The sequence below is a fragment of the Mesorhizobium sp. WSM4836 genome (genome assembly GCF_055811815.1).
Genome location: NZ_JBVVQF010000009.1, coordinates 1 through 56318, shown reverse-complemented (window position 1 = coordinate 56318; position 56318 = coordinate 1). Strand labels below are relative to the sequence as shown.

52 protein-coding genes, 1 other RNA gene and 2 pseudogenes (1 of these 55 running past the window's edge) are annotated in these 56318 nt (G+C 63.7%); 46 read left to right on the top strand and 9 right to left on the bottom strand.

The window, feature by feature from the left end:
• The 6 genes and pseudogenes from AC0L2P_RS13075 to AC0L2P_RS13050 all read left to right on the top strand — a co-directional run.
• Positions 1–441: the 3' portion of a TerB family tellurite resistance protein gene (locus AC0L2P_RS13075; protein WP_473501645.1), read on the top strand. It extends 279 nt beyond the left edge of the window; 441 of the gene's 720 nt are visible here — the last part of the coding sequence; its start codon lies off the left edge, out of view; its stop codon occupies positions 439–441.
• Positions 438–1205, top strand: a complete 768-nt coding sequence (locus AC0L2P_RS13070; protein ID WP_473501644.1) for an N-acetylmuramoyl-L-alanine amidase — start codon at positions 438–440, stop codon at positions 1203–1205. Before AC0L2P_RS13075 ends, AC0L2P_RS13070 begins: the two co-directional genes overlap by 4 nt.
• A 184-nt stretch (positions 1206–1389) precedes the next feature.
• Positions 1390–2133, top strand: coding sequence for a lytic transglycosylase domain-containing protein (locus tag AC0L2P_RS13065; RefSeq protein WP_473501643.1), 744 nt, complete (start codon positions 1390–1392; stop codon positions 2131–2133).
• A 47-nt stretch (positions 2134–2180) separates the two neighbouring features.
• An RNA gene (gene rnpB, locus AC0L2P_RS13060) (RNase P RNA component class A) lies at positions 2181–2579 on the top strand.
• A 152-nt stretch (positions 2580–2731) separates the two neighbouring features.
• On the top strand, positions 2732–3007 hold the full coding sequence (locus tag AC0L2P_RS13055) for a type II toxin-antitoxin system ParD family antitoxin (protein WP_473501642.1): 276 nt from the start codon (positions 2732–2734) through the stop codon (positions 3005–3007).
• Positions 3004–3267 (top strand): annotated as a pseudogene (locus AC0L2P_RS13050) (type II toxin-antitoxin system RelE/ParE family toxin); the annotation flags it as partial. The gene AC0L2P_RS13055 and the pseudogene AC0L2P_RS13050, both read left to right, overlap by 4 nt.
• Positions 3268–3314: 47 nt before the next feature.
• On the opposite strand, the gene AC0L2P_RS13045 reads toward AC0L2P_RS13050, so the two are convergent.
• Positions 3315–4430, bottom strand: a complete 1116-nt coding sequence (locus AC0L2P_RS13045; RefSeq protein ID WP_473501641.1) for a cystathionine gamma-lyase — start codon at positions 4428–4430, stop codon at positions 3315–3317.
• A 407-nt stretch (positions 4431–4837) separates the two neighbouring features.
• Between AC0L2P_RS13045 and mraZ the strand changes: the two genes are divergently transcribed.
• The 24 genes from mraZ to AC0L2P_RS12925 all read left to right on the top strand — a co-directional run bounded on the left by mraZ (position 4838) and on the right by AC0L2P_RS12925 (position 33172).
• Positions 4838–5296, top strand: a complete 459-nt coding sequence (mraZ, locus tag AC0L2P_RS13040; RefSeq protein ID WP_473501640.1) for a division/cell wall cluster transcriptional repressor MraZ — start codon at positions 4838–4840, stop codon at positions 5294–5296.
• Complete coding sequence (rsmH, locus tag AC0L2P_RS13035) at positions 5293–6324, top strand: 16S rRNA (cytosine(1402)-N(4))-methyltransferase RsmH (protein WP_473501638.1); 1032 nt, start codon at positions 5293–5295, stop codon at positions 6322–6324. Before mraZ ends, rsmH begins: the two co-directional genes overlap by 4 nt.
• A 4-nt stretch (positions 6325–6328) precedes the next feature.
• A complete protein-coding gene (ftsL, locus tag AC0L2P_RS13030; RefSeq protein WP_023676771.1) occupies positions 6329–6706 on the top strand; it encodes a cell division protein FtsL in 378 nt (125 codons plus the stop codon).
• Positions 6703–8448: a peptidoglycan D,D-transpeptidase FtsI family protein gene (locus AC0L2P_RS13025; protein WP_473501637.1), complete on the top strand. Its 1746-nt coding sequence runs from the start codon at positions 6703–6705 to the stop codon at positions 8446–8448. The genes ftsL and AC0L2P_RS13025 overlap by 4 nt, the downstream gene beginning before the upstream one ends.
• A gap of 54 nt (positions 8449–8502) precedes the next feature.
• Positions 8503–9957, top strand: coding sequence for a UDP-N-acetylmuramoyl-L-alanyl-D-glutamate--2,6-diaminopimelate ligase (locus AC0L2P_RS13020; protein WP_473501636.1), 1455 nt, complete (start codon positions 8503–8505; stop codon positions 9955–9957).
• Entirely contained in the window at positions 9954–11387 is a 1434-nt protein-coding gene (locus tag AC0L2P_RS13015) for a UDP-N-acetylmuramoylalanyl-D-glutamyl-2,6-diaminopimelate--D-alanyl-D-alanine ligase (protein WP_473501635.1), read from the top strand. Before AC0L2P_RS13020 ends, AC0L2P_RS13015 begins: the two co-directional genes overlap by 4 nt.
• 24 nt (positions 11388–11411) lie before the next feature.
• On the top strand, positions 11412–12494 hold the full coding sequence (gene mraY / locus AC0L2P_RS13010) for a phospho-N-acetylmuramoyl-pentapeptide-transferase (RefSeq protein WP_473501634.1): 1083 nt from the start codon (positions 11412–11414) through the stop codon (positions 12492–12494).
• A gap of 8 nt (positions 12495–12502) precedes the next feature.
• Complete coding sequence (gene murD / locus AC0L2P_RS13005; protein ID WP_473501633.1) at positions 12503–13903, top strand: UDP-N-acetylmuramoyl-L-alanine--D-glutamate ligase; 1401 nt, start codon at positions 12503–12505, stop codon at positions 13901–13903.
• Positions 13903–15054, top strand: a complete 1152-nt coding sequence (gene ftsW / locus AC0L2P_RS13000) for a putative lipid II flippase FtsW (RefSeq protein WP_352465146.1) — start codon at positions 13903–13905, stop codon at positions 15052–15054. The genes murD and ftsW overlap by 1 nt, the downstream gene beginning before the upstream one ends.
• 1 nt (position 15055) lies before the next feature.
• Positions 15056–16183, top strand: a complete 1128-nt coding sequence (gene murG, locus AC0L2P_RS12995; RefSeq protein ID WP_473501632.1) for an undecaprenyldiphospho-muramoylpentapeptide beta-N-acetylglucosaminyltransferase — start codon at positions 15056–15058, stop codon at positions 16181–16183.
• The gene (gene murC, locus AC0L2P_RS12990; RefSeq protein WP_473501631.1) at positions 16180–17586 is read left to right on the top strand and encodes a UDP-N-acetylmuramate--L-alanine ligase; all 1407 of its coding nucleotides are present in this window, start codon (positions 16180–16182) and stop codon (positions 17584–17586) included. The genes murG and murC overlap by 4 nt, the downstream gene beginning before the upstream one ends.
• Complete coding sequence (gene murB, locus AC0L2P_RS12985; protein WP_473501630.1) at positions 17583–18548, top strand: UDP-N-acetylmuramate dehydrogenase; 966 nt, start codon at positions 17583–17585, stop codon at positions 18546–18548. Before murC ends, murB begins: the two co-directional genes overlap by 4 nt.
• Before the next feature lie 313 nt (positions 18549–18861).
• Positions 18862–19788 (top strand): D-alanine--D-alanine ligase, encoded by a 927-nt coding sequence (locus tag AC0L2P_RS12980; RefSeq protein WP_473501629.1) that lies wholly within the window; start codon positions 18862–18864, stop codon positions 19786–19788.
• Positions 19776–20717, top strand: coding sequence for a cell division protein FtsQ/DivIB (locus AC0L2P_RS12975; RefSeq protein WP_473501628.1), 942 nt, complete (start codon positions 19776–19778; stop codon positions 20715–20717). Before AC0L2P_RS12980 ends, AC0L2P_RS12975 begins: the two co-directional genes overlap by 13 nt.
• Entirely contained in the window at positions 20714–22021 is a 1308-nt protein-coding gene (gene ftsA, locus AC0L2P_RS12970; RefSeq protein ID WP_023676759.1) for a cell division protein FtsA, read from the top strand. Before AC0L2P_RS12975 ends, ftsA begins: the two co-directional genes overlap by 4 nt.
• Positions 22022–22088: 67 nt before the next feature.
• A complete protein-coding gene (gene ftsZ / locus AC0L2P_RS12965) occupies positions 22089–23759 on the top strand; it encodes a cell division protein FtsZ (protein ID WP_473501627.1) in 1671 nt (556 codons plus the stop codon).
• Between the two features lie 280 nt (positions 23760–24039).
• Positions 24040–24987, top strand: coding sequence for a UDP-3-O-acyl-N-acetylglucosamine deacetylase (lpxC, locus tag AC0L2P_RS12960; protein ID WP_473501626.1), 948 nt, complete (start codon positions 24040–24042; stop codon positions 24985–24987).
• Between the two features lie 203 nt (positions 24988–25190).
• On the top strand, positions 25191–26060 hold the full coding sequence (locus AC0L2P_RS12955; RefSeq protein ID WP_352501057.1) for an outer membrane protein assembly factor BamD: 870 nt from the start codon (positions 25191–25193) through the stop codon (positions 26058–26060).
• 13 nt (positions 26061–26073) lie between these two features.
• Positions 26074–27747, top strand: a complete 1674-nt coding sequence (recN, locus tag AC0L2P_RS12950) for a DNA repair protein RecN (protein WP_473501625.1) — start codon at positions 26074–26076, stop codon at positions 27745–27747.
• 229 nt (positions 27748–27976) lie between these two features.
• Positions 27977–30130, top strand: coding sequence for an NAD-dependent DNA ligase LigA (gene ligA, locus AC0L2P_RS12945; RefSeq protein ID WP_473501624.1), 2154 nt, complete (start codon positions 27977–27979; stop codon positions 30128–30130).
• 2 nt (positions 30131–30132) lie between these two features.
• Positions 30133–30822, top strand: coding sequence for a DUF2461 domain-containing protein (locus tag AC0L2P_RS12940; RefSeq protein WP_473501803.1), 690 nt, complete (start codon positions 30133–30135; stop codon positions 30820–30822).
• Between the two features lie 121 nt (positions 30823–30943).
• Complete coding sequence (locus AC0L2P_RS12935; protein WP_473501623.1) at positions 30944–31672, top strand: AzlC family ABC transporter permease; 729 nt, start codon at positions 30944–30946, stop codon at positions 31670–31672.
• Positions 31669–31965, top strand: a complete 297-nt coding sequence (locus AC0L2P_RS12930) for an AzlD family protein (protein WP_473501622.1) — start codon at positions 31669–31671, stop codon at positions 31963–31965. Before AC0L2P_RS12935 ends, AC0L2P_RS12930 begins: the two co-directional genes overlap by 4 nt.
• A 316-nt stretch (positions 31966–32281) precedes the next feature.
• Entirely contained in the window at positions 32282–33172 is an 891-nt protein-coding gene (locus AC0L2P_RS12925; protein ID WP_473501621.1) for a LysR family transcriptional regulator, read from the top strand.
• Here AC0L2P_RS12925 and AC0L2P_RS12920 read toward each other — a convergent pair.
• Positions 33162–35006: an aminopeptidase P family protein gene (locus AC0L2P_RS12920; protein WP_473501620.1), complete on the bottom strand. Its 1845-nt coding sequence runs from the start codon at positions 35004–35006 to the stop codon at positions 33162–33164. The two genes, AC0L2P_RS12925 and AC0L2P_RS12920, sit on opposite strands and share 11 nt — an antisense overlap.
• Positions 35007–35206: 200 nt before the next feature.
• Here AC0L2P_RS12920 and AC0L2P_RS12915 point away from each other — a divergent pair, with 200 nt between their 5' ends.
• Positions 35207–35386 carry a hypothetical protein gene (locus tag AC0L2P_RS12915; RefSeq protein WP_473501619.1) on the top strand — a complete coding sequence of 60 codons (180 nt, stop codon included), beginning with the start codon at positions 35207–35209 and terminating at the stop codon, positions 35384–35386.
• A gap of 39 nt (positions 35387–35425) precedes the next feature.
• On the opposite strand, the gene AC0L2P_RS12910 is transcribed toward AC0L2P_RS12915, so the two are convergent.
• On the bottom strand, positions 35426–36298 hold the full coding sequence (locus tag AC0L2P_RS12910) for a 50S ribosomal protein L11 methyltransferase (RefSeq protein ID WP_473501618.1): 873 nt from the start codon (positions 36296–36298) through the stop codon (positions 35426–35428).
• A gap of 11 nt (positions 36299–36309) precedes the next feature.
• Complete coding sequence (locus tag AC0L2P_RS12905; RefSeq protein ID WP_473501617.1) at positions 36310–36888, bottom strand: SCO family protein; 579 nt, start codon at positions 36886–36888, stop codon at positions 36310–36312.
• A 202-nt stretch (positions 36889–37090) separates the two neighbouring features.
• Between AC0L2P_RS12905 and AC0L2P_RS12900 the strand changes: the two are divergent.
• The 3 genes and pseudogenes from AC0L2P_RS12900 (at position 37091) to AC0L2P_RS12890 (ending at position 38833) form a co-directional block, all read left to right on the top strand.
• Positions 37091–37578 (top strand): annotated as a pseudogene (locus AC0L2P_RS12900) (CreA family protein).
• A 96-nt stretch (positions 37579–37674) separates the two neighbouring features.
• Positions 37675–38316: a DapH/DapD/GlmU-related protein gene (locus AC0L2P_RS12895; RefSeq protein ID WP_473501616.1), complete on the top strand. Its 642-nt coding sequence runs from the start codon at positions 37675–37677 to the stop codon at positions 38314–38316.
• Between the two features lie 85 nt (positions 38317–38401).
• Entirely contained in the window at positions 38402–38833 is a 432-nt protein-coding gene (locus tag AC0L2P_RS12890) for a low affinity iron permease family protein (protein WP_473501802.1), read from the top strand.
• Between the two features lie 58 nt (positions 38834–38891).
• Here the strand turns inward: AC0L2P_RS12890 and AC0L2P_RS12885 are convergent, their stop codons facing one another.
• Positions 38892–39755: an SDR family NAD(P)-dependent oxidoreductase gene (locus AC0L2P_RS12885; protein ID WP_473501615.1), complete on the bottom strand. Its 864-nt coding sequence runs from the start codon at positions 39753–39755 to the stop codon at positions 38892–38894.
• A 130-nt stretch (positions 39756–39885) separates the two neighbouring features.
• Here AC0L2P_RS12885 and AC0L2P_RS12880 point away from each other — a divergent pair, with 130 nt between their 5' ends.
• Positions 39886–40167, top strand: coding sequence for a hypothetical protein (locus tag AC0L2P_RS12880; protein ID WP_473501614.1), 282 nt, complete (start codon positions 39886–39888; stop codon positions 40165–40167).
• A gap of 7 nt (positions 40168–40174) precedes the next feature.
• On the opposite strand, the gene AC0L2P_RS12875 is transcribed toward AC0L2P_RS12880, so the two are convergent.
• Positions 40175–40750: a TMEM175 family protein gene (locus tag AC0L2P_RS12875; protein WP_473501613.1), complete on the bottom strand. Its 576-nt coding sequence runs from the start codon at positions 40748–40750 to the stop codon at positions 40175–40177.
• 175 nt (positions 40751–40925) lie between these two features.
• On the opposite strand from AC0L2P_RS12875, the gene AC0L2P_RS12870 reads away from it, so the two are divergent.
• Entirely contained in the window at positions 40926–41588 is a 663-nt protein-coding gene (locus AC0L2P_RS12870) for an MFS transporter (RefSeq protein WP_473501612.1), read from the top strand.
• Positions 41546–42112: a hypothetical protein gene (locus AC0L2P_RS12865; RefSeq protein ID WP_473501611.1), complete on the top strand. Its 567-nt coding sequence runs from the start codon at positions 41546–41548 to the stop codon at positions 42110–42112. Before AC0L2P_RS12870 ends, AC0L2P_RS12865 begins: the two co-directional genes overlap by 43 nt.
• Positions 42113–42121: 9 nt before the next feature.
• Here the strand turns inward: AC0L2P_RS12865 and AC0L2P_RS12860 are convergent, their stop codons facing one another.
• Entirely contained in the window at positions 42122–43594 is a 1473-nt protein-coding gene (locus AC0L2P_RS12860; protein ID WP_473501610.1) for an MATE family efflux transporter, read from the bottom strand.
• A gap of 128 nt (positions 43595–43722) precedes the next feature.
• Entirely contained in the window at positions 43723–45204 is a 1482-nt protein-coding gene (locus AC0L2P_RS12855) for an esterase-like activity of phytase family protein (protein WP_473501609.1), read from the bottom strand.
• Positions 45205–45441: 237 nt separating this feature from the next.
• On the opposite strand from AC0L2P_RS12855, the gene AC0L2P_RS12850 reads away from it, so the two are divergent.
• From AC0L2P_RS12850 to AC0L2P_RS12825, 6 genes are read left to right on the top strand one after another with little or no spacing between them, the layout of a single operon-like run.
• Entirely contained in the window at positions 45442–46431 is a 990-nt protein-coding gene (locus tag AC0L2P_RS12850) for a TIM barrel protein (RefSeq protein ID WP_473501608.1), read from the top strand.
• Positions 46432–46471: 40 nt separating this feature from the next.
• Positions 46472–47530, top strand: a complete 1059-nt coding sequence (locus tag AC0L2P_RS12845; RefSeq protein ID WP_473501607.1) for a sugar ABC transporter substrate-binding protein — start codon at positions 46472–46474, stop codon at positions 47528–47530.
• Positions 47531–47587: 57 nt separating this feature from the next.
• A complete protein-coding gene (locus tag AC0L2P_RS12840; protein ID WP_473501606.1) occupies positions 47588–49114 on the top strand; it encodes a sugar ABC transporter ATP-binding protein in 1527 nt (508 codons plus the stop codon).
• Between the two features lie 16 nt (positions 49115–49130).
• Positions 49131–50108 (top strand): ABC transporter permease, encoded by a 978-nt coding sequence (locus tag AC0L2P_RS12835; protein WP_473501605.1) that lies wholly within the window; start codon positions 49131–49133, stop codon positions 50106–50108.
• Positions 50105–50980: a MurR/RpiR family transcriptional regulator gene (locus tag AC0L2P_RS12830; RefSeq protein WP_473501604.1), complete on the top strand. Its 876-nt coding sequence runs from the start codon at positions 50105–50107 to the stop codon at positions 50978–50980. The genes AC0L2P_RS12835 and AC0L2P_RS12830 overlap by 4 nt, the downstream gene beginning before the upstream one ends.
• Positions 50977–51873, top strand: coding sequence for a ribokinase (locus tag AC0L2P_RS12825; RefSeq protein ID WP_473501603.1), 897 nt, complete (start codon positions 50977–50979; stop codon positions 51871–51873). The genes AC0L2P_RS12830 and AC0L2P_RS12825 overlap by 4 nt, the downstream gene beginning before the upstream one ends.
• A 31-nt stretch (positions 51874–51904) precedes the next feature.
• Here AC0L2P_RS12825 and AC0L2P_RS12820 read toward each other — a convergent pair whose 3' ends face one another.
• Positions 51905–52930, bottom strand: coding sequence for a LacI family DNA-binding transcriptional regulator (locus tag AC0L2P_RS12820; RefSeq protein WP_473501602.1), 1026 nt, complete (start codon positions 52928–52930; stop codon positions 51905–51907).
• A gap of 196 nt (positions 52931–53126) precedes the next feature.
• Between AC0L2P_RS12820 and AC0L2P_RS12815 the strand changes: the two genes are divergently transcribed.
• From AC0L2P_RS12815 to AC0L2P_RS12805, 3 genes are all read left to right on the top strand, one after another.
• Positions 53127–54161: a Gfo/Idh/MocA family protein gene (locus tag AC0L2P_RS12815; protein ID WP_473501601.1), complete on the top strand. Its 1035-nt coding sequence runs from the start codon at positions 53127–53129 to the stop codon at positions 54159–54161.
• Entirely contained in the window at positions 54161–55066 is a 906-nt protein-coding gene (locus tag AC0L2P_RS12810) for a sugar phosphate isomerase/epimerase family protein (RefSeq protein ID WP_473501801.1), read from the top strand. Before AC0L2P_RS12815 ends, AC0L2P_RS12810 begins: the two co-directional genes overlap by 1 nt.
• A 105-nt stretch (positions 55067–55171) precedes the next feature.
• Positions 55172–56185, top strand: coding sequence for a substrate-binding domain-containing protein (locus AC0L2P_RS12805; RefSeq protein ID WP_473501600.1), 1014 nt, complete (start codon positions 55172–55174; stop codon positions 56183–56185).
• The last annotated feature ends 133 nt before the right edge of the window (positions 56186–56318 follow it).

Sequence of the window (56318 nt, the reverse complement as noted above, 5' to 3'; positions counted from 1 at the left end):
CGCGACATTGCCGGTTTCGAGACCTATGCCGAGCGGATGGCGCAGCTTTGCGGTTCAGGCCATTCGAACTGCCTGATGCTCGAGGACATACTTGACGGGCTGTTCCACATCGCCAAGGCCGACGGGCTGGTGCATGAGCGCGAGGGCCAATTCCTGCATCGCATCGCCGAGATCTTCCGCATCGACGAGGCGCATTACCAGAGCATCCTGGCGCGGCATGTCGATCTGGGCGCCGCCGATCCTTATGTCGTGCTCGGCATTGAGCGTGGGAAGCCGTTCGAGGAGGTCCGCAGGCGCTACCGCAAGCTGGTCTCCGACAATCATCCGGACCGGCTGATCGCACGCGGCCTGCCGCAGGAATTCATCAAGATCGCGACGACCAGGCTGGCCGCGATCAACGCGGCCTACGAAATGATCGAGCGAGGCCTGCGGCACGCATGAGCGGCTTTCCGCCCGACGAGCCGAGCGCCGAGGTCAGGGTATCGCCGAATTTCGGACCACGGCGCGGGACGCTCCGACCCGATATGATCGTGCTGCACTACACCGGCATGGCAACCGGCGCCGGTGCCGAGGCATGGTTGTGCGATCCGGCAAACGAGGTCTCGTCGCACTACCTGGTCCATGACGACGGCCGCATTGTTCAGATGGTAAGGGAAAGCGACCGCGCCTGGCATGCCGGCAAGAGCTCGTGGTTCGGACAGAGCGACATCAACTCCTGTTCGATCGGCATCGAGATCGTCAATCCGGGGCATACGCTCGGCTATCTCAACTTTCCAAAACAGCAGATCGACGCGGTGATCGGCCTGTGCGCCGGCATCGTCGAGCGCCATTCGATTCCGGCGCAGCGGCTGCTCGCCCATTCCGACGTGGCACCGGGGCGCAAGGTCGATCCGGGCGAGAAATTTCCATGGAAAGCCTTGTTTGCCGCCGGTATCGGCCATGTTGTGCCGGCAGCACCGATCCGCCGCGGCGCCGTGCTAAAGCCAGGCGATACCGGCGCCGAGGTCGAGGCGCTGCAGTCGATGCTGGCGCTCTATGGTTATGGCGTCGAGATCACCGGCGCTTTCGACCGGCAGACCGGAGTCGTGGTCGAGGCATTTCAGCGGCATTTCCGGCAGCGCCTGGTCGATGGCATGGCTGACAGGTCGACGATCCGCACGCTGGAAAGGCTGCTCGCTTCCGCAAGGATAGCCTCTCTCAAATAGTCTTTCCCAAGCTTCAAAGTTACAATCTGTTACCCAAAGTGACTTGTCTCGCCTTCTTTGGCGCCAATTCCTTTGTCAAAGGCGATCCGTACAGATTGTTGGACCTCTATCCCCCAGATGTTCAGATGTTGATTGAGGGTATCTGCGCGAAGTTCTTTGTGCCGATCAGACAGAACAGGATCACATGCAGAAATTGACCGTTTTAACGGCAGCCATTGCTGCCGGCGTAATGACTTTTGCCTTCAGTGCAGCGAACAGCGCACCACTGAGCCAGCGGGCCGATCAGGGCTTCAGTGCCGCAGCCGGCAAAACCGCCATGCCGAAAGGTGGTGCAAAAATAGAGAAGACCGCCGCCGCAAAAGTGGAAAAAGCGGCCGTGGTAAAGACGAAAAGGCCAGCCTCTGCAAAAAAGCCAGCCGCTGCGAGAAAGACAATCGCCAAACCGCATGTGAAGCGTAACCGCAAACGCATCGACCGCATGGCAACGGCTTCAGTCGCTCCCAAGAGCAGGCCAGCGCCCCAGGCGGCGGTTGTCGGCGGCAGCGGACAGTATTCGGCGATCATTGCCCGTTATGCCGCCAGCTATGGCGTGCCGGTGTCGCTCGCCAATGCCGTCATCAAGATCGAGAGCAATTACCAGCCGAACCAGGTCGGCAGCGCCGGCGAGATCGGCCTGATGCAGATCAAGCCGGCGACGGCAAGGATGATGGGCTATAGCGGTTCGGTGCAGGGTCTCTACGATCCCGATACCAACATCAAATACGGCATGAAGTACCTTGCCATGGCGCGGGACCTCGGCGGCGGCACGACCTGCGGCACAATCCTGAAATACAATGCCGGCCACGGCGCCACACGGATGAATCCGGTGTCCGCAGCCTATTGCGGCAAGGTCAAGGTGCAGCTGGCAGCACTTGGAGCGCCCGCCTGACAAGGGATAACTTGCTTTTTCGGGCCTGAACCCCTTTATACGCCTTGCCAGCTGGCCGGGCGGCCGCACCCGCGAAGCCGAAAGGCTGCGGGTGAGGAAAGTCCGGGCTCCATGGAGACACGGTGCCGGTTAATGGCCGGCGGGGGCGACCCCAGGGAAAGTGCCACAGAAAGCAAACCGCCACGATCTGATCGTGGCAAGGGTGAAAGGGTGGGGTAAGAGCCCACCGCGCGACTGGCAACAGGAGCGGCACGGTAAACCCCACCGGGAGCAAGACCGAATAGGGGCGGTGCGAGGGGAACCCCTCGAGGGCTGTTTCCGGCTCACCGTCCGGGTAGGTTGCGTGAGGCGCATGGCAACATGCGCCCAAGATGAATGGCCGCCACGTTCTCGCCCCGCAAGGGGCGAGGGCCATACAGAACCCGGCTTACAGGCCAGCTGGCGGTTTTTCCCGATAAAAGGAAATCTCCTGATATCAGCAGGTTGCGTCTTCGGGCGCAGCCGTTGATTCATTCTCGACCGGCAGCCAAAATGCGCATTCCTTGAAAATGGTGCGATTAAATCGTACCATTTGGATGACGGTACTGAGGAGCGCGTCATGGGCCAGGTCGATAAACGCAGCATCACGCTGTCGCCGGAACTGGCGGCGGCGGTCGACGACGTGGTCGCCGCCGGCGAATATGCCTCGGCAAGCGAGGTGATCCGCGACGCGCTGAGGCAATGGAAGGATCGGCGCGACCTGCTCGGCTACACGGTCGAGGAATTGCGCAAACTGGTGCAGGAGGGGATCGACAGCGGACCGGGGCGGTTTACGTCGATCGACGAAATAAAGGCCGAAGCGCGGAGACGATTGAAACCCGACAGCGCGGCATGAATTTGCTGCCCATCATCCGAACTGCATATGCAGAAGAGGATTTGATCGCGATCTGGCTTTATGTTGCGCAAGACAGCGAGGCTGCAGCGGATCGGTTGCTCGATCGGATCGAAGCCCGTTGGCAGCAAGTGGTCACTTATCCCTTCTCAGGCGCGCCGCGCGAAGACATCGCGCTCGGCATCCGTCACCTGATCGTCAGCGAATACCTCACCTTGTATCGTGTCAGGGAAGAGGCGATCGAAATCGTTCGCGTGCTGCACGGCCGGCGCAAGATCGACGCCGACGATCTGAATTCGTGTTTGCCGATTCAGCCACCGATTGCGTCTAGCGACGCCTCGATCGCCTGCCAAAGCTCTTCCACCGGCTCGCAGCCGACCGACAGGCGAACGAAGCCGGGTGGAACGGCATCTCCCCTTTTTGATCGCCGTTCGGCCGAGGTGTGCACGCCGCCGAACGATGTCGCCGCCTGCATCAAGGCGCAGTTGTTGATGAAATCCTCGGCCTTGTCCTCCGAGGCGAGCACGAACGAGATGAGAAATCCGTAGCGCTCCATCTGGGCGCGGGCGAGATTGTGCGATGGGTCGCTCTCCAGTCCCGGAAAGCGCAAGCCGCTGATCGCGCGATGGTTTTTCAGCCGTCGCGCTATCATTTCGGCGGAAGCGCACATGCGGTCGAAGCGCACGTCCAGCGTTTCGAGGCCGCGATGCACCAGCCATGCCTCGAACGGCCCGGGGATGGCGCCCGACGTCTCGCGCCAGTCGGTCACCCTCGAGATAACGTCCGCGTCGCGGCTCGCGACATGGCCGAACAGCACATCGGAATGGCCGTTTGGAGCCTTGGTGTCGGCGGCAATGACGATATCGGCGCCGAGATCGAGCGGGCGCTGGCCGAAAGGCGTCATCGTCGTGTTGTCGACCACAAGCACCGCGCCCGCTTTGTGCACCGCTTCGGCGACAGCTGCGATGTCGCATATGTCCAGTCCTGGGTTGGCGGGCGTTTCGACGAAGGCAAGCCGATACCCGTCGAAGCCACCGTCGAGGAAGCTCGACGTCGGCCGGACATCATAAGCGACGCCGAAGGACTTCAGGAAACGGTCTGCCAGCGCTCGCGTCGTATGATAACCGTCGGATGGCAGCAGGATACGGTCGCCGGTCTTGAGCAGGCCGAAAAATACCGCCGAGATGGCAGCCATCCCCGAGGGAAAGGCGACGCATGGGGCGTCTTCCAAATGCGCCAGCATGTGCTCGACCGCATCCCAGGTCGGATTGCTGAAGCGGCCATATTGATCGAAGCCGGTGGCGTCGCCGGGCGCATGAAAGATCGCGGCCATCGTCAGGGGCAAGGGGATCGGGTCGCCCTTGGCAAGCCTGCCGCGACGCAGATGGGGAAGTGCCGCGGCGCGCGACTTGGCTGTTTCGGACATGGTTTCAAACCTCGTTACTGACCGGAAAAGAAGATGCCGAGGCTATGCGCGGCAGCGATCCGCAGCAAGCCGCCTCCGGTTGGACCACACGGCTCTAAACGCTTCGTTAGGCTTAATGGAGGATAAAGACGGGAGTGCCGTCAAAGCTGTTCTCCCCAGTCGTGGCAGGCGCGTTTTTGAAGACTGTTCCCGTTGACGCCCATAACACCCCATGATATCCCATTCCGATACTCAAGCCTTCGTTCCGTATCAGGGTGAAGCGTACGCCAATCGGGCAGCCGCGGCGGCTGCGCGTTTGCCTGCGTTCGCCCCTCATAACGAAGTGAGTTTGGGACAGCGACCGGGCCGGGGCGGCGCGGACAGGAAGATGCAGAGGGGTGCGGCGGCGCAAGCGGCCGCAACGCGTAATGGACCGGTTTCTGTCGAACGCGGTGAACAGGATCGATGCGAAGGGGCGGGTGTCCGTGCCGGCGCATTTCCGTGCCGTTGTGCAGAAACGCGGCTATTCGGAACTTTATGCGCTACGCTGCCTGGATCGCCCGGCGATGGATGTCGGTGGGCTCGACCTGCTCGATCGCTACGAGCAGCGTATCGCCCAGGAAGACCCGTTCCTGCAGACGGCGGACGACATGTCGTTCTTCTGCCATGGCGATGGAACGTTTCTGAAGCTCGACCAGGACGGCCGTATCACGATGAGCGATTTCATTCGCGAGCATACCGGCATTTCGGCGGAAGTGGCCTTCGTTGGCCGCGGCAATTTCTTTCAGATCTGGGAGCCGGGACGGCTCAGCGCCTACGGGACGGAAGCACGCGCCCGGCTTCTGCAGCTTCGGCAGGGGAAAAGGCCCGGGGAGCGGCCGGAATGATGGCGGGCGACGGCGATGAAGTTCATGCCGTTGGCGGACCAGCCCGTCACATTCCGGTCCTCCTTCCCGAAGTTCTGGAGGCGCTGGCGCCGACAAAAGGCGAGGTGATCGTCGACGGCACGTTCGGTGACGGCGGCTACACCAAGGCCATTCTGGCAAGCGGAGCCACGGTCGTCGCCATCGACCGCGATCCGGATGCGATCGCGGCGGGGCGGACCCTTGAACAGCAGTCCGGCGGCAAGCTCAGGCTTGTCCAGGCACCGTTCTCGACCCTCGACGAGCAGGTTGAAAGCGCCGATGGCGTCGTGCTCGACATCGGCATCTCCTCCATGCAGATCGACCAGCCGGAGCGCGGCTTTTCGTTCCGGGCCGATGGGCCGCTCGACATGCGCATGGCGCAGGCGGGCCTAAGTGCCGCCGATGTCGTCAACACCTTCAAGGTGGGCGATCTTGCCCGCATCTTCGGTTTTCTCGGCGAGGAACGCCATGCCGGGCGCATCGCCCGCATGATCGAGAGCCGTCGCGAAAAACGCCCCTTCGAGCGCACGCTCGACCTTGCCGATGCCATCGAGACGCATATCGGCCGCGCGCCGAAAGAGAAGATTCATCCGGCCACCCGCGTTTTCCAGGCGCTGCGCATCTTCGTCAATGACGAACTCGGCGAACTGGCCAAGGCGCTTTTTGCCGCCGAGCGCGTGCTGAAACCGGGCGGGCGGCTTGCCGTGGTGACCTTCCATTCCCTCGAGGACCGCATCGTCAAGCGCTTCATTGCCGACAGAGCCGATTCAGCGACCGGATCGCGGCATCTGCCCGAGGCGCAGGCGCGCACCGCCACCTTCACCAAGAAGGGCGGCGGCGTGACGCCTGGCGATGCCGAGATATCGGCAAATCCGCGGGCGCGCTCGGCAAGGCTGCGCGCCGCGATCCGTACGGAGGCGCCGGCGCGTGCCGGCGATTTTTCGATTTTCGGCCTGCCAAAACTGCCTGGCCCAAAGCTTCCCGGCGCCGATCGACCGGGAGAGAGGTGAGCACGTGTTTCGTACCAGCGACATAGTCCTGATCGCCGTCATGGTTTCGGCGGCTGCCCTGACCTACAAGACCAAGCGTGAGGCCGAGGAGCAACTGGCGGCGGTGCACAAGATCCAGGCGCAGATTCGTTATGAAGAGGACACGATCGACCTGCTCAAGGCGGACTGGAGCCTGCTTACCCAGCCGTCGCGCCTGCAGAAGCTCACCGAAATTTACAAATCGCAACTCGGACTCGAACCGGTCAATGCGCGGCAGATCGTCGGGCTGGACGATCTGCCGGCGAAACCCGTCAACATCGAGGACCTTTCATCGCAGCGGCTGGGCGGCATGGCCGATATCGGCGGCAAGGATCCCGTGGTGACCGGAGGCATCGTCCAATGATCACCGGATTTCCAATCGCCGCCAGCTTTCCAAAGGTTGGGAGGCTGCTGAAGCGCGGTTCGAAGCCCAGTGCGGGCGGGTCGATCGTGGTCGAAGGTGCCCGCAAGGCGACCGGTGGCAAGGGCAGGACCCGCATCGTCATGACGATGGCGGTGTTCTTCGGCATCTATTCGACCATTGCCGGGCGGCTGGTCTATCTGGGTTTTCAGAATCCCGACCTGTCGGGCGGGCCACAGAGCCGGGTGACAGCATCGCGACCAGACATCGTCGACCGTAACGGCGAAGTGCTGGCGACCGACATCAAGACGGCGTCGCTGTTTGCTGAGCCGCGCCGCATCGTGGATGCCGACGAGGCGATCGAAAAGCTGTCGACGGTGCTTCCCGAGATCGACTACGAGCAGACATACAACAAGCTGAAGAGCGGCGCCGGGTTTGTCTGGCTGCAGCGGCAACTGACGCCGAAGCAGCAGGCCGACATCATGCAGCTCGGAATCCCCGGTTTCGGCTTCCGCACCGAAAAGCGCCGGTTCTATCCGGCCGGCGAAACCTCGTCCTATATTGTCGGCCTCACCAACATCGACAATCAGGGCATCTCCGGTATGGAGAAATACATCGACGAACAGGGCTTGAGCGATCTTCAGGCGTCGGGCCTGGCGGTCGCCAAGGATTTGAAGCCGGTGCAGCTCTCGATCGACCTGCGCGTCCAGCATATCGTGCGCGACGAGGTCGCCACCGGCATGGAAAAGTACCACGCCATCGCGGCGGGCGCCGTCGTGCTCAACGTCAAGACCGGTGAGGTGCTGGCGATGGCCTCGGTTCCGGATTTCGATCCGAACAACCCCTATAACGCGCAGGACAAGGACCGGCTCAACCGTATGTCCGCTGGCCTCTACGAAATGGGGTCGACCTTCAAGAGCTTCACCACCGCCATGGCGCTCGATTCCGGCAAGATAACGCTGCAAAGCCGTTTCGACGCGTCGCGCCCGATCAGGATCGGCCGCCAGACCATTCATGATTTCCATGGCAAGAGCCGGGTACTCTCGGTGCCGGAAGTGTTCATCTACTCGTCCAACATCGGCTCTGCCAAGGAAGCCGAAGCGGTCGGCATCGAAGGACACCGCGAATTCCTGCATCGCCTGGGAATCCTCGAAAAGATGCAGACCGAACTGCCGGAAGTCGCCCGGCCGACCGAGCCCAAGGTCTGGAAGCAGGTCAATTCGATCACCATCGCCTTCGGCCACGGTGTATCGACGACGCCGCTGCAGACGGCGGTCGGCTGCGCCGTGCTGATGAATGGCGGCTATCTGATGGACCCGACTTTCCTGCCGCGCACGCAGGAGCAGGCGATGGCGGTGGCCAAGAAAGTGGTCAGCGACAAGACCGTCGAGGGCATGCGCTATCTCTATGCACTCAATGCCGAAAAGGGATCCGGCCGCAATGCACGAGTGCCGGGATACCGGGTGGGCGGCAAGACGGGAACGGCGGAGAAGGTCGTCAACGGCCGTTACTCGAAGGAAAAGAATTTCAACGCCTTCGTTGCGGCTTTCCCGATGGACGATCCGCAATACATTGTGCTGACGATCGCCGACGAACCGAAGCCGGAAAAGCCCGGTATGGGTGGGACGGCCGCCTCTAACGCGGGCATCATGGCTGCAAACATCATCCGACGTGCGGCTTCCATGCTTGGCGTGAAGCCAGATTTCAGCCATGAAAATGGCGCAACGCTGGTTTCCTATCAGTGATTCTTGGGGCGCGCCGGCAACTGCGCGCTATTTTGTTGCGATGAACGGGATTCGATGAAGCTGAAAAATCTAGCCGGTATCCTGCCTGTCGAGGGAACAGCTTCCCTCGATATGGAGGTTACGGGGATTTCGTCGGATTCCCGCGAGGTAAGACCCGGCGTGGTGTTCTTCGCGCTCACCGGCTCCAAGGCGGATGGCGCAGCTTATGCAGCCGATGCCGCGAGCCGCGGCGCTGCAGCGATCGTCGTCGGCAAGGGCAGTGCGCTCGCCGGGCTGCCGGTTCCGGTTCTTATCGTAGACGATCCGCGCCTTGCGCTGGCACTCAGTGCTGCCCGTTATTTCGGCAAGCAACCGCAAACCATGGTCGCGGTGACCGGCACCAGCGGCAAGACCTCGGTCGCCGCATTCACCCGGCAGATATGGGAGCAGGCGGGTTTCGCCGCCGCCTCGATCGGCACGACCGGCGTGGTGGCGCCGGGCCGCAATGAATATGGCTCGCTGACCACGCCGGATCCGGTGGCGCTGCACAGGCTGCTCAAGGAGTTGGCGGAGGCCGGCGTCACCCACGCCTCGATGGAGGCGTCCAGCCATGGCCTCGACCAGCGCCGGCTCGACGGCGTCAAGCTCGCGGCCGGCGGCTTCACCAATCTCGGCCGCGACCATATGGACTATCATCCGACGGTCGAGGACTATCATCGGGCCAAATTGCGACTGTTCAATGCTCTGTTGCCGAAGGGTGCGCCGGCCGTCGTCTTTGCCGACGACCCGTGGTCGGAGCCGACGATCCAGGCGGCGCGGGCAGCGGGACTGAACGTGCTGACGGTCGGCCGCCACGGCGATTTCCTGCGGCTGAAGCGGGTCGAGCACGAGCGCCACCGCCAACGCGCCGAGGTCGAAGTTGACGGCGTTCTCCATGAAGTCGACTTGCCGCTGGCCGGCGACTTCCAGATCGCAAATGCGCTGGTGTCGGCGGGCCTTGCCATTTCGACTGGAACATCTGTTGCCAAGGCCATGATAGCGCTGGAGAAATTGAAGGGCGCGCCGGGACGGCTCGACCTTGTCGGGACGGCCGCCAACGGCGCCCCCGTCTATGTCGACTACGCGCACAAGCCGGACGCGCTGGAAAACGTGCTGGCTTCGGTGCGCCCCTTTACCACCGGCCGCGTCATTGTTGTATTCGGTTGCGGCGGCGACCGGGACCGGGGCAAGCGGCCAATCATGGGCGAGATCGCCACAAGGCTGGCCGACGTCGTCATCGTCACCGACGACAATCCCCGCTCGGAAGTACCCGAGACGATCCGCGCCGCGATCCTCGCGGCCGCACCTGGCGCCATCGAGATCGGCGACCGGCGCCAGGCCATTCACGAGGCAGTGGGGCTGCTTCACGCTGGCGATACGCTGATCGTGGCCGGCAAGGGCCATGAGGAAGGCCAGACCATCGGCACCGAGACGCTGCATTTTTCCGATCATGAGGAAGTTCGCGCTGCGCTGCGGGAGCGAGCGGCGTGAGCTATCTGTGGACCTCCGAGGCGCTGGTTGCCGCCATGGATGGCCGGCCGCTCGGTCCGATGCCTGAAGGCATCGCCGGCATTTCCATCGACAGCCGCAGCCTGCAGCCGGGAGACGCTTTCTTCGCCATCAAGGGCGAAGCGATGGACGGCCATGATTTCGTCACCGCCGCCATCAAGGCGGGCGCGGGCGTGCTTGTCGTCGCCGAGGGCAAGCTGCCGTCGCTGGGGCGGCTGACGGCGCCGATGATCGTTGTTGAAGACGTGCTCGTCGCTCTGGAAAAGCTCGGCATTGCGGCGCGCGCGCGCTCAAGGGCGAGCGTCATTGCCGTGACCGGGTCGGCGGGCAAAACCACCACCAAGGAAGCGCTGCGCCATGCTCTGTCCGCGGTCGGCACGGTGCATGCATCGGCCCAGTCGTTCAACAACCACTGGGGTGTGCCACTGACGCTGGCGCGCATGCCGCAGGATTGCGACTATGCCGTCTTCGAGATCGGCATGAACCATCCCGACGAGATCCGGCCGCTGGTCAAGATGGTCCGGCCGCATGTCGCCATCGTTACGCTGATCGCGGCGGCTCACCTCGGCTTCTTCCGCAATCTGGACGAGATCGCCAAGGCCAAGGCAGAGGTTTTCGAGGGATTGGAGCCCGGTGGCGCTGCCCTTCTCAACCGCGATGATGCGCGCTGGAAGCTGCTGGATAAGATGGCCAACGAGGCCGGCGTCGAGCATGTCTACGGGTTCGGCGAGAATGCCCGGGCGACTTTCAAACTGATCAAAGGCGAGCTCAATGCCGATCACTCGGTCATCACCGCCAAGATTGGCGGGCACGAGATTGTCGCCAGGATCGGCGCGCCGGGCCGCCACATGGTGCAGAATGTGCTTGCGGTGCTTGGTGCCGCGCACCTGGTTGGCGCCGACGTCACAAGGGTTGCGCAGGCGTTGGCCGATCTTTCGCCGGAACGCGGACGCGGCAAGCGCTATGTGTTGCGCCACCCCAAGGGGCCGATCACGCTGATCGACGAGAGCTACAACGCCAATCCGGCGTCGATGAGCGCTGCAATGGCGCTGCTCAACACGACGCCGGTGTCGGGCGAGGGCAGGCGCATTGCCGTGCTCGGCGATATGCTCGAACTCGGCAGCCATTCGGCGAAATTGCATGCCGCGCTCGCCGACCTGATCGTGGGCACCGACACCCGCACGGTTTTTCTCGGCGGCCCGGAAATGCGGGCGCTGGCCGACGTCTTGCCCGGCGAGATCAGGACGGAGTACCGCGCCGGCGCGGAAGATCTGAAACCGGTTCTTCTATCGGAATTGAAGCCCGGCGACGTGGTCATGATCAAATCGTCGAAGGGTATAGGCTTTTCAAAGCTGGTCGAGACGTTGCTCGGCAAGTTTCCGGCGGAAGCCACAACCAGCAGACAGACCTAGGATCGGTCCGGGGGACGCAAGCGCATGCTAACACTGCTCGTCGAATTTGCGGACAAGATCTCGGTCTTCAACGTGTTCCGCTACATAACTTTCCGCACCGGCGGAGCGCTGATCACAGCGGCGCTGATCGTGTTCATCTTCGGACCGACCATCATTAATTCGCTGAGGCTGCGGCAAGGCAAAGGCCAGCCGATCCGCGCTGATGGGCCGCAGACGCATTTCAAGAAGGCGGGAACACCGACAATGGGCGGACTGATGATCCTGTCCGGCATCGTCGGTTCGTCGCTGCTGTGGGCGAACTTGTCGAGCATCTACGTCTGGGTGGTGCTGCTGGTGACGCTGGGGTTCGGCTCGATCGGCTTTTACGACGATTATCTCAAAGTGACGAAGCAATCGCATCTCGGCTTTTCCGGCAAAGCGCGGCTCGGGCTCGAATTCATCATCGCCGGCATCGCTGCCTGGGTGATCATGCACAACGGCCAGGCGCCGTTCTCGTCATCGTTGACATTCCCTTTCGCCAAGGAGTTTCTTGTCAATCTCGGCTGGTTCTTCATTCCGTTCTCGTGCTTCGTCATCGTCGGCGCCGGCAATGCGGTGAACCTGACCGACGGCCTCGACGGGCTGGCGATTGTGCCGATCATGATCGCCGCCGCATCTTTCGGCGTCATCGCCTATCTCTCCGGCAACGCGGTATTCGCCGAATATCTGCAGATCCATTTCGTGCCCGGCACCGGTGAACTTGCGGTGGTCCTTGGAGCGGTGATCGGCGCCGGGCTTGGCTTCCTCTGGTTCAATGCGCCGCCGGCGGCGATCTTCATGGGCGACACCGGCTCGCTGGCGCTGGGTGGGCTGATCGGCACGGTCGCGGTGGCGACCAAGCACGAGATCGTGCTGGTCATCGTCGGCGGCCTGTTCGTCGTCGAGATATTCTCGGTCATCATCCAGGTCGGCTACTTCAAGATGACCGGCAAGCGCGTCTTCCTGATGGCGCCGATCCACCATCATTTCGAAAAGCTCGGCTGGACCGAAAGCCAGGTGGTGATCCGCTTCTGGATCATCGCCGTCATCCTGGCGTTGGTCGGCCTGTCGACCCTGAAGCTCAGATAGGAGGCCGCTTGATCCCCGCCGCATCCTTTTCAGGCAAGCGCGTTTTGCTCTTCGGGCTCGGTGGCTCGGGGATTGCCACTGCGCGCGCACTGATCGAGGGCGGGGCGGATGTGCTGGCCTGGGACGACAATCCCGACAGCGTTGCCAAGGCCGGCGCGGTCGGCATCATGACAGCGGACCTGCGCGGCGCAGACTGGACAAGGTTTTCCGCCTTCGTCCTGTCGCCCGGCGTGCCGCTGACGCACCCGAAGCCGCACTGGACCGTCGAGCTGGCGCGGGGCTCGGGCGTCGAGATCATCGGCGATATCGAGCTTTTCTGCCGCGAGCGGACGGCGAGGGCGCCGGCAGCACCCTTTATTGCCATCACCGGCACCAACGGCAAGTCGACGACCACGGCATTGACGGCGCACATCCTCAAATCGGCGGGGCGCGACACGCAGATGGGCGGCAATATCGGCCGCGCGGTGATGACGCTCGATCCGCCGCAGCCGGAGCGGCACTATGTGGTTGAGTGCTCTTCCTACCAGATCGATCTTGCCCCCTCGATCAATCCCACGGCCGGTGTGCTGCTCAATCTGACGCCGGACCATCTCGACCGCCACGGCACGATGCAGCACTACGCCTCGATCAAGGAGCGGCTGGTAGCCGGCAGTGAGACGGCAATCATCGGTGTCGACGATTCCTGGTGCGCCCAGATCGCCGACCGGCTGGAGCGGGCGGGCCGGCAGGTCATCCGGATATCCAAGCGCCTGCCGCTGACCGACGGTTATTTCGCCGATGGCATGAAGTTAATGGAAGCCGTGCACGGCCGCTATAGCCGGGTCGCCTTCCTCGAAGGCATCGGCTCGTTGCGCGGCCAGCACAATGCCCAGAATGCGCTGGCCGCCGTCGCCGCCTGCCTCAAGGTCGGACTCGAACTCGGCGAGATCCAATCCGGACTGGAGGGCTTTCCCGGGCTGGCGCACCGCATGGAGCAGGTCGGCCGTAAAGAGCATGTGCTGTTCGTCAACGATTCCAAGGCGACCAATGCCGATGCGGCTGCACCAGCGCTGTCGAGTTTTGCGCGTATCTACTGGATTGCCGGCGGCCTGCCGAAGGAGGGCGGCATCGAGCCGTTACGCGGCTTCTTCCCGCGCATCGCCAAAGCCTATCTGATCGGCGAAGCTGCACCAGCTTTTTCCGCAACGCTGGGCGAGGCGGTGCCCTACGAGATATCAGGCACGTTGGCTGCGGCAGTCGAACACGCCGCCCGCGATGCTGCCAGGGATAGTAGCGGCGAGGCAGTGGTGCTGCTGTCGCCGGCCTGCGCCAGTTTCGACCAGTTCAAGAATTTCGAAGTGCGCGGCGAGGCGTTCAGGCAAGCCGCAACCGCCATTGATGGCGTGAAGCCCATCGGAGGGACACGATAATGCAAAGCCGTCTCGACAAAAGCCCGGTTGCGACCTGGTGGTGGACGATCGATCGCTGGTTCCTGGCGGCATTCCTTTCGCTGATGGGGCTCGGTATCGTTTTGTCCTTCGCCGCAAGCCCGGCGGTGGCCGAACGCATCGGGCTAGACAGTTTCCACTTCGCCACACGCCAGATCATCTTCACCATTCCGGCACTTGGGGTGATGCTGGCCGTCTCGTTCCTTGAATCCAGGCAGATCCGGCGCATGGCGCTGGTTATGTTGTGCATCACGCTGTTTCTGATGGTGGCGGTGCTCTATATCGGCGTCGAGGTGAAGGGCGCGCGGCGCTGGGTGTCGCTTGCCGGCCTGTCGATCCAGCCGTCCGAGTTCCTGAAACCGGCCTTCGTCATCATCTGCGCCTGGCTGTTCGCCGAGCACAAGCGCCAGCCCGACATTCCAGGCAATCTGTTCGCCATGTTGCTGCTTGCGCTGGTCATCTCGCTGCTGGTGGCGCAGCCTGACCTGGGGCAAACCATGCTGGTGCTCGGCACCTGGGGGGTGATGTTCTTCATGGCCGGGTTGCCGTGGCTGTGGATCGTCGCGCTGGGTGCTGCAGGCGTCGGCGGCGTGTTCGCCGCCTATGCGGTGTTCCCGCACGTTGCCGGCCGTATCGACCGCTTCATGACCGGCGAGGGCGACACGTTCCAGGTCGACATGGGCCGCGAGGCGCTGATCAATGGCGGCTGGTTCGGCGTCGGGCCGGGCGAGGGTACCGTCAAGCGGGTCATCCCCGACAGCCATGCCGACTTCGTCTTCTCGGTCGCTGGCGAGGAATTCGGGCTGATCATGTGTTTCTTCATCATGTCCATCTTCGGCTTCATCGTGCTGCGCGGTCTCAACACGGCGCTCAAGGAGCAGGACGATTTCACCCGCTACGCGGTTGGCGGGCTGGTCACGGTCTTCGGCCTGCAGTCGGTCATCAACATGGCCGTGAATCTGCAGCTGATGCCGGCCAAGGGCATGACGCTGCCGTTCATCTCCTACGGCGGCTCTTCGCAGATCGCGATCGCCATCTCGATGGGCATGGTGCTGGCGCTGACGCGCAAGCGCCCGGAAAAACGCAAGCAGCTGGGCTTCATGCCGTCACCGCGCGCGATGCCGGCGGAGTGAGATGGCGAAGGGGGTTGTCCTTCTGGCGGCAGGCGGAACGGGCGGACATCTGTTCCCCGCCGAGGCGCTGGCACATGAACTGATCAGGCGCGGCTGGACGGTGCATCTGGCGACGGACGACCGGGCCGAGCGCTTTGCCGGGCAGTTCCCGGCGGCCGCCATCCATCCGATCCAGTCGGCCACGATGGGGTCGAAGAATCCTTTTGCCGTGCTCGCCGCGTTTTGGAAAATCTGGCGCGGGGTGCGGCAGGCATCGGCCGTCATCGCCAACATCAAGCCCGCCATCGTGGTCGGCTTCGGCGGCTATCCGACACTGCCGCCGCTTTACGCGGCGACCCGGCGCGAGGTGCCGACGCTGATCCACGAGCAGAATGCGGTCATGGGCCGCGCCAACCGGGCGCTCGCCCGCCGCGTCGATGCCGTTGCCGGCGGGTTCCTGCCGGAAGACATCGGTGCCACTGGCGCCAAGACGGTGACCACCGGCAATCCGGTCAGGCCGCAAGTATTGGAAGCGGCGAATACACCCTATGCTGCATCGCCCGGCGAAGAGCCGTTCCGGTTTCTGGTGTTTGGCGGCAGCCAGGGCGCGCAGTTCTTTTCCGATGCGGTGCCGGCGGCCATCGCCCGTTTTTCCGATGCACAGCGTAGGCGACTGGCGATCACGCAGCAGGCCCGCGCCGACGATGTGGCGCGGGTGAAAGCCGCCTATGCCGCGCTTGGCATCGAGGCCGAGGTGTCGCCCTTCTTCACCGACATGGCGGCGCGGCTCGCGGCGGCGCATCTGGTGATGTCGCGCTCCGGCGCGTCGACCGTATCGGAAATCGCAGTGATCGGCAGGCCGGCGCTGCTGGTGCCCTATCCGCACGCGCTCGACCACGACCAGGCGGCGAATGCGGCCGCCCTTGCCGCAGCGGGCGGCGCCGAGGTGCATCCGCAATCCACGCTTTCGGCGGAGCGGATCGCTGCGCTTGTCGGCGGGCTGATGGATGATCCAGGCAGGGCGGCGACAATGGCCGCGGCGGCGAAATCGTCCGGTAAACCGGATGCCGCGCGGTTGCTCGCCGATCTGACAGAGGCTATTGCGTCCAGGAAATCCGTTTCGGAATTCAGGAAGGAGACGCACGCATGAAGATGCCACAGACGATCGGCCTCGTGCATTTCATCGGCATTGGCGGCATCGGCATGAGCGGCATCGCCGAGGTGCTGCACAATCTTGGCTACAAGGTGCAGGGATCCGATCAGGCCGACAGCGCCAATGTGCAGCGGCTGCGCGACAAGGGCATCGAATGCTTCGTCGGCCACCAGGCCGAAAACCTCGGCGAGGCCGAAGTGGTCGTCGTCTCCACCGCAATCAAGAAATCCAACCCTGAGCTAAAGGCGGCGAGAGAGAAGTTGCTGCCGATCGTACGGCGCGCCGAAATGCTGGCCGAGCTGATGCGCTTCCGCCAAGCGGTCGCGATCGGCGGCACGCATGGCAAGACGACGACGACTTCGATGGTGGCGACGCTACTCGAAGCCGGCGGGCTCGACCCGACGGTGATCAATGGCGGCATCATCAATGCCTATGGCACCAATGCCCGCATGGGCGATGGCGAATGGATGGTGGTCGAGGCCGACGAGAGCGACGGCACCTTCCTCAAGCTGCCGGCCGAGATCGCCGTCGTCACCAATATCGACCCCGAGCATCTCGACCATTACGGCTCCTTCGACAAAGTGCGCGAGGCGTTTCGCCAGTTCGTCGAGAATGTGCCGTTCTACGGCTTCGGCGTGATGTGCACCGACCATCCCGAGGTGCAGGCGCTGGTCGGCCGCATCGAGGACCGGCGCGTCATTACCTATGGCGAAAATGCGCAGGCCGACGTGCGCTTCACCAATCACCGCATGGACGGCCCGACCTCGGAATTCGACGTGGTGATCCGCGACCGCAAGACGCACGGCCAGATAAGGATATCAGGTCTGCGGCTGCCCATGCCCGGGCGCCACAATGTCTCCAATGCGACGGCGGCGATTGCCGTCGCGCATGAGCTCGGCCTTTCGGCTGAGGCAATCAAGAAGGGCCTGTCGTCATTCGCCGGCGTCAAGCGGCGCTTCACCCGCACCGGCTCGTGGAACGGTGTCGATATCTTCGATGATTACGGCCATCATCCGGTCGAGATCACGGCGGTGCTGAAGGCGGCGCGCAGCGCTACCAAGGGCCGCATCATCGCCGTTACCCAACCGCACCGCTTCACCCGGCTGCGCGATCTGTTCGACGAGTTTTCCGTCTGCTTCAACGACGCCGACACGGTAATGGTGGCGCCCGTCTATGCGGCCGGCGAGGAACCGATCGATGGCGTTACGTCCGACGCACTGGTGTCGCGAATCCGCTCCGGCGGCCATCGCGACGCACGGTACATCGAAGGTCCGGCGGCGATAGCGCCGATCGTGCGCGAGGTGGCGAAGCCGGGCGATTTCGTCGTCTTCCTCGGCGCCGGCAACATCACCCAATGGGCCTATGCGCTGCCCAGGGAACTCGGCGGGACCATCTCATGATGCGCGGCCAGGCGTTGATCGAGAAGCTTGGCGACCGGCTTGCCGGACTGCGCGGCCGCATCACGCCCAATGCCGAGATGGACAAGATCACCTGGTTTCGAGCCGGCGGGCTCGCGGACGCATTGTTCCAACCGGCCGACGAGGACGATCTTGCCACATTCCTGAAGGCGGTGCCGGAGGAAATTCCGCTGACCATCGTTGGCGTCGGCTCGAACCTGCTTGTCCGTGACGGCGGCATTGCGGGCTTTGTCATCCGGCTTTCGGCCAAAGGCTTTGGCGAGACCGAAGTGATTGCGCCGACCACGATCAAGGCAGGCGCTGCGACACCCGACAAGCGCCTTGCGGCCGTCGCCTACGAGGCCGGCATCGGTGGCTTTCATTTCTACCACGGCATTCCCGGCGCCGTTGGCGGAGCGCTGAGGATGAACGCCGGTGCCAATGGCGTCGAGACGCGCGAGCGCGTGGTCGAGGTGCGGGCACTCGACCGCAAGGGCAATGTTCATACGTTGAGCAATGCCGATATGGGCTATGCCTATCGCCATTCAGCGGCGCCGTCCGGGCTGATTTTCACATCGGCGCTGCTCGAAGGCATTCCTGAGGACAAGGCGGCGATCAAGGCCGCGATGGATGCTGTCCAGAACCATCGCGAGACCGTGCAGCCGATCCGCGAAAAGACCGGTGGCTCGACCTTCAAGAATCCCGAAGGTACCTCGGCCTGGAAGGAAATCGACAAGGCTGGCTGCCGCGGCCTGATGGTCGGCGGGGCGCAGATGTCGCCGATGCATTGCAACTTCATGATCAACACCGGAACGGCCACAGGCTACGAGCTTGAATATCTCGGTGAGACGGTGCGCGCGCGTGTGCTCGAAAGATCGGGCATCCGGCTGCAGTGGGAGATCAAGCGCATCGGTAATTTTCGGCCGGGCCATGCCGTCCAGGAATTTCTCGGGCAGTTGCTTTAGGCAAGCCGACCGCCGTTGCCTTTCGGACTCATGAATTCACATTTTGCTGCCGTTTTTGCGGAAAGTGAATCCATCGGAATCGTAAGCACTTGCCAGCGAATCAACTCTCTGATTCTCTGCCCTGAAGCGTTTCCTGATTTGAGTCGTTTCGACGCGTTACTCGCGTTTCCGTCTGGGGGGCAACCTGCCGGGAGACTCGGACTCAATGTTGCGGAAACACGGGAGCAAAGCTGCTCGGTGTATTTGAGTGCGTGCGATGCTTTTCGGGCCATGTACGATGGTGCAGGCCTGCTGTGAGAGGAAATGACGGGGAATGACAAGCAAGCACGTGGCCGTCCTTCTGGGGGGATTTTCGTCCGAGCGGCCTGTGTCCCTGTCGTCGGGTAAAGCCTGCGCCGATGCGCTCGAGGGAGAGGGCTACCGGGTCACCCGCGTCGACGTCTCGCGCGACATCGGCTCGGTGCTCAGCGCGCTCAAGCCTGACGTCGTCTTCAATGCGCTGCACGGCCCCTTCGGCGAGGACGGCACCATCCAGGGTATCCTCGAGTACCTCGCCATTCCGTACACCCACTCCGGCGTGCTTGCCTCGGCGCTCGCGATGAACAAGGAACAGGCCAAGAAGGTCGCCAAGGCGGCCGGCATTCCGGTGGCGGAATCGAAGGTGGCCAATCGCTTCGCCATCCAGAACAAGCACCCGATGAAGCCGCCCTATGTCGTCAAGCCGGTCAACGAAGGATCGAGCTTCGGCGTCGTCATCGTTCATGAAGGCCAGTCGCATCCGCCGCAGATCATCGGCTCGTCCGAGTGGAGATACGGCGATACGGTCATGGTCGAGCGTTATGTGCATGGACGGGAATTGACCTGCGCGGTGATGGGCGATGTGGCGCTCGGTGTCTGCGAGATAATCCCGACCGGCCATTCCTTCTACGACTATGATTCAAAATACGTCGAGGGAGGATCAAAACACGAATGCCCGGCAAAACTTTCACCGAATATTTACCAAAAAATACAGACACTGACGCTCAAGGCTCACCAAGCTATCGGCTGTCGGGGCGTTTCCCGGTCGGACTTCCGTTATGACGATCGTCACTCCGAAAACGGCGAAATTGTCTGGCTCGAGGTCAACACCCAGCCGGGTATGACGCCGACGTCTTTGGTGCCGGAAATCGCCGCGCAAGCGGGACACTCGTTCGGCGATTTGTTGAGTTGGATGGTGGAGGACGCTTCGTGTCTGCGTTGAAGTGGGGACAGGGCAAGGGGAAGGGCGCGGCTGGGCCGGCGCTGTTCGGCATGCCGTTGTCGTTCGACCATTTCGTGCTGCCGCGCCTGCTCCGCCGGCCGGTGCGCGTGCTGGCGCGCCTCGGCGAAGGCGACTTCGAAGCGCCGCCCTATTGCGCTGCCATGCTGTCGGCGGCACTGCTTATTTCGAGCAGTGCCTATGGCGCCTATCTTGGCGGACATGCCGACGCCATCGTCCAGAGTGTCACCGCCCGTACCGGCTTTGCTGTCGACCAGGTCAAGGTCGTCGGCAACCGCGAAACTTCCGAGATCGATATTCTCGACAGGCTGGAACTCGACGGCTGGACCTCGCTCATCGGCTTCGATGCCGAAGCCGCGCGCGAACGCATCACCACGCTACCCTGGGTCGAAGCCGCGGCAGTGCGCAAGGTCTACCCGCATACGCTGGAAGTGCGCGTCGAGGAGCGCAAGCCGTTCGCGCTGTGGCAGCAAGGCAGCGCGCTTTCGGTCATCGAGAAGTCCGGCACCGTCATTGCGCCGTTCTCCGGAGGCAAGCAGATATTGCTGCCGCTGATCATCGGCACCGGCGCACCGGCCACAGCGCCGGATTTCCTAGCCAAGATCAAGAATTATCCGGAGCTCGCCGCGCGGATCAAGGGCTATATCCGCATCGGCGAGCGGCGCTGGGATCTCAAGCTTGAAAACGGCATCACGATCAAGCTTCCCGAAGACGGCGAGGACCAGGCGATTACCGACCTGGTCAGGATGGACCACGAGAACGGGCTTTTGACGCGCGACATCGCCGCCGTCGACATGCGCCTGTCCGATCGTCTCGTCGTCCAGTTGACGCCGGAGGCGGCGACGCAGCGCCAAGCCGCGCTCAACGAAAAGCCCAAGATGCTGAAGCGCAAGCCGGAGACGAAGATATGAGCTGGCTTGGCGGCAATAGCGATGCCTCGTCGCGCCGGTCCGGCATCCTGACGGTGCTGGATGTCGGCTCCAGCAAGGTCTGCTGCGTGGTGGCCAAACTCAAGCCGCGCGACGATGGCAAGCTGCTGCGTGGACGCTCGCATCGCGTCCAGGTGATCGGCATCGGCCACCAGAAATCGCAAGGCGTGAAATCGGGCGTCGTCATCGATCTCGACCGCGCCGAGCACGCCATCCGTCTTGCCGTCGACGCCGCCGAACGCATGGCGGGACTGACGGTCGATTCGCTGATCGTCAACATGACTGCCGGCCGGCTGAAGAGCGAGGCTTTTTCGGCCACCATCAATCTCGGCGGCCATGAGGCCGACGAGGCTGACATCAAGCGCGTGCTTGCCGCCGGCGCCAAGCAGGCGCTGCGGGCCGAGCGCGAGGTGATCCATTCGCTTCCCGTTGCCTTTTCACTGGATGCCGAGCGCGGTGTGCGCGATCCGCGCGGCATGGTTGGCGACCAGCTTGGCGTCGACATGCACGTGCTGACAGGCGACGCGGCGCCCTTGCGCAATCTGGAGCTCTGCATCAACCGCTCGCATCTGTCGGTTGAGCGTATGGTGGCGACGCCTTATGCCAGCGGGCTTGCCGCGCTGGTCGACGACGAGCTCGAAATGGGCGCGGCCTGCATCGACATGGGCGGCGGCACGACGACGATCTCGGTATTTTCGGAAGGCAAGTTCGTCCATGGCGACGCCATCGCGATCGGCGGTAACCACGTCACGCTGGATATGGCCAAAGGCCTGTCGACCTCGCTCGATGCCGCCGAAAGGCTGAAAGTGATGCATGGCTCGGCGCTGCCCGGCAGTGCCGACGACCGCGACCTGGTTTCCATCCATCCGATCGGCGAGGACGGCGAGGTGCCGTTGCAGATCCCGCGCTCGGTGATGACGCGTATCATCCGTGCCCGTATCGACGAGACGCTGGAATTGCTGCGCGACCGGCTGAACAAATCCGGCTACGGCAACGCGGTCGGCAAGCGTGTGGTGCTGACCGGCGGCGCCAGCCAGCTTGCCGGCCTGCCCGAAGCCGCACGCCGCATTCTCGGCCGCAATGTGCGCATTGGCCGCCCGCTTGGCGTGGCAGGCCTACCCGAGGCGGCCAAGGGGCCGGCTTTCTCGACCCCGGTCGGGCTTCTGATCTACCCGCAGATGGCGAGCTTCGAGAGCCGCCCTGCGAAGGGAATTTCCGGTCTTCGGATGACCGGAACAGGCGGAAAACTGCATCGAATGAGTCAGTGGTTGAGAGACAGTTTTTAGTTTGACGGGGACAGCCCCATAGGCGGCCGCGGCGGCGAAGCGGCGGGAAAGGCAAAGGACGAAGACAATGACCATCAATCTGCAGAAGCCGGACATCACCGAGCTCAAGCCGCGCATCACCGTGTTCGGTGTCGGCGGCGGCGGCGGCAATGCCGTCAACAACATGATCACCGCCGGCTTGCGCGGCGTCGAGTTCGTGGTGGCCAACACCGACGCGCAGGCATTGACGATGTCGAAGGCCGAGCGGCTGATCCAGCTCGGCGCGCATGTCACCGAGGGTCTCGGCGCTGGATCGCAGCCTGAAGTCGGGCGCGCGGCGGCGGAAGAGTGCATCGACGAGATCATCGATCATCTCTCCAACACGCATATGTGCTTCGTCACTGCCGGCATGGGCGGCGGCACCGGCACCGGGGCGGCTCCCGTCGTTGCCCGCGCTGCCCGCGAAAAGGGTATCCTTACCGTCGGCGTCGTCACCAAGCCGTTCCACTTCGAAGGCCAGCGCCGCATGAAGACGGCCGACATGGGTATCGAGGAACTGCAGAAATGTGTCGACACCCTGATCGTCATCCCGAACCAGAACCTGTTCCGGCTGGCCAATGACAAAACGACCTTCGCCGATGCCTTCGCCATGGCCGACCAGGTGCTCTATTCGGGCGTTGCCTGCATCACCGACCTGATGGTCAAGGAAGGCCTGATCAATCTCGACTTCGCCGACGTCCGCTCGGTCATGCGCGAAATGGGCAAGGCGATGATGGGGACTGGCGAGGCTTCGGGCGAGGGCCGCGCAATGGCCGCGGCGGAAGCCGCCATCGCCAACCCGCTGCTCGACGAGACCTCGATGAAGGGCGCCAAAGGCCTGCTGATCTCGATCACCGGCGGCCGCGACCTGACCCTGTTCGAAGTCGATGAGGCGGCAACGCGCATTCGCGAAGAGGTCGACCAGGACGCCAACATCATTCTGGGTGCCACCTTCGACGAGGAACTCGAAGGCGTTATCCGCGTGTCGGTGGTCGCCACCGGCATCGACAAATCGGCGGCCGAAATCGCTGCAGCGCCGATCGCCATCCGCACGGCTCCGCCGAAGCCGGTCAGCCGCCCGGCAGCTCAGGTCACGGAAATGCGCCCGGCGCCTGTCCAGCAACCGATCTATGAACCACGTGCTGCCGATCCGGGCGCCGAGGCCATTCAGCTCGCCGAGGCAAATGCGGCAGCGATGGCGCAGGCCCGCCCGGCGCCGGTCGCCCATGCGGAAGACTTCCGCCCGCAGAGCAAGATTTTCCAGGCGCCTCCGGCTCAGCCGCAGCCGATGATGCAGCCGGTGGTTCAGCAAGCGATGCAGCCTGCTCCGCATCGTGAAATGCCGCAGCCGATTGCCGCGGCACCCCAGCGCATGCCGCGGGTCGAGGATTTCCCGCCGCAGGTGAAGGCCGAAGTGGAAGCCAAGGCCCGTCCGGCCGACCACGAAAACAGTGGCCCGATGGGGTTGCTCAAGCGCCTGACCAACGGTCTGACCCGCCGCGAAGAGGAGCCTGCACGGCTGCAGCCGGCGCAGCCGCGCGAACCGAAACTGCGCCAGGCGCCGGCCGAAGTGCGCCGCCTTGCCAGCCAGGATCCGCAGCTTTACGCGCCGCGCCGCGGCCAGCTGGACGAGCAGGGCCGCCTGACGCCGCAGAGCCGGGCTGTCCAGGAAGACGATCAGTTGGAGATTCCCGCCTTCTTGCGCCGACAGGCCAATTGATCTGTTAACGGTTCGTAACAGTTGTTAACAGGCGAGCAGGAGACTGTTCGCCTGTTAACGTTAAAAGAGAATGTAAAACAAAGGCTTATGAGGTATTCCCGCGCTGGACCGCGGTTACAAGGAGTAAGAAACCGTGATTTGGAGTCTCCCTGCACGACCATTATCTTCGCCACCGACCAAAGTCGGTTTGCTGGGAGTCTCGGGGAAGTGGCCCTGCCTGCCGATCTAATCAAGAGCCGCGCCTTCAGGGCAGATGAAGCGGACCTAGGCAGTACGGGCTATGGGGATTGTTTTGCACGACTATCAGACGACACTTAAATCGCGTGCGACGCTGACCGGCATCGGCGTCCACAGCGGTAACCCGGTCACCGTCCATTTCCTGCCGGCGGATGCCGACACGGGTATCGTCTTCCAGCTTTCCAACGCAAGCGGCAGCCACGAATTTCGGGCGCTCGTCTCCGAGGTCGGCGCCACCGATCTCAGCACCATGCTTGGCGATCCGCAGGGCGAGCACATTGCCACGGTGGAGCATCTGATGGCGACGCTTTTCGGACTTGGGATCGACAATCTCGTCATCGAAATCGACGGTCATGAGGTGCCTATCCTCGATGGCAGCGCAGTGATGTTCGTCGAGGCCATGGACCAGGCAGGGATCGAAACGCTGCCGGTCAAGCGCCGCTACATCAGGGTGGTCAAGCCGGTTCGTATCGAGAACGGCGCCTGCTGGGCGGAGTTCAGGCCCTATGACGGCACGCGCTTCGAGATCGAGATCGATTTCGAAAGCCCGGCGATCGGGCGTCAGCTTTTTGCATCCGACATGAATGCCGATATTTTCCGCCGCGACGTCGCGCGGGCCCGCACTTTCGGTTTCATGAAGGACGTCGAGCGGCTGTGGGCGGCCGGCTATGCGCTCGGCTCCTCGTTGGAAAACTCCCTGGTGATCGGCGATGACAACCGCGTGATCAACATGGGGGGCCTGCGCTATCCCAACGAGTTCGCGCGCCACAAGACGATGGATGCGATGGGCGACCTGGCGCTCGCCGGTGCCCGGTTCATCGGCTGCTTTCGCTCCTATCGTGGTGGCCACAGGCTGAACGCGGCTGCGCTGCGCCGTCTCTTGTCAGACCGTTCGGCTTTCGAGATCGTCGAAACGACTCGCCGCGAGCGCGGGCGTACCGCCGAGATGAGCGCCGTCAATGCGCCCCTCTTTGCGCCCTGGATGATCTGATTCTTAGCGTTTTGCGGCTCTTATTGCGGTCAGCTGTGTTGCATGGATGCATCACTGGTCGGCCAAATCGCACAGCATTCCAGATGGCGCCAAACCGCCACAAAAATGTGCGATTGGCCGGGGATAGCGTTGCCGGGCAAGGCAGTTATGGTTTATGGCTGCTGCCGTCGACTGAAATGACGCCGAAAGGGCGGAATCCAAACATGTTTTTCAAGCGAGTTGGTCAATCGAAGGCGCCGCGGCGGGCCGTTTTCCTGGCGCTTTCGGTGGTCGTTCCATCGCTGTTTCTGTCGGCCTGCATGTCGTCCGAGAAGGACGTCGATCTGTCGACCTATGTCGATCAGACCGAGCCCGCCGACGTGCTCTACAATCAGGGTCTCGCCAATCTGAATGCCGGGCGACTGCAGGAGGCAAGCCGCAAATTTGATGCCGTCGACCGCCAGCATCCATATTCCGAATTCGCCCGCAAATCGATGGTGATGGGTGCCTTTGCCGACTACCGTCAAGGCAATTACGACGAGGCGATCGGTTCGGCCAAGCGCTACCTGACCCTCTACCCGTCGACCGACGATGCAGCCTATGCCCAGTACATTATCGGGCTGAGCTATTACCGCCAGATCAAGGACGTCACCCAGGACCAGAAGGAAGCGCGTCTTACCGCGCAGACGATGCAGGACCTGGTGACGCGCTGGCCGACTTCCGAATATGTCGACGATGCCAAGGAGAAGATCCGCTTCGCCAACGATCAGCTCGCCGGCAAGGAGATGCAGATCGGCCGCTACTATCTCGAGCGCCGCGAATACATCGCGGCCGTCAAACGGTTCCGCAACGTCGTGGAGAACTATTCCAACACACGCCATGTCGAGGAGGCGCTGGCGCGTCTTACCGAGAGCTACTATGCGATGGGGCTGACGTCAGAAGCGCAGACCGCTGCGGCCGTGCTCGGCACCAACTATCCCGACAGCCAGTGGTACAAGGACTCCTACAAGCTCCTGCAGAGTGGTGGGCTCGAGCCGCGCGAGAATGCCGGATCGTGGATCTCCAAGGCCGGGAAGCTGATCACCGGCGCCTGAGCGGCGCGTCACCATGCTCTCCAGGCTGTCGATCCGCGACATCGTTCTGATCGAGAAGCTGGACATCGACTTCTCGTCCGGCCTTTCGGTTCTTACCGGCGAAACCGGCGCCGGCAAGTCCATCCTGCTCGACGCTTTGTCGCTGGCGCTTGGCGCCCGCGGCGACGCTTCGCTGGTGCGGCATGGCGTGGCACAAGGCCAAGTCATCGCCGTGTTCGACGTGCCGCGCAACCACGTGGCTCGCATGCTGCTTGCCGAGAATGCCATCGAGGACGACGGCGACATCATCCTGCGCCGCGTCCAGACGGCGGACGGCCGCACGCGTGTGTTCGTCAACGACCAGCCGTCCAGCGTGACGCTGATGCGCGACATCGGCCGTGCGCTGGTCGAGATCCACGGCCAGCATGACGAGCGCGCTTTGGTCGATCCCGGCGCCCATCGCGAGCTGCTCGACAGTTTCGGCGGTCATCTCGGCGCTGCTCGGGCAACCGGCGAGGCGTGGCGGCATTGGCGTACCTGCGAGCAGGAATTTTCACGGCACCGGGCCAAAGTCCAGGCAGCTGCCCGTGAGGCCGATTATCTGCGTGCAGCGGTCGCCGAATTGACCAGGCTCGATCCGCAACCGGGCGAAGAGACGGAGCTGGCCGAACTGCGCGCCGCGATGATGCGAGCCGAAAAGATCGCCTCGGAAATCCACGATGCGCAGGATGTGCTCTCGGGTCCGTCCTCGCCCTTGCCGCAATTGGCCAGCCTGCTCAGGCGGCTGCAGCGCAAGGTGACCGAAGCGCCCGGGCTGCTCGAGGATGTCGTCAAATCACTCGACGAAGCGATGCTTTCGCTCGACGCGGCGCAGTCGGGCGTGGAAGCAGCACTTCGCGCCACCGAATATGATCCGCAGCGGCTGGAGAAGGCTGAGGAGCGGCTGTTTTCGCTGCGTGCCGCGTCGCGCAAGCACAGCGTCGCCGTCGATGACCTGGCGAAATTGCGTGACACCATGGCTGCCGACCTTGCCGATCTCGACGCCGGCGAGGAGCGCCTGCATGCGCTGGAGAAACAGGCTGCAGCGGCGCGCCAGGCCTATGACATTACGGCGGCCCAGCTGTCGTCGCTTCGCCACGCGGCGGCCGTAGGGCTGACCAAGGCGGTAATGGCCGAACTGCCGGCGCTGAAGCTCGAACGGGCCGAGTTCATCGTCGAGATCGCAAGCGATTCCGAGAGCCGCATGGAAGAAGGCATCGATCAGGTCGAGTTCTGGGTGCGCACCAATCCCGGCACCAGGCCCGGTCCAATGATGAAGGTCGCTTCCGGCGGCGAGCTTTCGCGCTTCCTGCTGGCATTGAAGGTAGCACTCGCTGACCGGGGCTCGGCACCGACCTTGGTCTTTGACGAAATCGACACCGGCGTCGGCGGCGCGGTTGCCGATGCCATCGGCCAAAGGCTGGCGCGGCTGGCAAAGCGCGTGCAGGTGCTTTCGGTCACGCATGCCCCGCAAGTGGCGGCGCGCGCGGGCACGCATTTCCTGATCTCCAAGTCGGGCGGAGCCGACCGGGTCTCGACCGGCATCGCCGAGATGGACCGGGCGGCGCGGCAGGAGGAGATCGCACGCATGCTCGCCGGCGCCACCATTACCGATGAAGCACGCGCGGCGGCCGAGCGGCTGCTGCGCGAGAACACCGCCGCAGCCTGAGGCCATCGCGTTCGACCGGCCTCAAGCAACACGCTTTAAGGTCATGTTTTCATGCTTTGTCGCAAACCGCTGCACAGTTTTGCGCGACATGGATTGATCGCCGCAGCGTCATGGATCGAGTCAGTATGTGGCTCCATGCTGCTGTTCAGGAATGATTTTCTCGGAACCCGGCTCCCTAGCGGCAAAATCCTGATCTATTGTGGCGCGCCACTTTGCAGGGAAGCATTGAATGTCCGAGAAGCCAGTCGATTTGCTCAGCGAAAGCGAGGCAGCCAGTGAACTGAAGCGGCTGGCGGAGGAGATCGCCGGCCACGATCTGCGCTATCATGCCGAAGACGCGCCGACGATTTCGGACGCCGCCTATGACGCGCTGCGGCGGCGCAACCTCGCCATTGAGCAACGCTTCCCGCATCTGGTGCGCGAGGACTCGCCGTCGCGGAAGGTCGGCGCGGCGGTGTCGGATAAATTCGGTAAGGTCGTCCACGTCATTCCGATGCTGTCGCTGGACAACGCGTTTTCCGATGTCGATGTCGTCGACTTCGTCGGCCGCATCCGGCGTTTCCTCCGGCTCGGCGCCGAAGACCCGATAGCCATCACGGCCGAGCCGAAGATCGATGGCCTGTCGCTGTCGCTACGCTATGAGGCCGGGCGGCTGGTATCGGCGGCGACGCGCGGCGACGGCCAGGTCGGCGAGGACGTGACGGCCAATGCCCGCACCATCTCGGAGATTCCAAACGTGCTCGAGGGAGATTTCCCCGAAGTGCTGGAGGTGCGCGGCGAGGTCTACATGCGCCACGCCGACTTTGCCGAGCTCAACCGCCGCAATGCGGAGGCGGGCAAGCAGGTATTCGCCAATCCGCGGAATTCGGCGGCTGGTTCTTTGCGCCAGCTCGATACGTCGATCACCGCCAGCCGGCCCTTGCGGTTTTTCGCCTATGCCTGGGCCGAGGTGAGCGAAATGCCGGCGGACACCCAGATGGGCATGGTCGCTGCCTTCGAGCGTTTCGGCTTCAGGATTAACCCGATGATGAAGCTGTTCGACAATGTCGAGGGCCTGCTCGAACATTATCGGCTGATCGAGTCCAACCGCGCGACGCTCGGCTACGACATTGACGGTGTCGTCTACAAGGTGAACAGCCTCGAGCTGCAGCGGCGGCTGGGCTTCGTCTCGCGGTCGCCGCGCTGGGCGGTTGCGCACAAATTTCCTGCCGAGAAGGCGACGACAATCCTGACCGGCATCGACATCCAGGTCGGCCGCACCGGCGCGTTGACGCCGGTGGCGCGGCTGGTCCCGGTGACCGTCGGCGGCGTGGTGGTAACCAATGCGACGCTGCACAACGAGGACTATATCAAGGGCATCGGCAACAACGGCCAGCCGATCCGCGAGGGCCGCGACATCCGAGTCGGCGATACGGTGCGCATCCAGCGAGCCGGCGACGTCATCCCGCAGATCATCGACGTGGATGTCGAAAAACGGCCCGCCGACAGCGTGCCTTATGAGTTTCCAACCGTCTGCCCGGCCTGCGGCAGCCATGCCGTCCGGGAGGATGGCGAGGCGGTCAGGCGCTGCACCGGCGGGCTGATCTGCCCGGCACAAGCAGTGGAGCGGCTGCGCCACTTCGTGTCGCGCAACGCTTTCGACATAGAGGGGCTTGGCGATAAACAGATCGAGTTCTTCTTCCATGCCGAGGACCCCTCGCTGCGCATCCAGTCGCCAGCCGACATTTTCACGCTGAGGGCACGGCAGGCGGCATCGCCGACAAAACTCGAGAATGTCGACGGTTTCGGCGCAACCTCGGTGCGCAAGCTGTTCGCGGCAATCGACGACCGACGGCAGGTCGAGTTCTCGCGCTTCCTCTATGCGCTCGGGATCCGCCACATCGGCGAAACCAACGCCAAGCGTTTGGCCCGCCATTTCATCTCCTTTGCCGCTTTCCACGAAGCCGGGCAAAGCGCCGTCATGCCGGCCGGCAAGGGCGACCCGGGCAATGCTGTCTGGCAGGAGTTGAACGGCATCAACGGCATCGGCTCGATCGTTGCCGAAGCGGTGGTCGATTTCTACGCGGAAGACCATAACCGACAGGCGCTCGATGCATTGCTGGCGGAAGTGATGGTGCTCGACGAGGAGCCAGTCGGCGGCGTGTCGTCGCCGGTCTCCGGCAAAACCGTTGTCTTCACCGGCGCGCTGGAAAAGATGTCGCGCGACGAGGCCAAGGCGATGGCGGAAAAACTTGGTGCGAAGGTTGCCGGCTCGGTGTCGAAAAAGACCGATCTGGTCGTTGCCGGACCCGGTGCCGGTTCCAAGCTCAAGCTCGCCGCAGAACTCGGCATCGAGGTTATCGACGAAGATGTCTGGTTCGAGCGGATCGGCAAGGGCGCATGATGGTGGCTGCGTTCAACGGTTTTGGGCAAAAGGCCATTCCCTTCCTCAAGGCGCTCGATTTCCATCAGAGCCGGGAGTGGTTTTTGGAAAACCGCGATCTTTTCGAACGCGACCTGCGCGGTCCCTTCGGCGATCTGGTCGAGACGCTCTCCGAGCGCTTCACGGCCGCGGGGCTCGGGTTGCGCGGCGACCGCAAGAAGTCGCTGTTCCGGATTAATCGCGATGTGCGTTTCGCCAAGGACAAACGGCCTTATAACCGGCATTTGTCGGCGATCCTTTCGCCTGACGGCACCAAGATGGAACAGGGCGTGTTTTACGTCCATATTGGGCTCGAGCGCTGCTTTGCCGCCATTGCCTGGTGGCAGCCCGGACCGGAGCTGTTGCTGGCTCTGCGCAACGCGATCGCGAATCGGCCCGCTGAATTCCGCGCCCTTGTCACGGCGCTGAAGAAGAACGGCCTCGAGCTCGACCCGGACGGCTGCATGAAGCGCACGCCGCACGGCTTCGAGCATATCGCCGAGCCCGATCTCGCTGCCGCCATCCGCAACCGACATTTCGCCGTCCGGCACGTCATCGATCCGGCGGATATCCACAGTGCGGCACTGGTCGATGAACTCGTCGACTTCTCTATGCGGGCACAACCGCTGCTCGACTGGGGCAGGGCCATCGAAGGCAAGGCTTCGCCGCGCTAGGCACGGAAGCGAGCTTGCCGCGAGCTTCAGCTATCATTTCCGCTGATCGTTTGCCTCAAGCGAATTGGTGTGACAAGCCGGACCGCCCTCTCTACATACGGCCCTTCCCAAGGAGCGGTCGATGTCGGCGGAAGCAATCTCCGAAAAAAATGCGAAAAGCGATTTCTGGGACGGCGTGCGGCTCAGCATGCCCGTCGTGGTGGCGTCGGCGCCATTTGCATTGCTGTTCGGGGCGCTCGCAGTCGACAACGGGTTTTCCGTGCTCGAAGCGTTCTTGATGAGCGCAACGGTCTTCGGCGGCGCCAGCCAGATGGTCGGCATCGAGCTGTTCGGCCAGCATGTCGCGCCGTGGCTGATCGTGCTGTCGATCTTCGCAGTGAATTTTCGCCATGTGCTCTATTCGGCCGGCATCGGCCGGCGCATCGCGCATTGGCCGCTGATCCAGCAGGCGATAGGCTACTTCGTGCTCACCGATCCACAGTTCGCGGTGGCCGAGCGCAAGGCGGAGGCCGGCGAGACCGTCGGCTTCGCCTGGTATATGGGCCTTGGGCTGCCGGTCTATGTGTTCTGGGTCATCGAAAGCGCGCTCGGCGCGATTTTCGGCAAGCTTATTCCCGACACCCATGCGCTGGGCATCGACTTCCTGCTGCCGATCTATTTTCTCGGCCTGGTCATGAGCTTCCGCAAGCGGCCGCTGTGGCTGCCGGTGGTCGTCGCCAGCGCTGCTGCCTCCATCATTGCCTACAAAACGGTCGGCTCGCCCTGGCATGTCTCCATCGGTGCGCTGGCCGGCGTGCTGCTCGCCGTCATCCTGCCGCCCCGCCACAGCGGCGTGGAGGCACGGCCATGAGCACGACCTTGTGGATCATCATCGCCGGTTCGATCGCGACCTATCTGACCCGCATCGGCGGTCATCTGGTGATCTCCCGCTTCGATCATATCCATCCGCGCGTCGAAGCCGGGCTCAACGCCGTTCCCGCGGCGGTGCTGACCACCTTGGTGGCGCCGGCGGCGCTCAGCGCCGGACCGGCGGAATGCTCAGCCTTGATCGTTGCCGGCCTTGTCTCACTGCGCGGCGGCCTGATGGCGATGTTCCTGGCGGGTGCTGCCGTGCTGATCCTCGCGCGGCAGCTCGTAGGCTGATCGACTTCTGCCTTGGCGGCGAGAGCACACATGCGCTTTAGCGCAGCGCCTGTTGCCGCGCCGGCCCGCGACAGGCTCAGCCGGATCGCTTCCGCTCTCTCCTGGTGGGCGCGACGCACGGCGCCGCCATAGAGCGCCTCGCGCTGCTTCGGCGTCAATGCGCTTAGATCGATCGGCTGGATGCCGAAGGGCTCACGCGACATTTCCATCTCCCCTGGTTCGCCGTGTTGACCGGCAGCTACACGGGCGATTTACGGGAAAGGCATAATCAGTTAAAATGAATAATTGAGATCGTTATGTTCTCCGGGAGAGATATATGGATTTGGCCGATCTGCGCATCTTCCGCACGGTGGTGCGCGAGGGCGGAATTACCAGGGCGGCGGAAAAACTGTTTCGCGTACAGTCGAACGTGACCACCCGCATCCGGCAGCTCGAGCAGGATCTCGGTGTGCAGCTGTTTATCCGGGAGGGCAAGCGCCTGCACGTATCGCCGGCCGGTCACAGATTGGTCGGCTATGCGGATCGGCTGCTGGCGCTTGCAGAGGAGGCGCGAACGGCGATGCTCGATCCACGCCCGCGCGGCACGCTTCGCCTAGGTGCCATGGAGAGCACCGCCGCGGCACGGCTTCCAGGTCTGCTCGCCGATTATCACGCACGTTATCCCGAAGTGGAAATCCAGCTGCGCACCGGCAATCCGCAGGTTCTCGCGACCGCCATGCTTGCCGGCGAACTCGATGCAGCCTTCGCCGCCGAGCCGATCGCGGACGCCCCGTTTGAAAAGCTGCCCGCATTCCATGAGCAGCTGGTCATTGTCTCGGCGGCATCGCGCGTTTCGGTCGAAGACCGCCTGGACATGCCCAAAACCATGATAGCGTTCGAGCACGGTTGTCCGCACCGCAAGCGGCTGGAACAATGGTATGCGCGCAGAGGGTTCATGGCCGAGAAAACCATCGAGCTTGGTTCATACCATGCCATCCTTGGTTGCGTGGTGGCTGGCATGGGCATAGCGCTGATGCCGAAAAGTGTGCTTTCGGGTTTCCCGGAGAGCCGCTGGCTAAAGCTGCACCAACTGCACTCTGACGAAGACAACGCCGTCACGGTCTTGTTCTGGCGCAAGGGAGCCGGTTCTCCCAACGTCACGGCTCTGCAGGGACTGCTTGCGGAGCAAAGCCTGTCAACCGGCGTCGCCGCCGTGGCTATTGCTTGAGGTCGTGCGGCAACGGGGCGGTTGCTTTTTCCAGCCAGGCCAGCGTCTCGCCGTCGAGCATCGGTCCGATCTCGGCCAGCACCCGCGCATGGTATTCGTCGAGCCAATGCAGTTCGTCACGCGTCAACAGGTCCGATCGGACCAGCCGCTTGTCGATCGGGGCCAGCGTCAGTGTCTCGAAGCCATGCATGGCGATGTCGCCGCCCTCGATTGTCTCGGCCGGCGTCACCAGGACGAGGTTTTCGATGCGGATGCCGTAAGAACCTTCCTTGTAATAGCCGGGCTCATTGGAGACGATCATGCCTTCCAGCAGCTTTTCGGTGCCGGTCTTGGCGATACGCTGCGGGCCCTCATGCACGGCAAGATAGGAGCCGACACCGTGCCCGGTGCCATGGGCGAAGTCGCATCCGTGTCTCCACAGCGCCAGGCGGGCTACGGCATCGATTTCGGAGCCGCGCGTGCCCGGGGGAAAGCGCAGCATGGAGATGCCGATCATGCCTTTCAGCACCAGCGTGAAGCGCTCGCGCATTTCCTCGGTCGGCGTGCCGATCGGCACCGTGCGGGTGATGTCGGTGGTGCCGTCCTGGTACTGCCCGCCGGAATCGAGCAGGAACAGCTCGCCATCCCCCAGCTTGCGATTGGTGGCGCGGGAGACGCGGTAGTGCATGATGGCGCCGTTGGGGCCGGCGCCGGAAATGGTATCGAACGATACATCGCGCAGCGGCATCTGCGTTTCCTCGCCGGTCTGACGGCGCGTCTCCTCAAGCCTGGTGACAACGGCGATTTCGTGGAGCGTGCCGGGTTTCTGGCGGTCGAGCCAGCACAGCAGCTTGGCGACCGCGGCGCCGTCGCGGCGATGCGCGGCGCGTGCGCCGGCGATCTCAGCTTTGTTCTTTGTTGCGCGTGGAATGCGGGCCGGATCGGGCGCGGCAATGACGGTGCCGCCATTATCCTCGACCAGCATTCTGAGCTTCTCTGCTGCCAACACCGGGTCCAGCGCGATTTTTGCGCCGCCCTTGGCCCGGGTGACGATTGCCGTTTCGAATTCACCGGGTTCGTGCAATTCGGCGAGCTGCGTCAGGTAAGCCGCGACGGTGCGCGAAAACTTACGCTGGTCCATGAAAAGCAGATGCGAGCCGTCGGCGGCGAGCACGGCAAAGCCGAGCGCCAGCGGTGTGTGCGGTACGTCGCCGCCACGGATATCGTAGGCCCAGGCGATCGAGGAGGGGTCGGTAAGCACGGCATGGGTGGCGCCGTCTTTCTCGATGGCCGCCGCCAGCCGCACCAGCTTGTCCTTGGCCAGTTCGCCGGCAAAGCCGATCGGGTGAATCTCGATCGGCGCCAGTGGCGGCCCGGGCTGATCCTGCCAGATGGCGTCGATTGGATTTTGTTCGAGCGGCACCAGTATCGCGCCGGAGTTCTCGGCCGAGGCTTTCAGCGCCTTGACGTCGCTGATCGTATGCAGCCATGGATCGAAGCCCACCCGCACGCCCTTGCCGAGATTGTCCTTGATCCAGCTGGCCGGCGGGTTATCGACAAGGCTCTCGATCGAAAAGATGTCGAGATCGATCTCCTGGCGCACCTGCAGCGTGTAGCGCCCGTCGACAAACATGACGGCGCGCTCGCCAAGCACGATGGCGACGCCGGCCGAGCCGCTGAAGCCGGTCAGCCATTTCAGCCGTGCCGAACGGTCGGCGACATATTCGCCCTGGTGTTCGTCGGCGCGGGGTACGATGAAGCCATCCAGCCCGTTCGCCGCCAACCATAGGCGCAGCATTGCAACGCGCGGCTTGCCAACGGCCGGATCCCCGGCGGAATCGAAAGTCTGGAACATGTGGACTCTCCTCGAATGCTGGCGCGACCGTAGCGCATGACCTCGAAAATCGGAATCGATTTCCGGAAACGATCATTCCCGGTTGCTGCGTGTCTCTTTGCGCATGGACGCCATGCAGAATCGGCGATTTCAAAACGCGTCAGGATGGCTTACCTTCTTAATGTGGAGGAAAGTCCTGTTGCCCTGCAAAGGAGATCATCATGTCCACGATTTCACCCAGACGCGGATTTTTCAGAAGCGCTGTGAACGCGCTGATCGAAGCTCGCCAGCGCGAAGCGAGCCGGTATGTGAGCGGCGTTCTGCTTGGCTTTGATGACGAAACGCTGAAAGCTCACGGCTACGATCGCGAAGCGCTGAAGAAAGCGGCGAACTCGTGCTAGGTCCGAGCGGATTCCGGCTTGCATTGAAGGCGCTATTCATCAGCGCTTGAGATGGATCGTCACCCAGCCCTCGCGGTGCAAGGTGCGGACGTGTCGGAATTTCTGACCGACATAAGCCGCGATCACCGCGTCGCGCTGGCGCTCGAGAATGCCCGACAGAACGATTGAGCCACCAAGCGCGATATGCCCCGCCATTTGCGGCGCTAGACGCATCAGCGGCCGCGCTAATATGTTGGCAATTATCAGGTCGAAGGGCGCACGCGCGGCAAAGATCGGATGATGAAAACCGGGCGCCGCCACCGTTTCGACGAGCGCCTCGACATGGTTCAGCCGCGCATTGGCGGCGGCCACCTTGACGGCCACCGGGTCGATGTCGGTCGCCAGCACCGGAACATGCGCGAGCCTGGCCACCGCGATGGCGAGCACCGCGCTGCCGGTGCCAAGGTCGAGCGCGTTGCGCGGATGCTCGCGCCGTACGACCTGCTCCAGCATTTCGAGGCAGCCGGCGGTAGTGCCGTGATGGCCGGTGCCGAAGGCAAGGCCGGCCTCGATCTCGATGGCGAGCTCGCCGCTGCGGCGCTTCCTGCGGTCATGCGCGCCATGGACGAAGAAGCGCCCGGCGCGCACCGGCTTCAATCCCTCCAGCGAGCGCGCCACCCAGTCGATGTCGGGCAGCGCTTCGCGCGCTATCGGTTTCGACAGTGACAGTCCGGCAAGGATGTCCCTAAGCCGCGCCTCGACCGCATCGACGTCGTCGTCGGCATAGAGCGATACTTCGTGGATGTCGCGGTCCTCGTCGACCTCGAGCACCGCAATCGGCAGGCCCTCATCGTCGAACGCCGCGCCGAGCGCTGCGAAGAGGCGATCGGCCTCGATCTTGCCCGCGGTGAAATACAAACGCGTCTGCGTCATTGCCGGATGTGTCAATCTTCCGCCGCCAGCCGTTTGAGCTTGGCGATGGCGGCGTCCGGACTTTCGCCATAGGCAATGGTGCCGGCGAAATCGCCCTTGGCGTTGAGCAGCAGCACCGAAGCGGTGTGGTCCATCGTGTAGTCGCCGTCGTTCGTGTCGACTTTCTTCCAGTAGATGCCGAAGGACTTGGCCATGGCGTGAACCTTGTCCGGATCGCCCGTGATCCCGAGGATGCGATCGGAGAAATTGCTGACATAGGCGTTCATGATTTCGGGCGTGTCGCGCTCCGGGTCGACCGTAACGAAATAGGCGCGCAGGTTCTTGCCGTCGTCGCCCATCGTCTTCAGCCAGCCGGCCAACTCGAAAAGCGTGGTCGGGCAGACTTCCGGACAATGGGTGAAGCCGAAGAAGACGACGCTGGGGTGGCCGCGAAAGGCGGCTTCGGTGACCGGCGCGCCCTTCTGGTCGTCCAGCGTGAACGGCGCTCCGAACGGCTCGCCGCCATAATGCCCGCGGTACCAGTCGAAGGTGAGCCAGCCGATTCCGGCGGCCATCAGGACGAGAATACCGACCAGAATTGAACGCATCATCACTGAAGTCCGTCGTTATTTCCATCGGACACCGGGTTGGCGCCGTGAAGCCCTGGCTTGGCAAACACTCTTAGCGGTTCGGTCGCGCCGACGCAAAGATGTCGCGTTGCCGCAACCGGCAATGCTGTGGGAGGCGATCTGCTTGCAAAGCGCTGCCGTTCGTCCCACCTGAGCTCGGCAAATCGAACCGCAGGAGGCCTCTTTGCGAAAACTGATTGGCGGCGCGTTGGCCGCATGCCTGGTCATTGGTGCTGGCGCGGCCGCCGCCGAGGAAGTCGGCAAGGTCGGCGTCGATTGGCTCGGCAATGACATCATCGTCGAGGCAATCAAGGACCCGAAGGTCGAGGGCGTGACCTGCCACGTCTCCTATTTCGACTGTGGCGTGATCGACCGCCTGCAGAAGGCAACTGGTTCGAGGACCCGTCCGATTCCTCGATCTCCTGCCGCCAGACCGGGCCGATCACCATTGGCGACATCGACATGAGCGAGGCCGGCGAGGAGGTGTTCAAGCAAGGCATCAGCCTGATCTGGAAAAAGCAGGTGGTGAACCGCATCTACGACAAGGCCAACGGGACGCTGATTTACCTGTCGCATTCGCGTCAGGTGCAGGATGGCTCGGCAAAAATGTCGGTCACCACCGTGCCGCTCTACGGCCAGAACGTGGTGTGGACCAGCGGCAAACCGAAATAGAGACTGAAGGTGCTACAGGGTCCTTGGCGCGTCCAAACGGGTGCGCGGCACTGCACTCGGCTTGCGAGACTATGCGCGCGGGCGTAAAGCGCGCGCATGGACCGTCCTGAACACCTCGTCCTGAAAGATCCCGAGCCGCGCATCCATCCGACGGCGGAGCTGAAGGCGTGCAAGCTTGGACGCTACGCGTCGATCGGCGAGCGGGTCACCCTGCGCGAGGTGACGGTAGGCGACTTCTCCTACTTCGAGCGCCACGCCGAGGCGATCTACACGACGATCGGCAAATTCTGCTCAATCGCCGCCAACAGCCGCATCAATGCGCTGGAGCATCCGGTCGAGCGGCTGACGCAGCACAAGATCAGCTACCGGCCCAACGAGTACTTCCGCTGGCTGGGTGTCGATCAGGCGTTCCGGGACCGACGGCGGGGGAAAGCCGTCAGCATCGGCCATGATGTCTGGATCGGCCATGGCGCCGTGATCGTGCCGGGCGTCGCGATTGGCAATGGCGCGATCGTCGGCGCCAACGCGGTGGTGACGCGCGACGTGCCGGCCTACGCGATCGTCGCCGGCGTTCCGGCCAGGCCATTGCGGCAGCGCTTCGGCGCGGAAACTGCGGCACGGATCGAACGCCTTGCCTGGTGGGACTGGCCGGTCGAGAAACTGGCCAGGGCAGTCCCCGACATGCAGGCCTTGCCCATCGAGGCTTTCCTCGACTGCTGGGCAAACGACGCCACCTGATCGTTGCGAGCGCGGCGCGCCCAGTTTGACCGTGAATTCTACCTCGCAGGGAACTCGAAGCAGCTGCCGATTGTTTCTCCCTGCCATGATCGAGAAGCTGTTCACCAGGATCGCCAATTATGTCGCCCATCTTGCCGGTCTGCCGGCGATGTTTGCCGTCTGTTTCCTGGTCATCGCGATCTGGGGGCTAAGCGGTCCCGTCTTCGGCTTTTCCGACACCTGGCAGCTCGTCATCAATACCGGCACGACGATCGTCACCTTCCTGATGGTGTTTCTCATCCAGAACACCCAGAACCGCGATGGTGCGGCGATCCAGGCCAAGCTCGACGAGTTGATCCGCGTCAGCGAAGCCAAGAATACATTTATCGGCATCGAGCACCTGACCGAATCCGAGCTCGAGGAAATCCGTGCCAAATGTGAACGCGCGGCGAAGCGGCATGACGAGCAGGTCGCCGACATGGCCGCAGCCAAGTCGGTGGCTAAAAAGCGCAACGCGAAGAAGCACGCGGCGGCGTGAGCGAGCTTGTTGTTAGGGTTCCAACAGAGCCTGCGCGAATGGTCGCAGGATCATCATTTCATTCCGTGAATGCTGAAAAGGCTTCCTTGAAGTCCGGGTGCCAGCGCGACAGGGCAGGGCGGTTCTCGATGATGTCGCCAATCGCCCACGCCATGCGCTTTTCGTCCATGGACCGGGTCGCCTCGTTATCGGGACACAGGATGTAGAAATCGCCGCGCAGCAGCGAGGCCAGCATGAAGTCGATGACCTGCTCGCCGGTCCAGGCGCCGGCCGGCTTTTCGGTCGCACCTTCGGTCAGGCCGGTAAAGGTAAATCCGGGAATGAGCAAATGCGCCGCGACATTGGCGCCCGGCTCGTTGCGCAGCGCGTGCGCCAGGCCTTCGGTGTAGGTCTTCACGCCGGCCTTGGAGACGTTATAGGCGAGGTTGCCGGGCGGCGTGGTGATGCCTTGCTTGGAGCCGGTGTTGACGATCAGGCCCGGTTTTCCCGCCGCCAGCATGCGCGGCGCGAAGGCCTCTACGCCATGCACGACGCCCCAGAAATTGATGTCCAGCAATCGCTTCCAGGCGTCACGGTTCTCCCACGGCTTGCCGGGGTTGTTGCCGACCCCGGCATTGTTCATCAGCAGCGACACGTCGCCGAAAGCGCCAGATGTCCTTTCGGCCAGACGGTCGAGCTCGTCGGCTTTCGAGACGTCGGTGGCGACGGCAAGCACGGCACTGTCGCCGGCGATGGCGGCCACGGCGCGTCTGGCCTCATCGAGGCGTGCGCCGCCGATATCGGCCAGCACGATCTTCATGCCCACTGCCGCCAGGCGTTTGGCCGCGGCAAGGCCGATGCCGCTGGCCGCACCGGTGATGACGGCGACATTGCCGGAGGCAAGTGCGGGCAGGGCGGTCTGGATATCGGCGTCGGTGTTCATGATTTTCTCCTGTTCTGGCCGCGGCAAACTTAGCGCGGAAAGAGGCTCGCGCAAGCCGGTGCAGGCATCTTCGGGTTGACCGCGTCGGCGGGCGCTGCGCATGCTGATATCGGAAACGGAGAGCTGACGATTGACCGACTGGATCGAGATCCTGAAAGAACAGACCGCCACCGGCGACCAGATGAGCCGCGAGGTGCCGCAAATGCTCGCCAATCCCGATATCAGCGAAGCGCAAGTGAAAACGCTGTTTGCTGCGCTCGAAAAACAGGCCGAATTCGTCGAAAAGCTGCGCATGGCGCTGGAAAAGTTCGGCCATGATTTTTCGGTGATCAAGGCGGCCGAGCGGCTGGAGGAGCGCTATGCCGACCTTGCCGCCTCGGTAGCGGAAAAACTGAAGGAAATGCGGGGCTAAACGAGGCCTATTTCTCGATCATCCGCTCGAAGCGCCTGTCCGGCACCAACCAGATCAGCGCCACCAGGACGTAGATCGAGACACCGATCCAGTGATTGACGAAGGTCAGCGCGACGGCGGAGATATAGAGGGCCAGCGAGATCTTTCCTTTGAGGTCATTGCCCAACGCCCTGGCGAAAAGGCTCTCGCTGCCGTGCAGCCGATGCAGGGCCATGGTGAGGATGTTGAAGCCGACGGCGCAGAGCGCCAAATCGACGCCATAGACGGCGACAGGCACCGGCGCGAAATGGTTCTCGCCCATGAAGGCTGTCGTCGCCGGCATCAGCGATAGCCAGAACAGCAGATTTAGATTCGCCCACAGCACGCGGCCGTCGACCCGCTGCACCGTATGGAACATATTGTGCAAATTGTTCCAGTAGATGCCGACATTGATGAAGGACAGTATATAGCTGAGGAATATAGGCCAGAGTGGTGCCAGCGCGGAAAAATCCTCGCCATGCGGCACCTTCAATTCCAGCACCATGATGGTGATGATAATGGCGACCACGCCATCGGTGAATGCCTCGACCCGTCCCTTGCCCATAAATCTCCCCTGACAATCCGCTGAAGTTAAAAGAGAATCTCGCTCAGCGCCATCGGCAAAGCTGCCAACTTGTCAGGAGCAAGTCGGAGAGGGGGAACGGCTGACGCGAAAAGGCGTTGGGGTGTCAGATCCCCGAACAGCAAAAGGTCGAAAAATGACAGCTCACGCTCAAGTCATGACGCGCGATCACGAACTCGGCGGCAGCGCCGCAGCGGCCGCCGTGGCTGCCACGATCGCGGCTCTTTTCGCCGGCAGCACGGCGCTGACGCCGCTTTACATCATCTACAAACAGGTCTTCGGCTTCTCGCAGATCACTTTGACGCTGGTCTACGCCGTCTATGTCATCGGCAATCTGGCAGCGCTTCTGATGTTAGGGCGTGTGTCCGATGTCATCGGGCGCCGGCCAATGGCATTGGCCGGGATGGCGATGGCCCTCGTCAGCGCGGTGGTTTTCCTGTTCGCCGAAAATGTCGCCTGGCTGGACGTCGCCCGAATTCTGAGCGGACTGGGAATCGGAGTCGGCGCGGGTACCGGCACCGCCTGGCTGGCCGAATTGCTCCCGACCGACGACAAGTCGCAGGCGGCGACGATTGCCACCAGCACCAATTTTCTCGGCCTCGGCCTCGGTGCGCTGGGGGCCGGGTTGCTCGCCGAATACGCGCCTTGGCCGCTCAGGCTGACATTCGTCGTCTATCTGGCGATGCTCGCGACTGTAATTCTGCTGATCTGGCGTACGCAGGAACCGTTTCGCGGCCGGGGAAACTGGCTGATGTTTCGATGCGGCCGCGGCTTTCCGTGCCTGATGACATTCGCGCGAGTTTCGTTGCGCCGGCGGTGACCGGCTTTGGCGCAATGGCGCTGGTCGGCTTTTATGCAGCACTCGCGCCGAGCATCCTGGCGCAGCAGCTGCAGCTAACCAACCATGCCGTAGCCGGCGCTCTGTTGTTTGAATTGTCGATCATGGCGGCCGCCACCATTGTGGCGACGACGCGTCTTTCGAGCCGAGCCACGATGGTTGCGGCACTTGCGCTGATGATCCCGAGCGTCGCGCTGGTCGTTGCGGCGCAGGTATTCGCTTCGATGGCCATCATGATCGCCGCGACCGCTCTCTGCGGTATTGCCTCGGCGCTCGGCTATCGCGGCGGCTTGCAAGTGGTGAACGAGATCGCGCCGGCGGACCGGCGTGCCGAAGTGGTCTCGGCCTTCTTCATCTGCTGTTTTTGCGGCAACGCGCTGCCGGTCATCGGCATCGGCGTCCTGTCAACCATGGCAAGCTCGACCGTGGCAAGCCTGGCCTTTGCCGGCATGATCGTTATCTTTTCCCTGGTGGCGCTTGGGTTCGGCGCGAAATACGCGCGCTGAGCCGACCTTTTAGCCGTTCGGCGTCTCGGGCGAAAGATGCGCGCGCTGGCGCGGTACGCCGAGGCCAGTATCCGGCGGTTCGCCGGCAGCCGGCCGGCTCTCGATCATGTGCACGCTGCGCCAGCGGCCGAAACGATAATAGGCCGCCGCCAGCATGAGCGAGGTTATCGAGCCGGCCGGAAAGCTCCACCACAGCGCCTCCTCGCCAATCACGCTTCGGAAGAGATAGGCGAAGCTGGTGCGCACCAGCAGCACCGAGATTACTAGGATGATCAGCGGCGGCATCACCGCGCCGGTGGCACGCACGGTGGCGAAGAGTACGATGGTGATGCCGAACAGGATGAAGGACCAGGACGCGATCTTGTTGATGTGAGTGGCGATGTCGATTGCTGCACTGTCGCTGCCGAGGAAGAGGCTGAGCACGGCTCGATCGAATACGAACAGCAGCGCGACAAGAACGCCGGTAAGCACAAGGTTGAAGCCGACGCCGGAGACGGCGATGCGGCCGATCCGGTCCCAGCGCCCGGCGCCGACGTTTTGCGCCGCCATGGACGACACCGCGGCACCGATGGCGAGCGCCGGCATCTGGATATAGGTCCAGAGCTGTGCGGCTATGCCGTAGGCAGCCGCGACCTGCGAGCCGTAGGCGTTGACCATACCCATCACCGTCAGCGCCGCTGCCGAAATGACGATCATCTGCAGGCCCATCGGTACGCCCTTGAAGACGACAATGCGCAGCAGCGCCGGGTCCGGCCGCAGCAGAGCCAGATTAGCGCCGGCCAGCCGCAGCGGGTGCTTGCGCGCATAAAGCACGATCAGGATGGCAACCACGCTTACCATCTGGCCGATCAGTGTCGAGGTGGCCGCGCCGGCGATGCCGAGTTCGGGGAACGGGCCGATGCCGAGGATGAGCAACGGGTTCAAAACGACGTCGAGCACGACCGCCAGCGCCATGAATAGGAAAGGCGTGCGCGAATCGCCGGCGCCGCGCAGCACGGTCATGACGAAGGACAGCAGGTTCATCGTCGGCACGGCGAGGAAGATGATGCGCAGATAGGAGCGCGCTAGCGGCAAGGCATCGGCCGGCGTGCCGAGCGCATCGAGGATCGCATCGACCCAGATCCAGCCGCAGACCGCGAACACCACCGAGACGAGGAAGAAGAAGGTGGCGCTTGTGCCGACGATGCGCCGGGCTTCAGGCAGATCGCGGGCGCCGACGGATTGCGCGACCAGGATGGTCGCCGCCATGCCGATGCCGAACACCGTGCCGAGGATGAGAAACAGCACGAGGTTTGCATTGGACGTGGCGGTCAGCGCCGCTTCGCCGAGGAAACGGCCGACCCACACGGCATTGACCGAGCCGTTGAGCGACTGCAGCACATTGGAGCCGAGCGCCGGCAGGGCAAACAGCAAAAGCGTGCGCGGGATAGGCCCACTGGTGAGGTCGCCGGTCCGCCGGCGGGCGGGTATCTTCTCGTCCATGGCGGGTAGCTCGGCATGGTCCAGGTCAGGCCCGCGATGATATCGCAGGCCGATCTGCTATGCACCCTTCCAAGTCACCGTTTCCAGGGCGGGGCGGTGCGGGTGCCAAGCCCGCCCGCAAGGCACAGTTACTTGCTGGCGAGGCCGTGAAGCGTGACCTGATAGACCAGGAACATGGTGTCGACATCGGCGCCGTCCTCGGCCTTGTAAGGCGCGCCGACCTGGAAACCATCCTGGGTAAGGAAGTCGTTATCGTTGGCGACGAACAGGAAATAGTCGTCGGGTAGCTTCGGGTCGAGCACGCTCACCACCGACATCGCCTCCCACTTTTCCGAGAGGTTGTCGCGGTCGTTGGGGGCGCCATTGTGTAGGCCGAAGCGGCCGAGCTCACCCTTGTCGTTGACGTCGATGAACGGCGTCAGCTTGGCCGGCGTCACCGACGGGTCGAGCACGCCTTTGGGCGCGACCGGCTTGTCGGCGGCGTCAAAAGGGCTACCGGCGATGTCAGTCGCGGCGGAGACGTCGACGATGTCGATCTCGCGGTAGAGCGAGGTGTCGCCCTTCAGGCCTTGGCCGTTGTTGCTGTCGCGCGCCATCATCAGGAAGGCATTTGCCGACAGCGCCACGATCTCGCTCTGCGCCGCCACCTTGGTCTTGCCCTTGGCATCGGTGAACACCGGCAGCGGCACGACATATTCATGCCCCAGCTTAAGGTGGGCAGGGTCGGAGACGTCGTAGACCAGCGCCCTCGTGTTCTGGCGCGTAGCGGGCGAATCGCCGCCATCCTGGCGCGGCGCCGACTGCAATACGGCGACCAGGAACTTGCCGTCCGGCGTCAGCGCCATGCCTTCGAGGCCCTGGTTGTTCTGGCGGCCGGTTTCGGGATCCTTCGGATCTGGCTCGGCGGCACCAGGTCCCGGATTGTTCGAGGCAAAGTTTGGCGTGCCCTGGCGCATCGGCACCAAGGCGGCCGGCGGCTGGGTCGCGGACATCAGATGGCCATCGGCGGAGAAGCGGTAGATGTTTGGGCCGTATTCGTCCGAGATGAACATGGTGCCGTCGGGCAAGCGCGCGATCGCCTCTGTGTCGAGCGCGAGCTTGCCATTGGCTTCGGGCAGCAGCGGCATTTCGTCGGTGGCGGCGCGCACGCCGTTGAGCGGATCGAGGCCGGTGGCGTCGGCGCCCTTGTCGTCGGTCAAAAGCATGGTGTCGGCAAGCGTCGCCTTGAGGCCCGACTGTTCCTGGCCGGCGGTAGGCACTGCACCCGGCGCGATCGGGGCGAACTCGATTGTAATCGTATTGAGGCGCGGCCGGTAATCGGTGGTGCCAACGACATTATAGCCGCGGTCCGGCAACAGCCACAACGAGCCCTTGTAGCCGTCGGCGCCATGCGTCCACCCGGCAGCGTCGATCGCCATGCCTGAGCCGGAGCCGAACGTCTCGCCGAACTTGTCCTTCTGGCTGGCCGGGATGCGGCCGACGCCGACCAGCCCCTTGCTGACGAAGCTGACGCCGCCGACGGTCGCGGCGTTTTCAGCCAAGGCCGGCGTCAAGGCGGTGAACATCGCCAGGGCGACGGCGAGGGACGCGGTTCGGTGCAGGTTTTTCATGGAAATCCTCTTTGAGACAAAAGCTGTCGGGATGTGAAAAAGCGCCGCGTCGTATCGAGGATGCCGCGAAAGCCTTCGGAGAAGCGATCTAGGACGCGAACATGATACTTGCGTGACAGGGCCGCTTGCTTGTCCCGCTTGGCCTAGGTATGGCGAAATTCGTCGGCGCCGAGCGAGCAATTAACAACTTTACAAATAATCATTCTTGTGTAAAGTTATGGCAATGAAAGGTTCCCGATGACAGCCTATCGTTTCGCCACCCGCCTCAATTCCTTTGCCTCGCGGCCGCAGGCGGAGTGGCCTGATCTTGTCGGCAAGCCGTCCATGCTGCAGATGGCGGGGCGTGCGGCGAAGGTTGCGGAGTTGACCGATCTCGACCTCAACTTCCCCGACCATGTCGATGAAAAGCCCGCCGAAATGGCTCGCAAACTCAGCGATCTCGGGCTTTCCATCAATGGTTTCGCCATGCGCTACTACTCTAACCCGGCGTTCAAGCTCGGGGCCTTCACCAATTCGGATCCTGCTGTTCGCCGCGAAGCCATCGACCTGACCAAGGCCGGCATCGACGCCACCCGCAACGCCGGCGCCAGCCTGATGACGCTGTGGCTCGGACAGGATGGCTTCGACTACGCCTTCCAGGCCGATTATGCGACGCTCTGGCAACACGAAATCGATGGAATTCGTGAAGTTGCAGCGCATGATCCGGATTGCCAGATCAGTCTGGAGTACAAGCCCAACGAGCCGCGCTCCTACAGCCTGATACCCGACGCGGCGACGACGTTGCTGGCGATCCGCGAGATCGGCCTGCCCAATCTCGGCGTCACCCTCGACTTCGCCCATGTGCTCTATGCCGACGAGCAGCCGGCCTTTGCCGCAGCTCTCGTGGCGCGTCATAGCAAGCTGCTCGGCGTGCATCTCAACGACGGCTACGCCAAGCGCGACGATGGCTTGATGGTCGGCGCGGTGCATACGCTGCAGACGATCGAGCTGCTCAGGCAGATCCGCCGCGACGGCTACGCGGGGGCAATCTACTTCGACACGTTCCCAGACATGACCGGGCTCGACCCGGTCCACGAATGCGAAGTCAACATCGCCACTGTCAAGCGCATGCTGCGCGTCGTCGATCGGCTGGACGGGGACAATCGCCTGTCCACTGCCGTCGACCGTCAGGATGCGGTCGCCTCGCAGGCGATTATCCAGGAAGCCATGCTCGGGCCGGACAGCTGAGGCCGGCGCCATCACCGTTTTTCAACAAGGGAGGAAGACCATGAAATTTCTGTTTGCCACCGCCACTGCTGCCTTGATGGCGCTGTCCATAGGCTCGTCGTTTTCCGCGGACCTCGCGCCGCTCAATTCCGACACCGAGAAGGATCGCATCGACTGGTCGCAGCTCGAGGCCAAGTTCGGTGCGTTCCCCAAGCTGCCCGACGACACCAAGGCGGGCGCCGTCTCCAAGACGCTGACCAACGAATACTGGCGCTCGCTGGGTGAGGGCTACAAGTCGTTCGGCGACCGCGTCCCTGTCCCGATCGTCTACCAGGCGGCACAGAGCGAGGGCGACCAGCTCGGCCAGCTCACCATCGCCGAAGGCCTGGTCACACAGGGCTACAACGTGCTGCTCGTTTCTCCGCAGACCGACTCCAACCTGCAGCCGATCATGGAACAGGCCAAGGCCGCCAACGTGCCGGTGGTCAACGTCAATGACGCGGTCATCCCGCAGGCCGAGCACTATGTCGGCAATGTCCAGCGCGACAATGGCGTGCGCGTCGCCAAATGGTTCATCAAGAACCGGCCGGATGGCGGCAAGGTCGCCATCGTCGAAGGCCAGGCCGGCGTCTATGCGGCCGTCCAGCGCACCGACGGCTTCAAGACCACAATCACCGAAGCCGGCAAGTTCGACGTCGTCGCCAGCGTCCCCGGCAACTGGGATCGCCAGACCTCCTACGACGCGGCCACCAACATCCTGCAGCAGCACCCCGACCTGATCGGCTTCTATGCCAACAATGACGGCATGGCGCTGGGCATCGTCGAGGCGGTCAAGGCCGCCGGCCTGCAGGACAAGGTCGCGGTCTTCGGCACCGACGGGATTTCCGACGCCTATGCCTCGATCCGCGCCGGCGAGCTGACCGGCACCGTCGATTCGTTCCCGGTGCTGACCGGCGAGGTGGCGCTGGAATCGGCGCTGCGGCTGGTGGCCGGGCAGAAGCTGCCGCGCGTCGTCGCCACGCCGCAGGCGCTGATCACCAAGGACAATGCCGACCGTTACTCCGGCGACGGCGACGCCGTGCGCAAGGCGCTGCTCGAGGACGCGGCTGCGGGCCAATAGAGCTGGGGCGGCGGGTGCCGGCCTTCGGTCGGCATTCTTGCCGGGAGAACTGAAGCAATGTCAGCGCGGCTGCAATTCGAGGGCATTTCCAAAGTGTTTCCGGCCGTGCGGGCGCTGAGCGATGTGTCCTTTTCGGTCGGCGCCGGCGAAATCCATGGCTTGCTTGGCGAAAACGGTGCCGGCAAGTCGACGCTGCTGCGCATCCTGTCGGGAGTCTACCGGCCGACGGCGGGAAGCGTGCTGATCGACGGCAAGCCGGTGACGCTGAACAACCCGGTCGCGGCGCGCGCCGCCGGTGTGGCGATGATCCATCAGGAATTACAGCAGGTGCCGCGCCTCAGCGTCGCCCAGAACATGTTTCTCGGCCATCCGCTGACGCGCGGCGGCGTCTTCGTCGCACGGCGCGAGCAGGAACGCCGTGCTGCGGAAGCCCTCGCCGCCATCGACCCGACCATCGATCCGGCAGCCCCGCTCGGCAGCCTGAAGGTGGCGCAGCGGCAGATCGTCGAGATCGCGCGGGCGCTGCTCGACCGCGCCAGGATCGTGGCGATGGACGAGCCGACGTCGAGCCTGACGCCGAGCGAGTTCGAACGACTGGCCGAGGTGATTGCCGGTCTGGCGCGCGACGGTGTCGCCGTCGTCTATGTCTCGCACAAGCTGGACGAGGTGTTCGGCATCTGCCAGCGCGCCACTATCATGCGCGACGGCGCCGTGGTCGAAACCGTCGATCTCGCACAGGTCTCGGAAAAGGCCGTCGTTTCGATGATGGTCGGCCGCGAGCTTGCCCAGGAACAACACTGCTCGCATGCTTCCGCCGAGATCAGGCTGAGCGTGCGCGGCCTCGCCTCGGCGACCAAGGTCCATGACGTCTCGTTCGAGCTGCATCGCGGCGAGGTGCTGGGCATTGCCGGCCTGGTCGGTTCGGGCCGCACCGAGCTGCTGCGATTGCTGGCCGGCGCCGACCGGGCCTCATCAGGCACAATGGAGATCGACGGCAAGGCGATAAAACTTTCCATTCCGCGCGACGGCATCGCCGCCGGCATCGGCCTGGTGCCGGAGGAGCGCAAGCGCGAAGGCATCATGCCGTTGCGGTCGATCTCCAGCAACATGGCGCTGGCCTCGATGGGCGTGTTCGCGCCGCGGGGCGTCATCGACCACCGCCGGCTGAAGCGCGTGGCAGCCGACAAGATGAAACGCGTCAATCTCAGGCCGTTCCTGCTCGACCGGCCGATCCGCCTGTTCAGCGGCGGCAACCAGCAGAAGGCGATCATCGGCCGCTGGCTGGCGGCGGGAACGCGGATCCTTCTGTTCGACGAGCCGACGCGCGGCATCGATGTCGGCGCCAAGGCGGAGATCTACCACCTGATCGAGGAGCTCGCCGCCGAAGGCCATTCGGTAATCGTCGTTTCGTCCGAGTTGCCCGAGGTGATCCGGCTCGCCGACCGCGTGCTGGTCATGCGCGACGGCACGGTCGCCGCCGAACTGGGCCGCGCAAGTCTCAGCGAACACGCGATCGCCGCGCACGCCATACCCCAAACGGAGATTAAGGCCGGCAAGGCACAAGGCCATCGGGCCGGTGCATAACGGACAGGACCAGCGGATGACCGATATAACCCAACACACAGCAGCGCGCCCAAGGGCAGATTTCCTGCACCGGTTTTCCGTGCGCGACGCCGGCACGCTGATCGGCCTGGTGGTGATCCTTGCCGTCTTCGGGGCGCTGGTCCCCGGCTTTTTTGCCGAGCGTAACCTGATCAACATCCTGCAGCAGTCGAGCATCAATGCCTGCCTGGCGTTGGGCATGACGCTGGTCATCATCTCGGGTGGCATCGATCTGTCCGTCGGGCCGACGGCAGCTCTTTCGGCCGTCATCTCGGCCTCGATGCTGGTTGCCGGCGTGCCGTTTCCGCTGGCCATCGCCGCTGGCTTCGCCATCGGCCTTGCCTGCGGACTGCTCAACGGCGTGCTGGTCGCCTATGTCGGGCTGCAGCCCTTCATCGTCACGCTCGGCACGCTGAGCACCTACCGAGCGCTGGCGCTGATCTATACCGGCGGCAATCCGGTGCTCGGCTTGCCTGCCGGCTTCCGTGCCATCTTCAACGGCTCGCTGTTCGGATTGCCGTTGGCGGTCATCATCGTGGCCGTGGTCGCGCTGATTGCCTGGATCATCCTCAAGAAGACGCCGTTCGGCGAATATCTGCTCGCCGTCGGCGGCAATGAGGAGGCGGCCTACATAGCCGGCGTGCCGATCGCCCCCACCAAGATCGCCGCCTACATGATCTCGGGCCTGCTGGCAGCGCTTGCCGCACAGATCCTGATCGGCCGGCTGGGTGCTGCCGAACCCATCCTCGGCAATCTCTGGGAACTCGACGCCATAGCAGCGGCGGCGATCGGCGGTGCCTCGCTGATGGGCGGCAAGGGCAGCGTCGTCGGCACGATCCTGGGTGCCGTCATCCTCGGCAGCATGCGCAACGGCCTGACGCTGATGAACGTGCAGTCCTTCTATCAGCTCCTGGCAACTGGCCTTATAATCCTCGCCGCGATGCTTATCGATCGCGTGACGAGGGGACGTGGATGACCTTGACCGGGCTGGACCTGAAAGCAGTAGGACCGCGCATCCGCATGATGATGCCGCATCTGACGCCGCTCGAGGCGAAGGTGGTTGAAACCGTGTTCGGACGGCGCGGCTTCGACGAGACCATACCGCTCAAGCAGATCGCCGAGGAGGCCGGTGTGTCGGAGGCGATGGTGGTCAAGATCGCCAAGAAGCTCGGTTTTTCCGGCTATCGCGATTTCCGCACGGCGGTCTATGAATACAGCCGCCTGCCGACCGCCGAGATGCACCAGGAGCTGTCGGTGGACGACAGTTCGGCCGAGATCGTGCAGAAGGTGTTCCGCACCTCCATCCAGGCGCTGGAGGAGACGCTCGCCATCCTCGACATGGACGATTTCGACCGTGCCGCCGATCTTCTCTACCGCGCCAGGAACCGCGATTTCTATGGCGTCGGCGGCTCGGCGCAGATCGCACGCGACGTTTCGCACAAATTCCTGCGTATCGGCATCCGCACCTCTGTCTACGACGATTCGCACATGATGCTGATGTCGGCCTCGCTGCTCGGCGCCGACGACATTGCTGTCGGCTTCTCACATTCCGGCAACACCAGCGCCGTCATCGACGCCATCCAACTTGCGCGCAAAAGCGGCGCGCGCACGCTGGCCATCACCAACTACGACAACTCGCCATTGGCAGCCGTAGCCGACATCGTGCTTTGCTCGACCGCCCAAGGCTCGCCGTTGATGGGTGAGAACGCAGCGGCGCGCATTGCCCAGCTCAACATTCTCGACGCGCTGTTCGTCGCGGTCGCGCAACGCGACTACCAGGCGGCGGAGCGCAATCTCGGCCGCACCGCGTCTGCGGTGACGTCGAAACGGAAAGACAGGGGCACATGACGGCTTCCCCGCCGCTGGTGACCGTATTCGGCAGCCTGCATTACGACATCATGGTCGAAGCCCCCGATCGCCCACGCAAGGGCGAAACCGTGACCGGCCATGCCTGGCATCCAAAATTCGGCGGCAAGGGCGGCAACCAGGCGGTGTCGGCAGCGCGGGCCGGCGTGCGTGCGGCAATGATCGGAGCCGTCGGCGATGACGATTTCGGCCGGGCGCTTCTCGACAATCTCGACCGCAACGGCGTCGACCAGCGCTTCGTGCGGGTCGCTTTCGCTGCCGACTCGGGCATGAGCGTAGCGATTTTCGACGACAGCGGCGACTATGGCGCGGTGATAGTCTCGGGCAGCAACCTCACTCTCGGCGAAACGGACATTGCGGAGGCGGCCGAGCTGATCGCGCAAACGGCGGTGCTACTGCTGCAAAACGAGGTGCCGGAAGCCACCAACATTGCCGCGGCGCGGGCGGCGAAGACACGTGGCGGCCGCGTCGTTCTCAATGCGGCGCCGGCGCGAAAGCTGACAGCCGAATTGATCGCGCTGACCGACATCGTCATCGTCAACGCCATCGAGGCGGAATTCCTGGCCGGAGTTCCTGTCGTCGACACGCTCGAGGGTGCTGCGAAGGCGGCTGGTATGCTCGTCGGTTCCTATCCGGCTGCCATCGTTACCGCCGGCGGGGAGGGGGTCGCCTATTGCCACCGCAACGGCCTGGCGTTCGCCTTGCCCGCGATGCCGGTGAAGGTGGTCAGCACGCACGGCGCCGGTGATGAATTCGTCGGCGCCTTCGCGGCGGGGCTTGCGCGTGGAGAGCCTGTCGAGGCAGCGCTTGCCGCCGCCAATGCCGCAGCGGCCTTGCTGGTCGCAACGCCGGAGCGCGAGCGCGGCGGGCCTTGATCAATCCGAGCCTGCCCAGTGACCGCCGCGCTCAATCGCTGTCGCGCGCGATTAGTTCCAGCGGCCAGACTTCGCGGATGATGCGGGCGCCTTCGGTGCCGGCGAAGGCCGGGATCGATGCCAGCAGCATTTCGGCCAACCGCTCGCCCATCGGCTCCAGCGCCGGACGGAAGCCGGTCAGCGCCGGCGAGAAATAGCGGCAAAGCGGCGTGTCGACGATGACGATCACCGCGATGTCGTGGCCGGGCTTGATGCCCGCCTCGGCCAGGGCCTTGCAGCCGCCAAGCGCCATCGCGTCATTGTTGAAGATGATGGCGGTCGGCGGGTCCTTGCAGCGCATGACCTTGGGCGTCACCGCGTAGCCGCCGGCCTCGTTGATGAAGCCGTCGGCGATCAGCTCGGGGTCGAATTCGATGCCGTGCCGCCGCAACGCGTTGCGATAGCCGGCGAGGAACAAATAGCCGAAATTGAGGTCGAGCGACGGGCGGATGGCGGCGATGCGGCGGTGGCCGCGCGCGACGAGGCGATCGACCGCGTCAGCCCCGGCTTTTTCGAAGTCGAGGTCGAGCGAGGGGTAGGCATCGCCGCCGGAGCGGCTGCGGCCGAGCGTCGCGAACGGGAAGCCGGCCTGGGTCAAGTAGTCGATGCGCTCGTCCTCGCGCCGCGTCCAGGCCAGCACCACCGCATCCGCCCGCCGGGTCTCGACGACACGGCGCAGGCGCTCCTGCTGATAGTCGCCCGGCGCGCCCATCACCACGATCAGGTCGAGCCCGCTTTCGGCGAGCTTGGCCTGCAGCCCGGTTAGGAACGGAATGAAGAACGGCTCGCCATATTCCTGGTCGCCCGGATGCGGCTGCAGCATGAAGGCGATCGAATGGGTGGCGCCGCGCCGCAAACTGCGGCCGGACTGGTTCGGCGAATAATTCAGCTTCTTGGCCGCATCGAGCACGCGCTGGCGTGTGTCGGCATTGACGTCGGCGCGGCCGTTGAGCGCGCGCGACACCGTGCCGATCGAAATATTCAGGTGACGTGCAAGGTCGTGAATACTGGACGCCAAAGGACAATTCTCCCCCGTGCCTGGCTAGCACCGGCAGCTCTCCGGGCCAAGCCGACACCACGTTTTTCGCTATCGGCCAATTGACATTCTACGCCACCGGGTGTGTTCTCGTAAACGTTTACGGAAGAACGTTTGCGGTCCTGCCGTGAATGCCGTGACGATCCGGTCTGGAGGGGCCGAGAGGGAGGAGCACTGGATGATCAATGTCGTCCTGGTCGGCTGCGGAGCGATGAGCAAGGCCTGGCTCGATGCGGCCAGGCAGATCGACGGGCTCACTATTGTCGGCCTGGTTGATCTCGACGCCGAAAGGGCGCGGGCAAGGGCGCGCGAATACGAGCTTTCGGGCGCCATCATCGGAACCGACCTCGACGCCGTGCTCCACCAGACCAGGCCCGACGCGGTGTTCGACGTGGTGGTTCCCGCCGCCCGCCGCGAGGTCGCGCTTTCAGCCTTTGCCCATCATTGCCATCTCTTGACCGAAAAGCCGCTGGCCGACAGCCCGGACAATGCGCGTGCCATTGTCGAGGCCGCCCGCAGCGCCGGGCGTATCCATGCCGTCGTGCAGAACCGCCGCTATGTCGCCAATGTCAGGCGCATCCGGCGCTTTCTCGATTCCGGCGCCATTGGTGCGCCAACCAGCATCCACGCCGATTTCTTCGTTGCGCCGCATTTCGGCGGTTTTCGCGAAGAGATGCGCCATGTGCTGCTGCTCGACATGGCGATCCACACATTCGACGCGGCCCGCTACATGGTGGCCGGCGAGCCGGCCGGTGTCTATTGCCAGGAGTGGGAGCCGGCCAATTCCTGGTATCGGCAAGGGTCGTCGGCCACCGCAAGCTTCGACCTCGGCGGCGGGAAGCTGTTCACCTATGCCGGCAGCTGGTGCGCGGCCGGCTTCCGTACCAGCTGGGACAGTACATGGCGTATTGTCGCCGAGCGCGGCAGCATTGTCTGGGACGGCGAGGACGGGCTGAAGGCGGAAATCGTGCGGCCGGTCCGTGAAGGCCTGTTCGACCGCACCGAACCGATAGTCGTGCCGCCGCTCGACCCGGCCGATCGCGTCGGCGGCCATCTCGGCATCATCCAGGATTTCGTTCGCGCTGTCGAAACCGGCACCGAGCCGGAGACGCGCGGCGCCGACAATATCAAGAGCCTGGCCATGGTTTTCGCTGCGATCGAGAGCGCCGAAACCGGGCACCGGGTCGCCATCGCTGCACAGGAAGGATCATGATGCCAAACCCGCTGCTCGACATCAGGATCGGCACCATGGTGCGGGCCAATCTCGACGACCCGGCCGCCTATGTCAGGCAGATCCTGCCGCTCGGCTTCGAGAGCATCCAGCCGTTCTTCTGGCAGACGCTGGGCGGCAAGGACATTCCGCGATTGGCGGGCGATATCCGCGAGGCGATCGGCGATGCCGATGTCGTCGTCTCCTCGCTCGGCGTGTTCGGCAATCCGCTGGAGAGCGGTGAAGTCGATCGTGGCGTGCTCCAGGCGTGGGAAACGATCATCGACAACGCGCATCTGTTCGGCACCAACATGGTCAGCGGCTTCACCGGCCGCATCCGCGGCAAGCCGTTGCCCGACAGCCTGCCGCGCTTCCGCGAGGTCTGGGGGAAGCTGGCAAAGCGGGCCGCCGACAAGGGCGTGCGCATCGCCTTCGAGAACTGCGCGATGGACGGCAACTGGGCGAGCGGCGACTGGAACATTGCCCATAATCCGGACGCCTGGGAGCTGATGTTCAACGAAGTGCCGGACGACAATCTCGGCCTTGAGTGGGAGCCCTGCCACCAGCTGGTCTACCTGATCGACCCGATCCCGCAGATCCGCAAATGGGCGTCGCGCATTTTCCATGTCCATGGCAAGGACGCGACCGTGCGCTGGGACGTGATCCGCGAACATGGCGTGTTCGGCCGCCTGCCGTTCGTTCAGATGCGCACGCCGGGCTTTGGCGACAGCGACTGGACACGGGTGATCAGCGAGCTGCGGCTGGCCGGCTACAAGGGTGCCATCGACATCGAAGGCTGGCACGACCCGGTCTATCGCGGCGATCTCGAGATCACCGGCCAGGCGCGTGCGCTGGATTATCTCCAACAATGCCGGGGAGGCGCGAGCTACCTGCCGAACCCGGTGTGAGAACTCGGCCGGCGGGAGGTGCCGGCCAGCGAAAGATTGCGGCGCGTTGCCGAAGCGATCGTCGAAACCCCTCGGCTAGCGAGGGAACAAAGGGAGGATAAGTGCATGAGCATTACGATGAGAAGGACAGTTCTGCGCTCGACCGTCGCGGCGGCCGCGATGGCGCTCGCCGCGGCACTCTCGACCTTGCCGGCGCAGGCGCTCGATGCCCAGTGGTGCAAGGATGTCCATATCCGTTTCTTCGTCGGCGGCGCGGAGGGCGATGCGTTCGGCACGATCGTCTATAATGGCGCCAAGCAGGCGGCGGCCGATCTCGGGCCCAAGGTCGACTACATCTTTTCCCAGTGGGATGTCGAGAAGATGGTGCAGCAATTGCGCGAGGCTGTCGCGGTCAAGCCTCAAGGCATCGCCATGATGGGCCACCCGGGCGACGCCGCGATCATGCCGCTGGCCGAACAGGCGCACAAGGACGGCATCAAGATGATGTACCAGAACGTGCCGGTGCCGAAGGTTACGGCGGCGTTCGGCGGCGGCTATGTCGGCGCCCAGCAGGAGCAGCAGGGCCGCGCGCTCGGCGCCGAGGCGCTCAAGCTGGCCGGGCTCAAGGCAGGCGACAAGGCGATCATGATCGGCCCGTTCGAGAACGAAAGCCGCGGCGCGCGCGAGCGCGGCACGGTCGCCGCGCTCAAGGAGGCCGGGGTCGAGGTCATCCAGCTCTCCTCGCCGCCGAGCGGCGAATGGGCTTCCGATCCCAACCTGGCCATTCCGGTGATCACGGCAGCGCTGCTCAACAATCCCGACGTCAAGGCGGTCGGCTATCCCGGCGGGCAGATGCTGGGCAATGTGCCGACCTACATGCAGGCGGCCGGCAGGAAGCCGGGCGATATCTTCAACTTCGGCTTCGACACCAGCCCGCAGATCGTCGAAGGCTTCAAGGGCGGCTGGGTGCAGCTGACGGCCGACCAGCAGCCGTTCCTGCAGGGCTATCTGCCGATCCTCAGCCTCTGCCAACAGGTGGTGCTTGGGCTGGCGCCGATGAATGTCGACACCGGCGCCGGCTTCGTCACACCGCAGAATTACGAGATCGTCGCCGAGCTAGCCAAGCAGGCGCTGCGCTGACCTCCCAAGCCGTGGGGGGGGGGGGGGGCCCCCCCCCCCGGGCCGGGGGGGGGGCGCCGCCCCCCCCCCCCCCCCGGCCCCCCCCCGCCCCCCCCCGCCACGAACAGGCGGGCCGCAGCCAAAAGCAACGGCA

Excerpts from the sequence above, each read along its gene's own strand:
- AC0L2P_RS13070 (WP_473501644.1), top strand. The coding sequence starts at position 438 with ATGAGCGGCTTTCCGCCCGACGAGCCGAGCGCCGAGGTCAGGGTATCG.
- AC0L2P_RS13065 (WP_473501643.1), top strand. The coding sequence starts at position 1,390 with ATGCAGAAATTGACCGTTTTAACGGCAGCCATTGCTGCCGGCGTAATG.
- AC0L2P_RS13055 (WP_473501642.1), top strand. The coding sequence starts at position 2,732 with ATGGGCCAGGTCGATAAACGCAGCATCACGCTGTCGCCGGAACTGGCG.
- AC0L2P_RS13045 (WP_473501641.1), bottom strand. The coding sequence starts at position 4,430 with ATGTCCGAAACAGCCAAGTCGCGCGCCGCGGCACTTCCCCATCTGCGT.
- mraZ (WP_473501640.1), top strand. The coding sequence starts at position 4,838 with ATGGACCGGTTTCTGTCGAACGCGGTGAACAGGATCGATGCGAAGGGG.
- rsmH (WP_473501638.1), top strand. The coding sequence starts at position 5,293 with ATGATGGCGGGCGACGGCGATGAAGTTCATGCCGTTGGCGGACCAGCC.
- AC0L2P_RS13025 (WP_473501637.1), top strand. The coding sequence starts at position 6,703 with ATGATCACCGGATTTCCAATCGCCGCCAGCTTTCCAAAGGTTGGGAGG.
- AC0L2P_RS13020 (WP_473501636.1), top strand. The coding sequence starts at position 8,503 with ATGAAGCTGAAAAATCTAGCCGGTATCCTGCCTGTCGAGGGAACAGCT.
- mraY (WP_473501634.1), top strand. The coding sequence starts at position 11,412 with ATGCTAACACTGCTCGTCGAATTTGCGGACAAGATCTCGGTCTTCAAC.
- ftsW (WP_352465146.1), top strand. The coding sequence starts at position 13,903 with ATGCAAAGCCGTCTCGACAAAAGCCCGGTTGCGACCTGGTGGTGGACG.
- murG (WP_473501632.1), top strand. The coding sequence starts at position 15,056 with ATGGCGAAGGGGGTTGTCCTTCTGGCGGCAGGCGGAACGGGCGGACAT.
- murC (WP_473501631.1), top strand. The coding sequence starts at position 16,180 with ATGAAGATGCCACAGACGATCGGCCTCGTGCATTTCATCGGCATTGGC.
- murB (WP_473501630.1), top strand. The coding sequence starts at position 17,583 with ATGATGCGCGGCCAGGCGTTGATCGAGAAGCTTGGCGACCGGCTTGCC.
- AC0L2P_RS12980 (WP_473501629.1), top strand. The coding sequence starts at position 18,862 with ATGACAAGCAAGCACGTGGCCGTCCTTCTGGGGGGATTTTCGTCCGAG.
- ftsA (WP_023676759.1), top strand. The coding sequence starts at position 20,714 with ATGAGCTGGCTTGGCGGCAATAGCGATGCCTCGTCGCGCCGGTCCGGC.
- ftsZ (WP_473501627.1), top strand. The coding sequence starts at position 22,089 with ATGACCATCAATCTGCAGAAGCCGGACATCACCGAGCTCAAGCCGCGC.
- lpxC (WP_473501626.1), top strand. The coding sequence starts at position 24,040 with ATGGGGATTGTTTTGCACGACTATCAGACGACACTTAAATCGCGTGCG.
- AC0L2P_RS12955 (WP_352501057.1), top strand. The coding sequence starts at position 25,191 with ATGTTTTTCAAGCGAGTTGGTCAATCGAAGGCGCCGCGGCGGGCCGTT.
- recN (WP_473501625.1), top strand. The coding sequence starts at position 26,074 with ATGCTCTCCAGGCTGTCGATCCGCGACATCGTTCTGATCGAGAAGCTG.
- ligA (WP_473501624.1), top strand. The coding sequence starts at position 27,977 with ATGTCCGAGAAGCCAGTCGATTTGCTCAGCGAAAGCGAGGCAGCCAGT.
- AC0L2P_RS12935 (WP_473501623.1), top strand. The coding sequence starts at position 30,944 with ATGTCGGCGGAAGCAATCTCCGAAAAAAATGCGAAAAGCGATTTCTGG.
- AC0L2P_RS12930 (WP_473501622.1), top strand. The coding sequence starts at position 31,669 with ATGAGCACGACCTTGTGGATCATCATCGCCGGTTCGATCGCGACCTAT.
- AC0L2P_RS12925 (WP_473501621.1), top strand. The coding sequence starts at position 32,282 with ATGGATTTGGCCGATCTGCGCATCTTCCGCACGGTGGTGCGCGAGGGC.
- AC0L2P_RS12920 (WP_473501620.1), bottom strand. The coding sequence starts at position 35,006 with ATGTTCCAGACTTTCGATTCCGCCGGGGATCCGGCCGTTGGCAAGCCG.
- AC0L2P_RS12915 (WP_473501619.1), top strand. The coding sequence starts at position 35,207 with ATGTCCACGATTTCACCCAGACGCGGATTTTTCAGAAGCGCTGTGAAC.
- AC0L2P_RS12910 (WP_473501618.1), bottom strand. The coding sequence starts at position 36,298 with ATGACGCAGACGCGTTTGTATTTCACCGCGGGCAAGATCGAGGCCGAT.
- AC0L2P_RS12905 (WP_473501617.1), bottom strand. The coding sequence starts at position 36,888 with ATGATGCGTTCAATTCTGGTCGGTATTCTCGTCCTGATGGCCGCCGGA.
- AC0L2P_RS12895 (WP_473501616.1), top strand. The coding sequence starts at position 37,675 with ATGGACCGTCCTGAACACCTCGTCCTGAAAGATCCCGAGCCGCGCATC.
- AC0L2P_RS12890 (WP_473501802.1), top strand. The coding sequence starts at position 38,402 with ATGATCGAGAAGCTGTTCACCAGGATCGCCAATTATGTCGCCCATCTT.
- AC0L2P_RS12885 (WP_473501615.1), bottom strand. The coding sequence starts at position 39,755 with ATGAACACCGACGCCGATATCCAGACCGCCCTGCCCGCACTTGCCTCC.
- AC0L2P_RS12875 (WP_473501613.1), bottom strand. The coding sequence starts at position 40,750 with ATGGGCAAGGGACGGGTCGAGGCATTCACCGATGGCGTGGTCGCCATT.
- AC0L2P_RS12870 (WP_473501612.1), top strand. The coding sequence starts at position 40,926 with ATGACGCGCGATCACGAACTCGGCGGCAGCGCCGCAGCGGCCGCCGTG.
- AC0L2P_RS12860 (WP_473501610.1), bottom strand. The coding sequence starts at position 43,594 with ATGGACGAGAAGATACCCGCCCGCCGGCGGACCGGCGACCTCACCAGT.
- AC0L2P_RS12855 (WP_473501609.1), bottom strand. The coding sequence starts at position 45,204 with ATGAAAAACCTGCACCGAACCGCGTCCCTCGCCGTCGCCCTGGCGATG.
- AC0L2P_RS12850 (WP_473501608.1), top strand. The coding sequence starts at position 45,442 with ATGACAGCCTATCGTTTCGCCACCCGCCTCAATTCCTTTGCCTCGCGG.
- AC0L2P_RS12845 (WP_473501607.1), top strand. The coding sequence starts at position 46,472 with ATGAAATTTCTGTTTGCCACCGCCACTGCTGCCTTGATGGCGCTGTCC.
- AC0L2P_RS12840 (WP_473501606.1), top strand. The coding sequence starts at position 47,588 with ATGTCAGCGCGGCTGCAATTCGAGGGCATTTCCAAAGTGTTTCCGGCC.
- AC0L2P_RS12835 (WP_473501605.1), top strand. The coding sequence starts at position 49,131 with ATGACCGATATAACCCAACACACAGCAGCGCGCCCAAGGGCAGATTTC.
- AC0L2P_RS12830 (WP_473501604.1), top strand. The coding sequence starts at position 50,105 with ATGACCTTGACCGGGCTGGACCTGAAAGCAGTAGGACCGCGCATCCGC.
- AC0L2P_RS12825 (WP_473501603.1), top strand. The coding sequence starts at position 50,977 with ATGACGGCTTCCCCGCCGCTGGTGACCGTATTCGGCAGCCTGCATTAC.
- AC0L2P_RS12815 (WP_473501601.1), top strand. The coding sequence starts at position 53,127 with ATGATCAATGTCGTCCTGGTCGGCTGCGGAGCGATGAGCAAGGCCTGG.
- AC0L2P_RS12810 (WP_473501801.1), top strand. The coding sequence starts at position 54,161 with ATGCCAAACCCGCTGCTCGACATCAGGATCGGCACCATGGTGCGGGCC.
- AC0L2P_RS12805 (WP_473501600.1), top strand. The coding sequence starts at position 55,172 with ATGAGCATTACGATGAGAAGGACAGTTCTGCGCTCGACCGTCGCGGCG.